The sequence below is a fragment of the Sphingomonas sp. Leaf32 genome (assembly GCF_001421765.1).
Lineage (GTDB): Bacteria > Pseudomonadota > Alphaproteobacteria > Sphingomonadales > Sphingomonadaceae > Sphingomonas.
The window spans coordinates 1-57671 of the sequence record NZ_LMLA01000012.1 but is presented as its reverse complement, the minus strand read 5'-3'; the positions used below and the strand labels follow the sequence as shown (position 1 = coordinate 57671).

The following is a 57671-nucleotide window of genomic DNA, read 5'->3' as shown; positions in this document are numbered from 1 at the left end:
CGATCGAGCAAGCGGGGGCAGCGGAGGCGACGATGCTGTTCACGCCGGAAATGTCCGGGCTGATCGATCGCGACCGCGAGCGTGCTGCCGCCGCGATCGCGACCGAGGCAGACGATCGCGTGCTGCGCGCGGTGCGGGATGCTGCGGCGCGAGCGGGCATCTGGGTCCATCTGGGGTCGCTGGCGGTCCGGCGGGACGACGGCCGGCTGGCCAACCGCGCCTATGTGATCGATGACGACGGCGCGATCCGTGCCACCTATGACAAGCTGCACCTGTTCGACGTCACGCTGCCGAGCGGCGAGAGCTGGCGGGAATCGGCCAGCTATGCGCCCGGTGAGCGCGCCTGCGTGGTGGCGACGCCGGTCGGGGCGATGGGACTGTCGATCTGCTACGACCTGCGCTTTGCCGACCTGTTCCGCGCGCTGAGCGATGCCGGCGCGACGATCCTGTCGGTGCCGGCGGCATTCACCGTGCCCACGGGGCAGGCGCATTGGCACGTGCTGTTGCGCGCGCGGGCGATCGAGGCGGGGGCGTTCGTCGTCGCGGCGGCGCAGGCCGGCGTCCATGCCGATGGCCGCGCGACCTATGGCCATTCGCTGGTGGTCGATCCGTGGGGCAAGGTGCTGCTCGACATGGGCGAGGCGGCGGGCATCGGCATCGTCGAGATCGATCCGGATCAGGTGGCGGCGGTGCGGGCGCGCGTGCCGGTGCTCGACCATCGCCGCGTGATCCCGCCGGTCGAGGTCATGCCGTGATCGTGTTCGACCTGCGCTGCGGCAATGCCCATGTGTTCGAGGCTTGGTTCGCATCGAGCGACGCCTATGCCGATCAGCGCGAACGGGCGCTGATCCGCTGTCCGATGTGCGACGATGTCGGCATCGAAAAGGCGGTGATGGCACCTAACATTGCGTCCAAGGGCGACCGGCCGTCCGGTCCGCCGCCCGAGGCGATGAAGGCCGCGCTCGCGGCGCTGGCGAAGGCGCAGCAGCAGGCGCTGTCGGGCAGCGAATGGGTCGGCCGCGCCTTTGCCGACCGGGCGCGGGCGATGCATGTCGGCGATGTGGACCGGGCGCCGATCCACGGGCAGGCGACGCGCGACGAGGCTAAGGCGCTGGTCGAGGAAGGGGTGCCGATCGCGCCGCTGCCGCTGCCGGTCGTGCCGCCGGAAAAGGCGAATTGACGCCTTGCTTTAGGGCAGCCGCTGCTTTTCAAACCCGATCCGTTTGCTTCGAGCCTGTCGAGAACCGTAGTCGAGAAGGCGGTGCCCCAAGCGAATAGTTCTCGACGGACGCTTCTCAACAAGCTCGAACCGGACGAATGAAGGCTACGCCTTGATTGGTAGTCGCAATACCGCGGGGCGGAAAACTGGTGGCCTCGGAGGGACTCGAACCCCCGACGCCCGCTTTAGGAAAGCGGCGCTCTGTCCAGCTGAGCTACGAGGCCATGGCGCCGCTCTATAATGCTCGTGGCCGCGACGCAATCCGGTCGATCAGCTGCCGCACTCCCAGCGCCCGTTGCGATAGATGCGCTCGCCGCCATCGGCAGTTCGCATGGTCAGGGTGGCGGGCCATTGCCGGGTCGAATCCGATGCCGGGTCGGCATTGGCGGCAGGGCGGTCGACGGTGAACGACACCTTGTCGCCCGCCAGGATGCCGCCGTTCTGGATGGCCTCGCGTCCCGGTGTCGCGGCGGTGATGCGGCGCAGGCGCTTTTCGAACTTGACCAGACCGTCCCCCTCGTCGCGGACCAGCAGCAGCACCGGGCCGCGCGGTACGGTGCGGAAGGAACAGCCCGAGCCGAGCAAGCCCTTATCTTCGAAATCGGCGAAGACCATCGGCTGCAATTCGGGCGCGGCATGGGGTTCGGGCGTGTCTGGCAGACCGCGGGCCGCAGCCGTTTCCGGCGTGGGAGCCGGTGCGACGCCGCCGACCGACCCCAAAGGCCGCGCGGAATTGGCCGCATTGGTGGTGGCTGGCGGTTCGGCGGAGCAGGCGGTGACCGCCGCTGCGGCGAGGAGGCAGGCGAGGGGGCGGATCATGGCGTTGCAACGTCCCGCGCCATGTCGCCGTTCCGTCATCCGCGCGCGATGAGCGACAACACTTCCTTGCGGCTGCGTTCGTCGTCGCGGAACACGCCCATCATCCGGCTGGTCGTCATGGTGACGCCCGGCGTGCGGACTCCGCGCGCGGTCATGCAGCCGTGCGTCGCCTCGATCACCACCGCGACGCCGCGTGGGCGCAGACCGTTCCAGATACAGTCGGCAACCTCCGCCGTCAGCCGTTCCTGCACCTGCAGCCGCCGGGCATAGCCGTGTAGGACGCGGGCGAGCTTGGAGATGCCGACGACATGGTCCTGGGGCAGATAGGCGATGTGCGCCTTGCCGACGATCGGCGCCATATGGTGTTCGCAGTGCGACTGGAACGGGATGTCGCGCAGCAACACGATCTCGTCATAGCCGCCCACTTCCTCGAACACGCGTTCGAGGTGACGGGCGGGGTCCTCGGCATAGCCCTGCGTATATTCCTTCCACGCCCGCGCGACGCGCAGCGGTGTGTCGAGCAGCCCTTCGCGGGTCGGGTCGTCCCCGGTCCAGCGGATCAGCGTGCGGATCGCGTCCGCCACATCGTCGGGAACCGGAATCTTGGGCGCCGGGCCGACCGGTTCGCCGCCTGCGGCATCGTCGTTCGCGTCACACATCCTGTCGTTCCATTCCCGATCTTCGACTCGTCGTCCGTGAGAGGGGCGATCCCCCTGTGACGCGGCAACTGTGGCTTCCATACCCGTTCGCCGATGAAAGCGTGCCGGGGATGCAGGTTGCCCGTTGACGCGGGATAGATGCTTCGTCACCAAATGCAACATGCATAGCCGGACCATATCGGCAGCTGAGGAAGAGGGGATGCCATGAAGAAGTTCCACCTGCTGACCGCGACAGCCCTGTCCATGGTCGCAGGCGCCAGCCCGGTGCTGGCGCAGACCACGCCGACGGCACCGCCCGCCACGACGACCGCACCGGCGGCACCGGGTGACGCTACGGCACAGGCGGACGACGACTGGGGGAACGAGATCATCGTGACCGCCAACCGCCGCGCCGAACCGATTCAGGACGTGCCGATCGCGGTGACGGCGGTGAACGCGCAGCTGCTCGACGATGCCGGCGTGCGCGACATTCGCGGTCTCGAACAGCTCGCCCCCTCGCTCCAGACCACGACCGGCCAGTCGTCGGCGGTATCGACCTCGCTGTCGATTCGCGGCGTCGGCACGGCGGGCGACAATCCGGGCTTCGAACCGGCGGTCGGCGTGTTCATCGACGGCGTGTTCCGCTCCCGCGCGGGCATCGCCATCGCCGAACTGCCGGAGATCGAGCGCGTCGAAGTGCTGCGCGGGCCGCAGGGCACGCTGTTCGGGCGCAATACCTCCGCCGGTGCCCTCTCCGTCACGACCGCCATGCCGAAGTTCGACCTGGGCGGCTATGTCGAGGGCGAATATGGCAATTTCAACGCCTATGAACTGAAGGGCGCGCTGACCGGGCCGGTCAGCGAACAGCTCGCGCTGCGGATCGATGGCGGCTATCGCAAGCGCGACGGCTATATCGAGGACGTCAATTCCGACCGCGCGTTCAACGACATCAACCGCTGGTACGTCCGTGGCCAGGCGCTGTACGACACCTCGGCATTCAGTTTCCGCCTGATCGGCGATTACTACAAGACCGACGAACAATGCTGCGGCGTGGTCAGCGGGACGCGGGGTGCCACGGCGGCGGCGATCCAGGCGATCGCGGCGCAGCAGGGCCGCACCGGCATCTATACCGGCGCGCCGTCCGATCGGAAGATGGCGGCATCGCCGAACCGCGACTATGGCGAGGCGGTGCGCGACTGGGGCGTGTCGGGCGAAATCAACGCCGACATCGGCGAATTGAAGCTGACCTCGATCAGCGCCTATCGCGACTTCCGCGTGCTGCGGAACCAGGACATCGACTATTCGGGCATCGATCGCGCCTATCGCGACGGATACCGCTCCGCGCTGCGCGACATCACGCAGGAAGTGCGGTTGCAGGGGCAGTTGTTCGACGGAAAGCTCGATTTCCTCGTGGGTGGTTTCTATCTCAACGAAAAGCTGAAGCTGCGCGACACGGTGCGATTGGGCAACGACGCCAACCGCTATGTCGACACGCTGCTCGCCGGCGTGCTCGGCGCGCCGCCATCGGCCGGTGGCATCGGGCGGCAGGCGCAGTTCTTCGGCAGTTTCAACGTGCCGACCTTCACCCAGCTGGTGACGTCGCTGCGCGGCGGGGCGGCGCTGCCGACCGGCACGGTGCCGCTGTTCGGTCAGCTGCTTTATGCGCAAAGCCCGCAGTTGCAGGCGGCGGCGCCGCCGGGATCGGCGCTGTTCAGCTATCTGAACACGCCGCTGACGCCGAACGTCGCGGGACAGGGCAACAATAACGACGATTTCCAGGTCGATACCAACGCCTTCGCGCTGTTCACGCACAACATCATCAACTTCAACGACAAGCTCTCTATGACCCTGGGCCTGCGCTATAATTACGAGCGCAAGGAACTGGCGGCGACGATCAACAGCAACCCGGCGGCGTGCGGCTTCTTCCTCGGCAACGATCCGCGTGCGGTGACATATCGCAACCTGATCCGTCAGGCGAGCCCGGCGCTGTTCCAGAACCTGTTCCTGCTCAGCTGCAATCCGGCGGTATCGAGCGAGTTCAACGGCAATTACAGCCATGACCGTTCGGAAAGCCGCCTGACCGGTACCGCCAAGCTCGCCTACAAGATCACCCCCGACATCCTCGGCTATGCCAGCTATGATCGCGGCTTCAAGTCGGGCGGCTACAATCTCGATCAGGCGAGCTTCAACACCACGGTATTGGGCGGCGACGGCGCGCAGGCGACCGATCTGGAGTTCGGGGCGGAAACGGTCGACAGCTACGAACTGGGCTTCAAGACCAGCGTGACGCGGCAATTCTCGTTCAACGCGGCGTTCTTCTACCAGAAGTTCAAGGGGTTGCAGTCGCTGATCTTCGCCGGCAACAGCTTCGTCGTGCAGAACGTGCCGAAGTCGACCGCGAAGGGGGTCGAGCTGGAATCGCTAATCCAGCCGATCCGCGAGCTGAGCTTCCGCCTGGGCTATACGCTGCTGAATGCGTCCTACGATGCCGACAACGACTTTAGCGGCACGCCGCTGCAGAACCAGAATGGCCGCCAGTTCCTGAACCAGCCGCGCAACGTCATAACGGTCGCAGCGACCTGGACCCCGCGCCTGACGAGCACGCTCAACGCGCTGTTCCATGTCGACATGCGGTATAACAGCGATGTGTCGATCGTCCGCGACGGCACCGGCACCACGCGGGTCGGCAATGACGGCTATCCGCTGCTGAACGGCAAGATCGGCGTCGCGACCGACGATCGCAGCAAGCAGCTGGAGTTCTTCGTCGAGAACATCACCAATCAATATTACAACATTTCCGGCTTCGCGATCCCGGAACAGACCGGCACCTATGGCGTATACCCCGCCATGCCGCGCTTCTATGGGGTGCGCGCCCGGTTCGGTTTCTGAACCGGACGGGGCTGAAATTACGCGTCGAAGGGGGAGTTTCGTGGGGTTGACGGTACGGTTTGTCGCAATTCCCCCGCGACAAGCGGTTCGGAACCTTGCATAACCATCGACCTGCCGCGCCCGCGAGGCGCGGTTCGCAGGGGGATTAGGAGGAATATTATGGCCAAGGAAACCACGACGACCGGCGGCGCCCGGGGCGGAATCGCGAAGCCGGTGACGCCGTCGGCCGATCTGGCGAAGATCACCGGCTCCGACCCGCTGCCCCGCAGCGAAGTCGTCAGCAAGATGTGGGAATACATCAAGAAGCACGACCTGCAGAACCCGAAGGACAAGCGGGAAATCCTCGCCGACGAAACGCTGGAAAAGCTGTTCGGCAAGAAGTCGTGCTCGATGTTCGAAATGAACAAGCTGCTCAGCGCGCACATGAAGTAACCGACGGGCGCCGACACCGGCGCTGTCTGTTCGCGAGAGCGCCGTCCGGGGGATGCCTCCGGACGGCGTTTTCGTTTCGTAAAAAAGCGTTGCCATCCCCGATTTCGGAACGCACATCCCGGCTGATCGGTTATGTCCGTATCGGACAAAACGTCCGACGCGGTTACCGGCCAATATGGGTCGGGGCCGTCCGCAGCAGGATAGGAGAGATGGCATGACATTCGGATTGGTCGGGCTGTTGCTGGGCATGGCGATGGGTTCGCCGGACGATGGGATGGCGCACAGCACGCGGATCGATCACCGCAGCGGCGCGGTGCAATCCGATTATGCGGCCAATGTTCAGGTCACGCATCAGCAGATCGGCACGGTCGGCGCGGGCGGGCGTCCATCGACGCTGCGCTGCCTGTGGCGTGCGGGACTGGTCGTCGAACGGCAGGCGCGACACCTGTCGGGATCGACGCTGGCCCGCTCGTTCACGCAGGACCGGGTGGCGGAAGGTAGCCGACCGGGCTGGTGCAGCACGCAGAAGGCGGCGATCGCCCGGGACGTCGCGGGCCGCAAGGAAGCGTTTCAGGCGCGGCTGATACGGTTGGCGCAGGAGGATCATCCGGTGCTGCACGCCGAAATCGACCGGATGCATGGGATGACGCAGGCGGGATGATCGGGCGGATCGCATTCGGCGTCGCGTCCTTGCTGGTAACGGCAACGGCGCAGGCGCAATCCCTGCCATCGGTCGGCGTCGAGGCGACGACCGACGAGCGGCGGCGCGGGCTGAGCTGGAGCGAGGGGCGGGCGTCCGTCTCGGGCGATGCTGCGCTGACGCTGGGCGCGGTCGAACTGGACGCGCGTGTGGCCGCGCTGCGCGGGTCGGTGCGGCAGGACGGGGCCGATGCCGTGGCCGATCTCGGCGCGGCGATCGTCAGCGATTTCGGCCCGGTGCAACTGCGCGGGCGGGCGATCGGCCATGTCTTTGCCGGGGCCGAGCGAGGCATGGACTATGCCGAGTTCGGCGGCGACGCGCGCTACACGCTAGGTCCGGTCGAACTGACGGCCGGCGCGCTCTATGCCCCGCCGCAGCGGGCGATCGGGGGCAGCAACCTGTACCTGTCGGCGCAGGCGGTGGCGGGGATACCGATGACCCCGTTCACGCTGGTCGGCGGGGTCGGACGATCGTCGGGGGCGGTCGATGACCCGGCGCGTGCTGACCGGCTGCGGCCGGGCGGGACCTATACCGACTGGCGGCTGGGCATCGAGCATGTGACCGGGCCGCTGACACTGGCGATCGATTATGTCGGGACCGACCTGAACGACGATCGCGTCGTCAGCCCGATCGACGACCGGCGGCACGGCGGCGACCGCATCCTGGGGCGGGCACGCTTCGCCTTCTGACGGGCCGCCCGCCGCTACACCGGGTCGTCGATCCGGCGCAGGCGGCGGATGCGCGGTTCGCGTTCCAGGTCGGCCTGTTCGCGGATCGATTGCCGCAGTTCGTCACGCTTTTCGTGGATCGACGCGATCACCGGTCCCATCGCGACGCCCAGGTCGACCAGCACCGCTTCCGATAATTGCAGCGAGCTTTCGAGCGTTTCGGGCACGGCATCGCTGACCCCGGCGGCGTAGAGTTCGGCGGCGTGCGTCGCGTCGCGCGCGCGGGCGAGGATGGTGAGGTTCGGCACCCAGCCCCGCACGCGCCGGGTCAGCCGCACCGTCAGCACCGGGTCGTCCATCGTCAGCACCAGCGCCGACGCCCGCCCCAAGTCGAGCCGGTCGACCAGTTCGGAGCGCGAGACGTCGCCGAACAGGATCGGATGCCCCTCCACGCGGGCCGTCGCGACGTTGTCGATGTCCGAATCGACGGCGATATAGCTTTTGCCGTGCGTCTTGAGCATTTCGGCGACAAGGCGCCCGACCCGGCCGAAGCCGATGATGACGACGCGCGCGCCGGCGGCGTCAAGCGGCGCTTCCTCCGGCGTCCCGACCCGGTGCTCGATCCGCCGCGACGCCCGCTTGCCCAGCGTTGCCAGCAGCGGCGTGATCGTCAGCCCGATCGCCGTTACCGTTTGCCAGAAGGAGGCGGTCGATGGCTGGATCAGCTGCGCCTGCGTGGCAGCTGCCAGCACGATCAGCGTGGTTTCCGACGGGCTGGACATCAGCAGGCCGGTTTCGGTCGCGGTGCCGGGGCGCACGCCGTTGAACCAGAGCAGGCCGCCCGTCACGGCGGCCTTCAGCACGACGACGCCCGCGATCGCGCCGAGCAGTTCGGACCAGTTGTCGGCGATCGTCGCGAGGTCGAGGCTCATGCCGACGGTGATGAGGAACACGCCCAGCGCCAGCCCCTTGAACGGGGCGGTGATGACCTCGACCTCGCTGTGATATTCGGTTTCGGCGATCAGCAGCCCGGCGAGCAACGCGCCCACGATCGGCGACAGGCCGGCAGCGGTGGTGACGAGGCTGGCGACGATCACGACCAGCAGGCTGGCCGACAGAAACAGCTCCGGGCTTTTCGTCCGCGCGGCCTGCGCGAACAGGCGCGGCAGGAACAGCCGGCCGGCGGCATAGAGGCCGACGACGCTCAGCGCGCCCCACATCAAGGTATTGGCCAAGCCGGCCCAGCCATCCTCGGTGGCGGTAGGAGCGAGTGCACCGAGCGCGAAGATGATCGGGACCAGCGCCAGATCCTCGAACAACAGCATCGAGAAGGCCGGTCGGCCGACTGGGCCGGTGGTGCCCGCCATCGGTAGCACTAGTGCGGTCGACGACAGTGCCAGCGCCAGGCCCAGGCCGATCGCGCCAGCCGTCGCCTGTCCCAGCGCCATCAAAGCGATCCCGATCAGCAGCGCCGATCCGAACAGTTCGGCGGCACCCAGCCCGAACACCTGCCGCCGCATCGCCCATAGCCGCTTGAACGACAGTTCGAGACCGATCGAAAACAGCAGCAGCACGATGCCGAACTCGGCAAAGGGTTCGATCGAATGCCGGTCGGTGATCGTGATGTGGAACAGCCACGGCGCCCGGTCGACCAGCGCGCCGAGGCCGAACGGCCCGACCAGCACGCCGACCAGGATGAACCCGATCACCGGGTTGACGCGAAACCGGGCAAAGGCCGGGATGACAAGCCCGGCGGCTCCCAGAATGACCAGCGAATCGCTGAACGGCGTCGAATCAATCGGCAATGGCATGGCGGCATTGTTGCGGACGCGGCGCGGTTGCAGCAACCGCTAACGTACGAACGGCGCCCATCCGATCGGATGGGCGCCGCTGGTAGACGCTAATCGACGGCGGGGTTCAGCCCTGCGCGCCCATCGCCGCTTCGAGGTTGACGCGAACCTGTTCGAAGAACTGTTCGGTGGTCATCCATGGCTGGTTCGGGCCGATCAGGATCGCGAGATCCTTGGTCATGTGGCCGGCTTCGACGGTTTCGATGCAGACGCGTTCCAGCGTCTCGGCGAACTTCGTCACCTCGGGCGTATCGTCGAACTTGCCGCGATACTTTAGACCACCGGTCCACGCGAAGATCGACGCGATCGGGTTGGTCGACGTCGCCTTGCCCTGCTGATGCTGGCGATAGTGCCGGGTGACGGTGCCGTGCGCGGCTTCCGCCTCAATCGTCTTGCCGTCCGGCGACATCAGGACCGAAGTCATCAGGCCCAGCGAGCCGAAGCCTTGTGCGACCTGATCCGACTGCACGTCGCCGTCATAGTTCTTGCAGGCCCAGACGAATTCGCCGTGCCACTTCAGCGCCGAAGCGACCATGTCGTCGATCAGGCGGTGTTCGTAGACGATGCCGGCCGCCTCGAACTGGTCCTTGAACTCGGCCGCGAACACTTCCTCGAAGATATCCTTGAAGCGGCCGTCATAGGCCTTGAGGATCGTGTTCTTGGTCGACAGATACACCGGCCAACCGCGGCCGAGGCCATAGTTCATCGACGCACGCGCGAAATCGCGGATCGATTCGTCGAGATTGTACATGCCCATGGCGACGCCGGCGGCGGGGAAGTCGAACACTTCCTCCTCGATCACCTGGCCATCGGTGCCTTCCCACTTCATGGTCAGCTTGCCGGCGCCCGGAACCTTGAAATCGGTCGCCTTGTACTGATCGCCGAACGCATGGCGGCCGACGACGATCGGCTTGGTCCAACCCGGGATCAGGCGCGGCACGTTCGAGATGACGATCGGTTCGCGGAAGACCACGCCGCCCAGGATGTTGCGGATCGTGCCGTTGGGCGACCGCCACATCTTCTTCAGGCCGAATTCCTCGACGCGCTGTTCGTCAGGGGTGATCGTGGCGCACTTCACGCCGACGCCATACTTCTGGATCGCCTTGGCGCTGTCGACGGTGATCTTGTCGTCGGTCTCGTCGCGCTTCTCGATGCCTAGGTCGTAATAATCGAGGTCGATTTCGAGATAGGGCTGGATCAGCCGCTCGCGAATCCATGCCCAGATGATGCGGGTCATTTCGTCGCCGTCGATCTCCACGACCGGGGTTTTGACCTTGATCTTCGCCATGCGCCTGCTCTCGATATAGTTGCGGTTGCCCGGGGCCTTACGGGGTCGTTCGCGCCGGATCAACCGCGTGGGGAGAGCAGGGCGGTTGTCAGCACGGCCCACCTTGGCTACACCACGCCTCATGGCATCGCTCGAAAAGCCCGCGGTCGGCAGCACGACCGTCAAGTGGCGCTGGCCCTCGGTTCATCCCGAAGGGCGCAAATACGTCCTCATCGCCGCCACCGTCACCGCCTTCTTCGCCTTCATGGCGTGGGAAACGCTGGCATGGCCGATGGGGCTGGTAACGCTCTGGATCGCTGCCTTCTTCCGCGATCCGGTCCGCACGACGCCGCAGGGCGACGGGCTGATCGTCGCACCCGCCGACGGACTGGTCACGATGATCCAGCGGGTCGAACTGCCGGTAGAACTGCGCGGTCCGGGCGGTCTGGGCGATCAGCCGCTGGTGCGCGTGTCGATCTTCATGTCGGTGTTCGACGTCCATATCAACCGCACGCCGATTGCCGGTAGCATCCGGCAGGTCGTCTATATCTCCGGCAAGTTCCTCAACGCCGATCTCGACAAGGCCAGCGACGAGAACGAGCGTCAGCATGTCGTCGTCGAAGGGCTGGACGGAAAGCGGGTCGGCTTTACGCAGATCGCCGGTCTGGTCGCGCGGCGCATCGTCAGCTTCGTGAAGCCGGGGGATTTCGTCGCGAGCGGCCAGCGGGTCGGGCTGATCCGCTTCGGCAGCCGGGTCGATGTCTTCCTGCCCGAGGGCATCGAACCGCAGGTCGCGCTGGGCCAGCGTAGCGTCGCCGGCGAGACCGTTCTCGGTCGGCCCGGCATCGCCGCCGCGACCGGCATCGCACAGTAAGATGCGTCGTCCTCTTCCCGTCCGGGGTATCCCGCTCCGCGCCCTTGCGCCCAACGCTGTCACGGCGCTGGCACTGTGCTCCGGTCTTACCGGCATCCGTTTCGCCATCGGGGGCGAGTGGGAACGCGCCGTCCTGATGGTGCTACTCGCCGGCGTCCTTGATGGACTGGACGGCCGCGTCGCGCGCCTGGTCCGGGGCGAGAGCAAGTTCGGTGCGGAGCTTGATTCGCTGTCGGACGCGATCTCGTTCGGCGTGTCGCCCGCGCTCATCCTGTATCTGTGGGCGTTGTTGGCCGAACCGCGCATCGGCTGGATCGTCTCGCTGGTCTATGCCGTATTCACTGCCCTGCGTCTGGCGCGCTTCAACGCGCGGATCGATGCCGACGATCAGCCGCATAAATCGGCGGGCTTCCTGACCGGTATTCCCGCTCCGGCGGGTGCGGGACTTGCGATGCTGCCGCTGTACGCATGGATATGGTCAGGCGAGGAACTGTTCCGATCGCCATGGCTGGTGGCGCCATGGGTCGCGTTCGTTGCGTTCCTGATGGTGTCCAGCCTTGCCACCTACAGCTGGTCATCGCTGAAGCTGCGCCGCAACATCCGCTTCGAAGCGATCGTCGGTGTCGTGGTCGTCGCCGCAGCCTTGGTATCAGCGCCGTGGCAGACGCTCACGATAGTATGCGTCGCCTATCTGGCGACGCTTCCGTTCAGCATTCGCAGCTATGCCCGGATCAGGCGGCAGCGCGAAGCGGCTGCGCTGCGGCCGTAGCTGCACGCTGGCGGATCACCCCGCGCCGCGACGTCAGATGTACCGGGGGGAGTGGATCGATCGTCCATTCCGGACCACGCCGCAACAGGCGCAGGATGCGGTCTTGAGCCGGCAGAATTGTTGCGACGATCGTTGCGACGGCAACGACGAAACCAAAGGCGAACAACGCAGAAACCAACAGGGCCATCTCGAAACTCCCCGATCATGCGATCATGAAATCGCAAGCCCCCACAACAGGTTGTGCGGTATCTTGTTCCATGATCCTCGTCTGAACCCTGTATGTTCTCATATCGTTCCAACGTCAAGCCTTGATCGTTACGCTGCGTTACGCTAAAGGCCGCCGCCTCAACCCCACATGGGAAGCGCTCATACCGGTGCCCGGGCCTTTGGCCTGATAGGGTTCCTGCTTCCCAGAGGATCAACCGGAAGGAATTATCCTATGGCGGCACCCGTCGTCACCATGCAGGCGCTGCTCGAATCGGGCGCGCACTTCGGCCACCAGACCCATCGCTGGAACCCGAAGATGAAGCCGTACATCTTTGGCGATCGTAACGGCGTCCACATCCTCGACCTGTCGCAGACCGTGCCGCTGTTCGCGCGCGCGCTCGAGTTCGTGTCGTCGACCGTCGCGTCGGGCGGCAAGGTGCTGTTCGTCGGCACCAAGCGCCAGGCGCAGGAGCCGATCGCCGAGGCCGCCCGCAAGTCGGGCCAGCATTTCGTCAACCACCGCTGGCTGGGCGGGATGCTCACCAACTGGAAGACGATCAGCAACTCGATCAAGCGTCTGAAGGCGCTCGAAGAGCAGCTGTCGGGCGACACGCACGGCCTGACCAAGAAGGAAGTGCTGAACCTGACCCGCGAGAAGGACAAGCTGGAGCTGTCGCTCGGCGGTATCCGCGATCTGGGCGGCATTCCCGACATCATGTTCGTGATCGACGCGAACAAGGAAGAGCTGGCGATCAAGGAAGCCAACACGCTGGGTATCCCGGTCGTCGCGATTCTCGATTCGAATGTGTCGCCGGACGGCATCGCCTTCCCGGTTCCCGCGAACGACGACGCGAGCCGTGCGATCCGCCTGTATTGCGAAGCCATCGCGATCGCCGCGACCCGTGGTGGTCAGCAGGCGATGGCGCATTCGGGCCGCGACCTGGGCGCGATGGACGAGCCGCCCGCCGAGGAAGCGCTGACCGCCGAGCCGGAAGCCGCTGTCGAAGCGTAAGCTGTCACGGAACTGACGTGCGGGCGGGGCAGGGCGAAACACGCGCTGCCTCGCCCGCAAGCATATCGAACACAAATCAGGAGCCAAGCCATGGCAGAAGTTACCGCCGCCGCCGTCAAGGAACTGCGTGAGCGCTCGGGCGCCGGCATGATGGATTGCAAGAAGGCGCTGACCGAAAACAACGGTGACATGGAAGCAGCCGTCGACTGGCTGCGGACCAAGGGCCTTGCCGCCGTCGCCAAGAAGTCGAGCCGTACCGCGGCCGAAGGTCTGGTCGGCGTTGCCGTCGCCGGGACCAAGGGCGTCGCCATCGAAGTCAACAGCCAGACCGACTTCGTCGCCAAGAACGACCAGTTCCAGAGCTTCGTTCGCGACGTCGTCGCGATCGCGCTGGAAAAGGGCGATGACGTCGAGGCGCTGAAGGGTCAGGCGATGCCGAACGGCGGCACCGTGGAGGACGCGCTGGTCGCCAACATCTCGACCATCGGCGAAAACCAGGTGTTGCGTCGTGCGAAGGCCGTCGAAGTCGCCAAGGGCGCGGTGATCCCGTACGTCCACAATTCGGCCGGCCCGGGCCTCGGCAAGATCGGCGTGCTGGTCGCGCTGGAATCGGACGCCGGTGTCGATGTTCTCGAACCGCTGGGCAAGCAGATCGCGATGCACATCGCCGCTGCCTTCCCGCTGGCGCTGGACGAGAGCGGTCTCGACCAGGACATTCTGGAGCGTGAACGGCAGATCGCGACTGAAAAGGCCGCCGATTCGGGCAAGCCGGCCGATATCATCGCCAAGATGGTCGAAGGTTCGGTGAAGAAGTTCGCCAAGGAAAACGCGCTGCTGAGCCAGCCGATCGTGATGGACGGCAAGACGCCGGTCGCCGATGTCGTCGCGAAGGCGGCCAAGGATGCCGGCACGACCATCGTGCTGAAGGACTATGTCCGCTTCCAGCTGGGCGAAGGCATCGAGAAGGAAGAGAGCGACTTCGCCGCCGAAGTCGCCGCCACGGCCGGCCTGACCAAGTAAGGTCTACCGCCGACCCGGCATCGGCAGGGGCCGCAAGTGCGACATGCGCTTGCGGCCCCTGTCGTATCCGGTCCGTCGCATCGGCCAATGGCCGCTTGGCTTTGCAGGCGGTCACGGCTAGGGTCCGCCGCGCTTCCGATAGACCAACTTTGCAGGTTCCATGACCCGTCCCCGCTTCAACCGTATCCTTTTGAAACTGTCCGGCGAAGTGCTGATGGGCTCCGGCCAGTTCGGCATCGATCCCGCGATGTGCGACCGTGTCGCGCGGGAGATCAAGGCAGCGCGGGGCGAGGGGCATGAGGTTTGCGTCGTGGTCGGCGGTGGTAATATCTTCCGCGGCGTCGCCGGTGCCGCGCAGGGCTTCGAGCGCGCGAGCGCCGACTATATGGGTATGCTCGCGACCGTGATGAACGCGCTCGCCATGCAGAACGCGCTGGAGCAGATCGGCGTCGAAACCCGGGTCCAGTCGGCGATCCCGATGGCATCGGTATGCGAACCCTATATCCGTCGCCGCGCGGTGCGGCACATGGAGAAGGGCCGCGTCGTGATCTTCGCCGCCGGCACCGGCAGCCCGTTCTTCACCACTGATACCACCGCTGCGCTGCGCGCCGCCGAAATGGGCTGCGAGGCGCTGTTCAAGGGCACCAGCGTCGACGGCGTGTATGATGCGGACCCCAAGAAGGTGCCGACCGCGAAGCGTTATGACACGCTGGGCTTCGGCCGGGTGCTGGCCGACGACCTGAAGGTCATGGACGCGTCGGCCGTGGCGCTGTGCCGTGACAACAATATCCCGATCGTCGTCTTCAACATCCGTGACGAAGGCAACCTTGCCGCCGTGCTGGCGGGTGAAGGTGTGTCGACGATCGTTCAGAACAACGCTTGATTCAGAAGGAAGTCGGTTATGGCCGCATATAACAAGGCCGATCTGGAACGCCGGATGGCCGGTGCCGTGGAATCGCTGAAGGGCGATCTGAGCGGCCTGCGCACGGGTCGTGCATCGGTGTCGCTCCTCGATCCGGTCACGGTCGAGGTGTACGGCGCGCACATGCCGTTGAACCAAGTCGCGACCGTCTCCGCGCCCGAACCGCGCATGTTGTCGGTGCAGGTGTGGGACAAGTCGAACGTCGGTCCGGCGGACAAGGCGATCCGTTCGGCGGGCCTCGGCCTCAACCCGATTGTCGATGGTCAGACGCTGCGCCTGCCGATTCCGGACCTGACCGAGGAACGTCGCAAGGAACTGGCGAAGCTGGCCGGCAAGTACGCGGAGTCGGCACGCATCGCGGTGCGCAACGTGCGTCGCGATGGCATGGAAAGCCTGAAGACCGACGAGAAGAAGGGTGTCTATTCGGAAGACGAGCGCAAGAAGCTCGAAACCGAAGTGCAGAAGATGACCGACGCGACGATCGCCGACATCGATTCCTCGGCGGATGCCAAGGAGAAGGAAATCCTCGGCAAGTGACGTCGTTCGCCGCGCGCGCTCCGGTGTCGTCGGCCGATGCCGCCGAACCCGGTTTGCCTTCCCCCTCCTCCATCCCCCGTCATGTGGCGATCATCATGGACGGCAATGGCCGTTGGGCGAAGGCCCGGCGTCTGCCGCGTGTCGCCGGCCATCGGCAGGGCGTGGAGGCGGTGCGGCGCATCACGCGGGCCGCGCGCGAACAGGGGATCGAGGCGCTGACGCTCTACGCCTTCTCGTCCGAGAACTGGCGTCGACCGGAGGAGGAAATCGGCGACCTAATGGGGTTGCTGCGCCATTTCCTGAAGAACGAGATCAACGAGCTGACGCGCGAAGGCGTCCGGCTGCGCATTTTGGGGAACTACCGCGCGCTCAAGCCCGATCTGGTGAAGCTGATCGACGATGCGATCGCGCGTACCGCGACCAATACCGGCCCGATCCTTGCCATCGCGCTGAACTATGGTGCGCAGGCGGAGCTGGTCGCGGCGACGCGGCGGCTGGCCGAGAAGGTCGCGGCGGGAATGCCGGTATCGGCGATCGACGAAGCGGCGATCGATTGCGAACTCGACACCCATGGCCTGCCGCCGCTCGACCTGATGATCCGCACGTCGGGCGAACATCGCCTGTCCAATTTCCTGCTGTGGCAGGCGGCCTATGCCGAATTGCTGTTCGTCGACACGCTGTGGCCCGATTTCGACGGCGACGCGCTGGCGCAGGCCATTGCCGCCTATGGCAAGCGGCAGCGTCGGTTTGGGGGCCTGTGACGTCCGATCCGGTAGCGCGGCGCAAGTCCGATCTGGCGACGCGCACGCTGGCCAGTATCGGGATGATCGCGGTCGCGGCGACTGCGCTGTGGCTGGGCGATTTCGTGTTCTGGCTGCTGGTCGCGATCGGCACGCTGTTCATGATGGCCGAATGGGCCGACCTGCATAAAGTGTCGCGTAAGCATAAGCGCCTGGCGCAGTTCGCGCTGACCGTGCCGCTCGCCATCCTGTCGCCGCTGGCGGCGGGGGCGAGCTTTCTGGCGCTGGGCCTGATCGTGGGCGCGGCGTTCTTCGTCGTTATTACGACACGGCTGCCGGGGCTGGCACGGGGCATCGTTTATTGCGGGGCGCCGGCGCTGGCGGTCGTGTTCCTGCGTGGGCAGGCGGACGGGCTGTTGCTTGCCTTCTGGGCGATGGCGCTGGTCTGGGCGTGCGACATCGGTGCCTATTTCGCGGGCCGGTCGATCGGTGGGCCGAAGCTTGCGCCGACGATCAGCCCGAACAAGACCTGGGCCGGGTTGATCGGCGGCGTCATTGCCGCGTCGGTGCTGGCGGGGGTGCTGCAATATGCCGGCCTGCCGCTGCACCTCGTGCTGGCGACGCCGTTGCTGGCCGTGCTGGCGCAGGCCGGCGACCTTTATGAAAGCCAGTTGAAGCGCACTGCCGGGGTCAAGGATTCGGGCAACGTCCTGCCCGGCCATGGCGGCGTGCTGGATCGACTGGACGGACTGGTTCCCGTCGCGCCCGCCGCGGCGCTGATGGTATTGGCGGGGCTGTACTGGGTATGAAGCGGGTTACCATTTTGGGCGCGACCGGATCGGTCGGCTCGTCCACGCTCGACCTGATCGAACGGACGCCGGACGCTTTTGAGGTCGAGGCGCTGACCGCACATCGCGACGTCGGCAAGCTGGCGGCGGCGGCGCGGCGGGTCGGTGCGGCGCTGGCGGTGGTCGGCGACGAAGCGTGCCTGCCCGCGCTGGGCGAGGCATTGGCCGGCTCGGGGATCGAGGCGGCGGGCGGTACGCAGGCGGTGATCGACGCGGCGGCGCGTCCGGTCGACTGGACCATGGCGGCGATCGTCGGCACGGCCGGGTTGAAGCCGGTCATGGCGGCACTTGCGCGCGGTGGTGCGGTGGCGCTGGCGAACAAGGAGGCGTTGGTCTCGGCTGGCGACGTGATGATGGCGGCAGCTCGCCAAGCCGGCACCACGCTGCTCCCGGTCGACAGCGAACATAACGCGGTCTTTCAGTGCCTCGACGATTGTCCGCCCGATCGCATCCGTCGGATCATCCTGACCGCCAGCGGCGGTCCGTTCCGTGAACGATCGCTGGCGGAGATGCGTGACATCACGCCCGAACAGGCGGTGGCGCATCCCAACTGGTCGATGGGCGCGAAGATTTCTGTCGATTCGGCGACGATGATGAACAAGGGCCTCGAACTGATCGAGGCGTATCACCTGTTCCCGGTGACGCCCGACCAACTCGACGTGCTGGTCCACCGCCAGTCGGTGATCCATTCGATGGTCGAATATGTCGACGGGTCGACCCTGGCGCAGCTGGGGTCGCCCGACATGCGCGTGCCGATCGCGCACGCGCTGGCATGGCCCGACCGGATGGCGACACCGTGCGAACGGCTCGACCTAGCGCGGATCGGGCGGCTGGATTTCGAGGCACCCGACATGATCCGCTTCCCGGCACTGGCATTGGCCCGCGCGGCGCTGTCGGCGGGCGGGGGGCGTCCGGCGATCCTGAACGCGGCGAACGAGGTCGCCGTCGCGGCGTTTCTTGATCGCAGGATCGGCTTCCTCGAAATTGCCGCAATCGTCTCGGATGTTCTGGATCGCTTCGATCCGCCGAAGCCGCAGACGATCGACGCCGTGCTGGCGATCGATACGGAGGCACGAGCATTGGCGGGCGAGCGTGTGAAGGACAGCGTCGCTTGATCGAATCCCCCGGACTGCCGATGACGATCATCGCGTTCCTGCTGGTGCTGGGACCGCTGGTTTTCCTGCACGAGCTTGGCCATTATGCCGCCGGACGCTGGTTCGGCGTGAAGGTCGATGCGTTCTCGGTCGGGTTCGGCCGGGAAATCGCGGGCTTTACCGATCGGCATGGTACGCGGTGGAAGTTCGGATGGCTGCCGCTCGGCGGCTATGTCCGCTTTGCCGGCGACATGAACCCGGCGTCGCAGCCGGATGCTGAATGGCTACAACTGCCCGCGCACGAGCGCGCACGGACGTTTCAGGCGAAGCCGGTATGGCAGCGCGCGATCATCGTCGCGGCGGGACCTGCGGTGAACCTGTTGCTGGCCGTGCTGATCCTCGGCGGCTTTGCGGCGGCATATGGTGTCGATCGGACCCCGGCGACGATCGGCGGCGTGGTGCAGGGCAGCGCGGCGGATCGTGCCGGATTGCAGCCGGGCGACCGTATCGCTTCGCTCGACGGGCGATCGATCGAGACGTTTTCCGACCTGTCCTTCTTCACCGCACTGCATCCGGGTGAACGGGTCAGCGTCGACTATGTGCGCGGCGGCGTGGAGCGATCGACCGACGCCGTGATCGGGTCGGTGGTGCAGCGTGACCGCTTCGGCAACGAAGCGAAGATCGGCCGCTTCGGCATCGAACGCGGCGACCCGGTCTATGCCCCGCTGCCGCTGTGGCAGGCGCCGATCGAAGGCACGCGGATGGTCGGATCGATCCTGCGCGGGACGGTCGACGGCCTGTGGCAGATCATCACCGGCAGGCGTTCGATGGATGAAATGGGCGGGCCGCTGCGCATCGCCAAGACGTCGGGCGAACAGCTCTCGCTCGGCTGGCCGGCGTTGGTGACGTTCGTGGCGTTCGTGTCCATTAATCTGGGATTCATCAACTTGTTGCCAGTTCCGATGCTCGATGGCGGGCATCTGTTCTTCTACGCCATCGAAGCGGTGAAACGCGGGCCGGTCCGTCCGCAGACGATGGAATGGGCGTTCCGCGGCGGATTGGCGCTGTTGCTGGCATTGATGATATTCGTCACGGTGAACGATCTGGGGGCGTTCGGCGTGTGGCGTGGGCTGGCCGGCTTGATCGGCTGACGCGGTTAGGGCAGGGCGCATTCGTCCTGTTTGGAAAGTTCCTCCGGTTGGGGTGGGTTTGGTGACGGCAAGCAAGTTTTCGATTTACGGCGCGCACGGCGTCGCGCTGCTCGCGAGCACGATGCTCTCGGGCACGGCGGCATCGGCTCAGACGCGGCCGGCCGCCGCTGCTCCGGCAGTCCAGCCCGCCGCGCAGGTGCCGGCAGCGCCCGTCGCGCCGACCCGTATCATCCGCTCGCTGCGGGTCGAGGGGGCGCAGCGCATCGAGCCGGACACGGTGCTGTCCTATACGAAGCTGCGCGTCGGCATCCCCTACACCGCCGAAACGCTCGATCAGGCGATCAAGGACCTGTACGCGTCCGACCTGCTCGCCAATGTCGAGATCGAGGGCGCGGAGACCAGCGACATCATCGTCCGGGTCCGCGAGAACCCGATCATCAACCGCGTGGTGCTGGAGGGCAACAAGCGGCTGAAGGACGACAAGATCACCAAGGAGATCAAGCTCGCCCCGCGGCAGATCTTCACCCGCACCGCCGTCCGCGCCGACGTCGCGCGCATCGTCGAGCTGTACCGCCGCCAGGGCCGGTTCGCGGCGAACGTCGAACCGAAGATGGTCATGCTCGACCAGAACCGCGTCGACGTGATCTTCGAAATCCAGGAAGGCCCGAAGTCCAAGGTCCGCCAGATCAACATCCTCGGCAACGAGGTGTTCAAGGACAGCGAACTGCGTGGCGAGATGTACACCAAGGAGTCGCGTCCCTGGCGGATCTTCAGCTCGGCCACGAGCTACGATCAGGACCGTCTGGCGGCCGACCAGCAGAAGCTGCGCCAATTCTACCTGACGAACGGCTATGCCGATTTCCGCGTCATCTCGGCGATCGCGGAACTGACGCCGGACAAGGAAGACTTCATCATCACCTACGTGGTGGAAGAGGGTAAGCGGTACAAGTTCGGCGACGTGGCGGTCGAAAGCGCGATCCGCGACTTCGACAATGCGGCGCTGACCAAGACGCTGCCGATGAAGAAGGGCGAGTGGTACAATGCCAAGCAGGTCGAGGATTCGGTCGACCAGCTGAGCGAATATGCCGGCCTGTTCGGCTATGCGTTCACCGACGTCCGCCCCGAATTCCAGCCCGATCGTGAAAAGCTGACGATGGGCATCACCTTCTTCCTGGCGGAAGCGAACCGGACCTATGTCGAAAAGATCGACATCACCGGCAACACGCAGACGCAGGACCGCGTGATCCGCCGCGAATTCCGCGTGGCCGAAGGGGATGCGTTCAACGCGTTCCTCATCAAGCGGTCGCAGGATCGCATCAACTCGCTCGGCTATTTCCAGGAAAAGTTCGAGATCGAGCGCAAGGAAGGATCGTCGCCGGACCGCATCGTCCTGGCCGCGAACGTCGAGGAAAAGTCGACCGGCGAACTGACGCTGTCGGCCGGTTTCTCCAGCCTCGAACGCTTCATCATCCAGGCGTCGATCCGCCAGCGCAACTTCCGGGGCAAGGGGCAGGACCTGCAGGCGTCGGTCAATTATTCGACCTACCAGAAGTCGGTCGAGCTGGGCTTCACCGAACCGTATCTGTTCGACAAGAACGTGGCATTGGGCGGGACGATCTTCCGTCGCGATTTCAACTCGTTCAACTTCCTCGGTACCGGTCGCAACTCGCTCTATTCGCAGGTGTCGACCGGCGGGCAGATCGTCGCGAGCGTGCCGCTGACCGAGTTCTGGACGCTGTCGGGCCGCTATCAGCTGAGCCAGGACAATGTCGGGCTGGATGAGAACACGTATTTCACCAACGGCGTCTGCGACCCAATCAAGGCCGGACGCTATCTGTGCGATTCGATCGGCAACCGTCTGTCAAGCATCGTCGGCGCAAACCTGATCTTCGACAACCTTAACAACCGGCTGCGTCCGTCGCGTGGCCAGCGGCTGGTGACCGGCGTCGATTTCGCCGGCTTGGGCGGCGACGTGCGCTATGCCCGCGTGCGCGGCGATTTCGACAAATACTGGAATGTGGGCGGCTTCGTCCTGTCGGCCGGCGTCGAGGGTGGTTACATCCACGCGCTGCAGAAGAGCTCCGGCAATGGAATCGATCCGGTCCGCATCGTCGATCGTTTCTATCTGGGCGAGCCGCAGTTCCGCGGCTTCGACATCCGCGGCGTCGGCCCGCGCATCCAGCGGCAGCAATATAGCGGTTCGGTCGCCGGCAGCGATCAGGCGCTGGTTACCGCGCGCGATCAGGTGCTGAACGATCCGCTGGGCGGCAAGGCCTATTATCTCGGTAAGCTCGAGCTTGAGCCGCCATTGGGATCGGGCATCGCCGAACTGGGCCTGCGTCCGTCGATCTTCATCCAGGCCGGTGCGTTGTTCGGCGTCACTCGTCCGCTGCCGACGGTGCAGTTCCAGCAGGCGAAGAACGCCGATGGCACGTTGCAGTTCAACAAGGACGGGTCGCCGTCACTGTTGCCGTTCACGACCAATACGACGGTCAACGGCCAGCAGGTCTACAACAACCAGTTCACCGACGCCTCCGGCGCATCCGCGTTCCGCCAGACGACGTGTTCGGTCGGGTATTCGGCGACCATCGGCGGCACCTGTGCCGGTGGCGAAACCAACACCATCGCCACGTCGACGACCCAGCCGTTCCTCGAACAGTTCCTAGGCGACTCCGCGCGCCCGCGCCTGTCGATCGGTATCGGCGTCAATTGGAATTCGCCGTTCGGGCCGCTGCGCATCGACCTTGCCAAGGCATTGCTGAGCCAGCCGGGCGACGACAAGAAACTCATCACTTTCAACGTAGGAACCCAATTCTGATGCGTAGCTTCACCAAGGCGGCTGTCGCCGCATTCGTCTTCGCGCTCCCGACCGCTCCGGCGTTCGCCCAGGCCCTGCCCGACGCGAAGATCGCCGTCGTCGATTCGGAGCGGATCTTCCGCGACTGCACCGCGTGCAAGGCAGCGACCGCCCAGCTCCAGACCCAGCGCACCCAGCTCCAGTCGCTCGCCACCTCGCTCGGCCAGCCGCTGCAGACCGAGGCGCAGTCGCTGCAGACCGCCGTCACCGCCGCCAAGGGCAACCCGGACGCGGCGCTCCAGACCCGCATCCGCACCTTCGAACAGCGTCAGCAGCAGGCGCAGGCGCAGATCGGCCAGCAGGAACAGCAGGTCCAGCGCAACATCGCCTATGTGCGTGAGCAGATCGGCACGAAGCTCGGTCCCATCATCACCCAGGTCGCGCAGCAGCGTGGCGCGACGCTGGCCGTCGACAAGGGCAGCAGCTTCTACAACGCGCCCGCGACCGAAATCACCGATGCGGTGCTGACCGCGCTCAACGCGCAGCTGCCCAGCGTCAGCGTGACCGCCCCGGCACAGGCCGCGCCCGCTCCCGCCGCTGCTGGCGCGCGTCCGGCCCCGGCAGGCCGCTAAGAGGTGGAGGGGGAAGCGACCTCGATCGGACCGCTCGACATCACGCGCGTGATGGCGGCGATCCCGCATCGCTATCCCATGTTGCTGGTCGACCGTGTCGCGGAGTTGATCCCCGACCGGTCGATCACCGCGATCAAGGCGGTGACGATCAACGAAGGCTTTTTCCAGGGGCATTTCCCCGGGCGTCCGATCATGCCGGGCGTGCTGATCGTCGAGGCGCTGGCGCAGGCTGCCGGCATCCTCGCGGTCGAGAGCCTCGGCCTCGCCGGGTCGGGCAAGCTGGTCTATTTCATGTCGATCGACGGCGTGAAGTTCCGCAAGCCGGTCGAACCGGGCGTCCTGCTGACGCTGGAGGCGGAGTTCGTGCAGAAGCGCGCGCGCGTCTGCAAATTCGCGGGCAAGGCCCGGATCGACGGCGAACTGGCGGCGGAATGCGAATTCACCGCGATGATCGCCGACCCGCCAAAGGCGTAGGCCGGCAGCGATCATTGCTATTCCGGGCGCGTCCGTGTACGGGCGCGCCTTCCCTTTTCCAAGGCTGGTCGGAACCAGCCGCTTGTGGAGACGACCGATGAAGAAAGACACGCACCCCGATTACCACACCATCAAGGTCCAGATGACCGATGGCACGGTGTTCGAAACCCGTTCGACCTGGGGCAAGGAAGGCGATCTGATGACGCTGGACATCGATCCGCTGGCGCACCCGGCATGGACCGGCGGTCGTGGCCAGATGCTGGATTCAGGTGGTCAGGTTGCGCGCTTCAACAAGCGTTTCGGCGGTCTCACGCTCGGCAAGAAGTAAGTCGCGCGCGGCGGGCACGCCGCGACGACCTTCGCAAAAAGGGCCGCGGTGGCGTTTACTACCGCGGCCCTTCTTGTTGGGGTCGTGTCTGCATGCAGGTTATTCCCGCGTGGGCGGGAATCCATAGCCGCTGACGTTTCCGTTAGAGCATAATGACTTCAGACATACCCGGTCGTCCTGAGTAGCCACTGAGCTTGTCGAAGGGGCGTATCGAAGGACTGCCACAGGTGCTTCGATAAGGATCGGGTCGGATCGTCCCCCGGGATGATCCTGAACCATGCGGGGCATGGTTCACCTGATCCTCCTCGACTTCGCTCAGCCCCTACTCAGCACGAACGGGTAGGTTTCAGGTCAGCAGAGCCGAGCGCCGCAGCGCTGGCGTCTGCGGACTCCCGCCTTCGCGGGAGTGACGAGATTCAATCGGCGGTCCGCTTCGCCGCGTTCTACCGCGCGCGCTTGTCCAGCGTCGCGCCCGCCACCCGCACCGTCGCCCGCTCCGCGATGTCGGTCGCCGAATGCGCCAGCAGCAGCTGATATTCACCGCCCGCGATGTTCCAGCCGCGCGTCTTGCTGTCGAACGTCGCCAGCAGGCGCGGATCGACGGTCAGCGTCATCGTCCGGCTTTCGCCTGGTGCCAGATCGACCTTGGTGAAGCCGCCCAGCCGCTTGGGCGCTTCCCAGCCGGCACCCGCGACATAGAGCTGGGCCAGTCCCTTGCCGCGCAGCTTGCCGCTGTTGGTGATGGTGAAGGTCGCGGCCACGCCCTTGCCCTGCGGCGTGGCGGCCAGGTTGCTCAGCGTGAAGCTGGTATAGGACAGGCCATGGCCGAACGGGAACAGCGGCTTGGCGCCGGTCTTGTCGAACCATTTGTAGCCGACGGCCGCCCCTTCGATGTCGTAATTGCCCATCGGGTGCGAATCACGGTCGAGCTTCGGATCGCCCTCGATCACCGGACGCGGCAGTTGGGCGAGGGTAGCGGGGAAGGTCGCGGGCAGGTGGCCCGACGGGTTGACCTCACCGGTCAGGACGCGGGCGATGGCTTCGCCGCCGGACGTGCCCGAATACCATGCCTCCAGCACCGCGCCGACCTTGCCCAGCCACGGCATCAGCACCGGGCCACCGGTTTCGAGGACGACGACCGTCCGCCTGTTCACGCGGGCGACCGCGTCGATCAGTGCGTCCTGATTGTCGGGCAGGTTCAGGTTCGGCGCGTCGATCGATTCGCCGGTCCATTGTTCGCCGAAGACGATGACGACATCGGCCTTGCGCGCGGCGGCGGCAGCGGCCTTCACGTCCTTGCCGTCGAGATAGGTGACGGTCGCGCGGGTGCGGGCCTGCAACGCCTTCATCGGCGAGGAGGGGTGGTAGAGCTTCGGGCCGGGAAAGCCGCCGGGGAACTCGTCCGGCACCGCGAGGCCGTTGACCGGGCCGCCATGGGGATAGACCTGGCTCGACCCGCCGCCCGACAGCACGCCGACATCGGCATGGGCGCCGATCACGAGGATCGACCGGGCGGTGCCGGTGAGCGGCAGGAGGCCGGGCGTGTTCTTCAGCAGGACGATGCCTTCTTCCGCATCGGCGCGGGTAACGGCGGCGTGGGCAGCATAGTCGATCGTCGTCGCGCGGTCGCCCGCCACCGGCTTGTCGAACAGGCCGTTGTCGAACATCGCCCACAGGACGCGGCGCGCCATGTCGGTCGCGCGCGCTTCGGGAACATAGCCGTTGTTGACCGCTTCGCGCAGGGCGTCGGCGAAATAGGGCGAGCGATCGAACGCCCAGCCCGATTGCTGGTCGAGTCCGGCATTGGCCGCCTGCGTCGTCGAATGGGTGGCGCCCCAGTCGGACATGACGAAGCCCTTATAGCCCCAGTCCTGCTTCAGCGTCCTGTTGAGCAGCCAGTCATTCTCGCACGCATAGAAGCCGTTGACGCGGTTGTACGCGCACATGACCGAGCCGGGATCGCCGATCTCGAGCGCGAATTCGAAGGCAAGCAGGTCGGACTGGCGGGCGGCCTGTTCACCGATGCGGTGGTCGATGTTGAAGCGGTTCGTTTCCTGCCCGTTGAAGGCATAGTGCTTCATGGTCGAGACGACGTTCTGCGACTGGATGCCCTTGATCTCGCGCCCGGTGATGATGCCGGCGAGCAGCGGGTCTTCGCCGCCATATTCGAAGTTCCGCCCGTTACGTGGTTCGCGCATCAGGTTCATGCCGCCGGCCAGCTGCACGTTGAAGCCCGACAGATACGCCTCGTTCCCGATCATCGCGCCGCCGGCTTCGGCCAGGTCGGGGTTCCATGTGGCGGCGGTGGCGATGCCCGACGGCAGCGAGGTGCGCAGGCGCGGGGTGGGCGTGCGCTGGCTGGCGACACCGACGCCGGCATCGGTCTGCCACTGGTTCGGGATGCCGAGGCGCGGGATGCCGGGAACGATCCCGGCGGAATCGGGCAGGCCGTCCTTGGGCATCTGCCAGTTCTTGATCGGGCTGCGCTGCCAATCCGCCTTCGTCGAGAAATAGCCGAACGTCAGCTGCAGTTTTTCGTCGAGCGTCATTTCCTTCAGCAGCAGCTCGGTACGCGCGGCCGCGTCGAGCGCGGTGTTCATCCACGGACGCTGCGCCGGACCATCGGTCGGCGCGGACGCGGCCTTCGGCGCATTGTTGGTCGTCTGGGCCAGCGCCGGGGAGGCGAGCACGCTGCCGGCAAGCAATGATCCACCCAGAAGGCGCAACAGGGCAGTGCGGGGAAAAGCGGACATCGGTGGCTTTCTGCTGAAGGAAGGTCGGGCGGGACGAACCACAAGACTTGAGTGAACGTTCACAATGCTGCGGTTCCAACCGTTTGTCGATACCGGCATCGATGTCCTCCTCTTGTCGGCATATCGCCGTCCCGTCATCGGTCGGCGACGCTGATAGCGTTGTCAGGCAAGCCGGCGCAACCGGCCATAATGCGGTTGGACGATCCTTGCGATACGGCAGGTGCGTCGCATAGTCTCGCTCCGCGAAACGCAATTGCTGCGCCGGATCTGGATGATACAGCGTCCCGGAACTGTCATTTTCTGCGTCCAGGACCTGCCCCATGTCTTCGCTTCTGACCCGTCGCGGCTTTGTCGGCGCGACTGCCCTGTTGGCGGGCGCCCCTGCCATCCTGCGCGCGCAGCAGCTCTTCGCGAGCTATCCGTTCCGGCTGGGCGTCGCGTCGGGCGATCCGTCGAGCGACGGGTTCGTGCTGTGGACCCGGCTGGCGCCCGATCCGCTGGCCGAACATGGCGGGATGCCGATGGCGGCGATGCCGGTGGAATGGGTGGTCGCCAGCGACGCGGCGATGCGCAACGTCGTCGCGAAGGGGGAGGCGATCGCCCGCCCCGAACTGGGCCATGCGGTGCATGTCGAGGTCGCGGGACTGCAACCCGCGCGCCCCTATTGGTATCGGTTCCAGATCGGGCGCGAGCGATCGCAGCGGGGGCGGGCGCGCACGCTGCCGGTGGCCGGCGCGCCGGTCGATCGGGTGCGCTTCGCCGTGATCGGATGCCAGAATTACGAAGCCGGGCTGTTCACCGCCTATCGCCACATGGCGCTGGAAGAGGTCGATTTCGCCTTTCACTATGGCGATTACATCTATGAGGGCCGCACCACGCCGGGCAGCATCGGTCATGACGGCCTGCCGCGCCGGGTGATCCGCGAGCATCTGGGCCAGGACTTGTACGACCTTGCCGATTTTCGCCGACGCTATGCCCAATACAAGCTGGACCCCGATCTGCAGGCGGCACACGCGGCGACCGCATGGTTCCCGACGTTCGACGATCACGAGGTCGAGGATAACTGGGTCGGCCTGACCGACAAGCGCGATACGCCGCCGGAAATCTTCGCCCTGCGCCGGGCGGCGGCGTTTCAGGCATGGTACGAGCATGTTCCGGTGCGGCGCAGCGGGTTCCCGACCGGCGACGGTATCCGGGCCTATCGCCGGGCGACGATCGGCAACCTCGTCGACCTGCACCTGCTCGACACGCGCAGCTATCGCAGCGATCAGCCATGCGACGACGATTTCAAGCCGATCTGCGCCGGGGTGCGCGACCCGCAGGCACAGGTGCTGGGCGGCGCGCAGGAGCAATGGCTCGACCGGAACCTGGCCCAGCGCGCCGCGCGGTGGAACGCCATCGCGCAACAGGTGATGGTGATGCCGCTCGACCGGCGGGACGCGGACGGCGACGTGCCGATCCGCAACATGGACAGCTGGGCCGCCTATGACGCCCCGCGCGAACGATTCCTGCGACAGTTGAAGGGGCATAATGCGGTCGTCCTGACCGGGGACGAGCACCAGACCTTTGCCGGGGAACTGCGCACCGATGGCGGGACGGGCGACAAGGTGGCGGTCGAGCTGGTCACCACGTCGATCTCGTCGGGCGGGGACGGGGCCGATGTCCGCGCGGGCAACGAGCGGCTGATGGCCAACAACCCGTATCTGAAATTCACCGGCGACCGGCGCGGCTACGCGGTGTGCGACGTGACGCGCGACCGCTGGGTGACGCAGGCGCGGGCGGTGCGCAGCGTGTCGACGCCCGATGCGCCGGTGTCGACGCTGGCGACCTTCACCATCTCGGCCGGCGATCCTACGTTGACGATCGCCTGATCGTCAGCCGCCCGCCGGCCGGTCCGCGTCGAACAGGGCATAGCGGTCGCGCCATGCCGCAACCTCGGTCGCCAGCGACGCAGGAGGCGGGGTGTCGGACAGGACGTGGCGGGCGACGTCGGCGGATGGATGCAGCAGCATCTTTTCCTCCCCGTCGCTGAACCAGACCGGCACCAGTCGATCGCACAGCCGGTCGAGGATCGCGGCGGCCATGCCGCTGCGGATCGCATCACTGCCCGGCAGCATCCGGACGTTGACCGACACCGCCTCAAGGCAATTCTGTGGACGGTCGACGAAGTTCAACGAGATCAGCAGGCCCGACCGGTCCGGTCGCGCCGCATCGGGCAGGTCGGTGCGGCGACGCCAGACGCAGAACCATGTCCGGCAGATGTGCGGGCGCACGGCATGGATGGTACAGCCGTCCTGCCCCAGGTGGCGGCACGCCACGCCCGCCGGCTTGGCAAAATCCGGCGAGTTGACGGTCAGGTGGGTGCAGCAGGCGGTGCAATCGCCACAGTCGCGTGTCGGCACCACCGGCCCGATCAGCATCGTTTCCACATCGGGATAGGTCGGCGCGCGGTTCATGGGGCGGCTATACCGCCAGCGACCGCCTCGACCAAATCATCGGCGCGTGCTGGTCTGGCGGGCGGTGTTTCGGGTATGGCCGGTGCCGGTCGCTGGAAGGAAGACGCCCGTGAAGTTGCTGCTTGTCGAGGATGACCGCGCGTTCGCCGCATCGATGCGTGCCGAACTGGAAACGCTGTCGCACGACGTCACGATCGCCAGCACAGGGCCGGAGGCGCTGGCGGTGGTCGCGGCGAACGACTTCGACGCGGTGGTGCTGGATTCGATGATCCCGCTGCTCGATGGTCCGACCGTGGTGCAGCGGTTGCGGGAACGCGGTCATCGCCTGCCGGTCCTGATGCTGACCGCGCTCGGCCATGCCAGCGACAAGGTCGGCGGGCTGGAGGCGGGGGCGGACGATTATGTGGTGAAGCCCGCACCGGCGATCGAGATCGATGCCAGACTGCGAGCGCTGATCCGCGCGCGCGGCTGGCGCGACGATACGGTAGAGACGCTGCGCACCGCCGACATCACGCTGCAACCCGGCCAGCATCGCGCATGGCGCGGCGAACGGCCGCTCCTGTTGTCCAATCTGGAATTCAAGCTGCTGGCCGAACTGGTGCGTCATGCCGGTGGGTTCGTGACACGGGCGATGCTGGTCGAGCGCGTCTGGGGCTATGATTTCGAACCCACGACGAACATCGTCGACGTACAGGTCCGCGCGCTGCGGCGGAAGCTGACCGCCGAGGGCGAGGATGATCCGATCCTGACGAAGCGCGGCATCGGTTACAGCCTGCGCGCCTGACATGCTGCGGCTGCGCACGCTCACCGCGATATTCCTGACGGCGTTCGCGGTCGTGACGGCAGTCACCGGCTATGCGACCTTTCATGCGTCGCGCACGGCGATCGTGTCGCTGGTCGACCAGCGGATCGATGCGGTGGCCGATGCGCTGCTGGAGGATGTCGCGCCGGGCGACACCGACGCCATCCTGCGCCGGATCGCCGCCTTTTCCAGCCGGCGCGACAGCGGCGACATCGGGTTCGAGCTGGAGGACGCGGCCGGGCGTCGGCTGGGCGGGAATGTCGCGCTGCGGCGGCGGCTCCCGCCCGGCTTCTCCGACGTGACCCGGCAGGACGGCATTGCGGGGTTGAGCGCAGGGCGGGCCGAGATGCGGGTGCTGAGGCGGGGACTGGCGCTCATCACCGTTGCGGAAACCGAACCGATCGACGGCTATGACGCGATCCGCGTTCGCAACTATGTGATCGGTTTCGGCCTGATCGCGGCGGTCGTACTGGCGGGGACCGCGACGTTCGGGCTGGTCGTGCGACGCCGGATCGATGCGACGCGGGCCACCGCGCTCGCGATCATCGACGGCGACCTGTCGCGCCGTGTGCCGGTGACGCCCGATGGCGGGGTGTTCGCCGCGCAGGCGGAGACGATCAACCGGATGCTCGACCGGATCGCCACGCTGGTCGACGATCTGCGCCACGTCGCCAACGATGTCGCGCACGATTTGCGCACGCCGCTCGCCCGGTTGCGCAGCAGGCTGGCGGTGGCGGTCCAGCGCGCGCCTTCGGAAGAACTGGAGGTCGCTATCGAGCAGTGCGACGAATTGCTGGCGATCTTCGCGGCGATCCTGCGCATCGCCGAGATCGATACCGGCGACCGGCGCAGCGCATTCGGCCCGGTGGCATTGGACGCATTGGTGGCCGAGGTCGTGGAAACGCTGTCGGGCGTCGCGGAAGAGGACGGACGGCGGCTGGTGGCCGGGTCGCTCCCCGCCATGACCGTGCCGGGCGACCAGCAGTTGCTGAGCCAGGCGCTGTTCAACCTGGTCGAAAACGCGCTGCACCACACCCCGGCGGGAACGACGGTCACGGTGTCGCTGTCCGCAACCGCCGAGGCGGTCCGGCTCTGCGTTGCCGACACCGGTCCGGGCATCGCCGCCGCCGACATGGCGGTGGCCCGGCGACGCTTCGGGCGGCTGGAGGCCAGCCGGCATCGTCCGGGCCATGGTCTGGGCCTGCCGATCGTCGATGCGATCGCGCGCCTCCACGGCGGCAGGCTGGTGCTGGAGGATGCGCGGCCGGGGCTGGCGGCCGCGCTGTTCCTGCCGATCAGAAGTTGATGAGCCCCTCCACGCCGAAGGTGCGCGGCGCGTTGAAGTTGCCATAATCGCCCAGCACGTTGTTGATGCTGCCCGACGTGACGTTGGTCGTCGGCGCGCCCGGCAGGCTGTTCGACGGATCGCGGCGATAGACATATTGTTCGTCGAACAGGTTGCGACCCCATAGCGCGACGGTCAGCTTCCGATGCCCTTCGCCCAGCGCGATGTCGGCCAGCGCGACCCGGCCGTTGACGATGAACGATGCGTCGTTCTTCGTCGCGAACTGGTCGAACGCCTGCGTCGGCTGCGCATAGTTGCCGTCGAGGTGGAAGCGCAGCTTGTTGCCGGTGTCGAGCGGCAGGGCATAGTCGATCGACCCGCTGGCCGCGTTGCGGGGCGTGAAGACGATGTAGAAGTTCTGATAGGCCTGGGTGCTGCTGGTCACCCCGGCGGCGTTGGTTGCGCTGTTGGTGATGAGGACCGGCGGGATGCGGGTATAGGTATAGGCGTAGGAGGCGTTCAGCGTCAGGTTGTCGATCGGCTGGACGGTCAACTCCGCCTCGATCCCGCGGATTTTCGTCGTGCCCGGCGCGTTGATCGTGACGAGGTTGTTGAAATTGCCGCTGGCGGTCGACTGGATCGAACTGATGTCGACCTGGCTGTCCTTGCGATCCATCATATAGGCGGCAAGGTTCAGGCGGGCGCGCTTGTCCCAGAAATCGGACTTCATGCCGACTTCGTACGACTTCACGTCCTCCGGATCGAACGCCTGATAGTTGGACGTGCGCGAGCTGGCGCCGCCTGCGCGATACCCGGTCGCGTATTTGGCATAGACATGGACATTGTCCGCCGCGTCATAGGCGAGGGTGACCATCGGGTTGAAGCGGTTCCACGTCGCATCCAGCGGCGTGTAGCCGTTGCGGGCGGCAGCGGCGGTGTTGGTGTCGTAGTTGACGTTGCGCGAGAAATGCAGCGCGCCGCGCTTGGTATCGTGGGTGTAGCGACCCCCGGCGGTCAGGTGCAGTACGTCGGTCGCGTTCCAGGTCACCTGCCCATAGGCCGCATAGCTTTTCGACCAGACTTCCGACGCGCGGTCGATTGACCGGCAACCGGGCTGCGATCCGGCCGGCGAGGTGGTGCCGCCCACTGGCAGGTTGTTGACGACGGTGAAGCCGGTGGTGACGACCGCGCAGGGATTGACGATGCTGATCCGCCCGGTCGCCGCGTTGTAGAAATTGGAGTTGGGTGTCGCGGCGTCGTCGCTGACATGTTCGTTGAAATAGAACAGGCCGGCCACGTAATCGAACCGGTCGACGGTGCCGACCGCCTGCAGTTCCTGGCTGAACTGGCGCTGGCGCAGGTCGGCCAGCGAATAGCGGCTGAAGAGCTGCCCGTTATACAGCGTGCCGTCGATCACGACGTTGCCGGGGTTGAAGACGGGCACGCGGTGCGCACCGCCCGAATTGTCCCACTGGGTCGCATCGACGCCGCGCCATGCGGTGATCGACCGCAGCTCGATCTCGGGCGACAGCTTGTACTTCAGCAGGTTGGTGAAGCCGTGGGTCTGATCGACGCTCGGCTGCTGCGGTACGCCGATATCGGCGACCTTCATCCGGGTGGAGCCGTTGACGACCACGCCCGGCATCAGCGGCTTCACCGTGCCGGTCAACGCCGTATAGGCGGTGCCGGGCAGGGTGCAGGCGGGGACCGCCGATTGTGCACCGGCGACGCAGCCATTGGGGTTGTAGTTCAGCAGCTGGCTGTAGAAGGGCGAGTTCTTGTCGATGCCGTAGTCGTAGGAGAAATCCTCGGTCAGCCCGTCGACCGGTGCCCAGCGGACAGCGGCACGCGCGCCGCGACGGTCGAAATAGTTGAAGCCGGTCTGGCCCGCGAGCGGGTTCTTCGTGGTTGGCCCCTGATACTGGACGATACCGTCCAGCTTGACGCTGACATTCTCGTAGGCCGGCAGGTCGAGGTGCAGTTCGCCGTTATAGCCGCCAAAGTTGGCGATCCCGGCGCGCACGCGGGCCTCGAATTCGCCCGAAGGGGCGCGGGTGACGATGTTGAGCGCGCCGCCTTCGGTATTGCGGCCGAACAGCGTGCCCTGCGGACCCTTCAGCACCTCGATCCGCTCGACATCGAACAGCGCGGCGTTCAGCCCGTGCTGCCGGCCGAGATAGACGCCGTCGACATAGATGCCGACGCCCTGTTCGCGCGCCGGCTGGTTCGCGTCGAGCGGCACGATGCCGCGGATGCCGACAGTCAGCGCGCTCTGCCGCGCTTCGAACGTCGCGACGCGCAGCGAAGGGACGGCACCGTCGGCCAAGTCGTACAGGCTCTGGACGTGGCGGTCGACCAGCGCGGGGGCGCTCAGCACACTGATCGCCACCGGGGTCTTTTGCAGGTTCGTCTCACGGCGCGTTGCGGTCACCACGATGTCGGGGATCGACGAGGCATCGACGACGGCCGGTGCTTCCGGTGCGGCGGTGGCCGGCGTGGTCACACCCTCTTCCGGTGCAGCGGCCTGCGCGGTGACCGGGACCAGCAACGCGGCAGCACCCATGAGAAGGCGTGCGCGCACACCCGAACGAACGATCATCTGTGTATTCCCCTAACGGCCGATACGGCTCGGAAGGGGGCATTACTGCGATTCGAAGGCTGTCCGGTGACGGTTCGGTGACATGCGAAGACGTCGATATTTCATGTTTGCTTCATCTTCGCATTTCGGAGTCGGGAAGCAAGATCAGGGCTGTAACTGTGAATGCTCCGTAAGATATTGGAGCGTTTCAGACCCGTTCAATTCTCGGATCGCAATCGGTAACCTACACCAAGTTCATTGGCGATGACGCTGCCGACCGGATCGGGTGCTTCCAGTTTCTGGCGCAAATTGCGGATCACGATGCGGAGATATTCGATGCGTGGGTCTTCATCGCCGCCCCAGCAGGACGTCAGCAGCCGCTCATGCGTCACGATCCGCCCGATATGGCGGGCGAGCAGCGCCAGCACGTCATGTTCCTTGCGCGTCAGGTGGACGTCGGTCCCGGCACGCAGCACCGTTCGCCGGTCGAGGTCGATGCGCAGGTCGCCGCGCTCGATCACCTGCGGCGCGGGATCGTTCGCGCGACGGTGGCGCAGCGCGACCCGGAGCCTCGCCAGCAATTCCTCGGTATCGAACGGCTTGGTCACGAAATCATCGGCGCCGAGGTCGAGCGCCGATACCTTTTCCTCGACCGCATCGCGCGCCGACACGACCAGCATGACGGCATCGCCATGGGCGCGCAGCAGCGGAAGGAGGCTCAAGCCATCGCGGTCGGGCAGGCCGAGGTCGAGCAGGATCGCGTCGGGCCGCTCGACGGCGGCCGCGTGCAGCGCGTCGCGTCCGTTGCAGGCTTCGACGACATCGTAGCCCGCGCGGACCAGCGTGTTGCGCAGCAGGCGGCGGATGGCCGCTTCGTCGTCGACTAACAGTATCTTGGCGGGCATCAATCGGCCCTCCCGGCGGGCAGGTCGCGCAGCAGCAGCGCGGGCGGGAAGATCAGCGAAAAGACCGCGCCCTCGCCATCGGCACGGTTCGCGGCGGTCACGCTCAATCCCATCGCCTCGGCAAAGGCCTTTACGATGGCGAGGCCCAGCCCGGTGCCGCCGACCGACCGGTCGGTTCCCTCCAGCCGGGTGAAAGTCTCGAACACGCGCGTCTCCTGTCCGGGGGGCAGGCCCGGTCCCTGATCGCGGACCGACAGGCTGATCTCGCCATAGCGGTTCCGCCCCTCCACCACGATCGCGGTCCCCGGATCGCCGTACCGCCCGGCATTGTCGAGCAGATTGAGCAGGCAGTGGTGCAGCAGTTGCGGATCGACCCGCACCAGCGGCAGGTCGGGCGGCACGTCCAGCCGGACATCATGTCCCGTCAGCGCACCGCGCGCGTCATGGGCGGCACCCGCCACCGCGTCGCTCAGATCGGTCGCCTCGACCTTCAGCCGGATCGCCCCGGCCTCGACCCGCGCCATGTCGAGCAGATTGGATACGAACCGGTTGAGCCGCGCCGATTCCGACCGGATGGTGCCGACCAGTTCGGGGGTGACGCCGTGCGCCAGCTGATCGGCGGCGACCATCACGGCGGTCAGCGGGGTGCGCAGGTCGTGACTGACCGACGACAGCAGCGCGGCACGCAGCCTGTCGCGGGTGCGCACCGCGTCGATGTCGCGCATTTCCGCCTGCAATCGCAGCCGTTCGAGGACCAGCGCGGACTGGTCGGCCAGGCTGGAGAGGAGCGGCAACTGGTCGGGGCGCACGGGTATCCCGCCGGCTTCGTTCGCGACCGCCAGCACGCCGACCACCCGCTCCCCGGCTTTCAGCGGATGGAACAGCCATTCCGACGCGGTAAGCGTGCCCGATCCCTTGCCCGCCGGCGTGCCGGTATCATAGGCCCAGTTGGCGGCGGCATGGTCCATCGTGTCGAGCCGATACGCCGGATCGGTCGCGGCGAGGATGGCGATGTCGTTCCCGCCGCCCGGTGCCAGCAACAGCACCTGCACGCCCAGCAGCCGGCGGACATCGTCGCAGATCATCTGCGCGGCGGTGTCGAGGTCGTTCACCCCGGCGATCTGGCGCAGGAAGCCGGCAAGCGTGGCGTTGGTCCGCGCGCTGGCGGCGGCAAGGTCGGCCTGCGCCCGCACCCGCGACGTGAGCTGGCTGGTCGCCACGGCAACGCCGAACAGCACGACGACCGACACGACATTTTCCGGATTGCTGATGCTGAGCGTGCCGACCGGCGGCAGGAAGAAGAAGTTGTAGGCAAGGCTGGAGGCGAGGCCGGCGAACAGGCCGGTGCGAAGCCCGTGCAGGCTGGCCGCGACCATCACCGGCAGCAGGTACAGCATCCCGATATTGCCGAGTTCGAGGATGTGGAACAGCGCGCTGGCGATCGCAGTGATGCCGGCGATCATCGCCGTGGTCACCGCATAGCCGCCGGCCGTACCCCAGGGCTGCGGCGCACGCCGGCGCGCGGGGTCGCGGGGCGCTTCGTCGGCGACGGGCAGGACATGGACCGTCACCCCCGGCGTGTCGCGCACCAGCCGGTCGACGACCGATCCATGGCGCAGTTCGAACCAGCGCGAGCGGCGCGACTTGCCCAGCACCAACTGCGTCGCGCGGGCATCGGTCAGGAAACCGCGTATCCCCTCGACCACATTCGGCGCGGGTACGGTCGCGACCGCCGCGCCGAGCTGCGTCGCGAGCGTCATCGTCGCGGCGACGCGCGCGTGTTGCGCCGGGGTGAAGGCGGCGGTGCGCGGCGTTTCGACGAACAGGGCGGTCCATGGCCCGTGCAGGCCGTCGGCGACCCGCTTGGCCGCGCGGACCAGATTGTCGGCGCCGGGCAGTTCGTTGATCGCGACGACGATCCGGTCGCTCCCCGCCCAGGTGCCGCCCAGCCCCAATGCGCGCACATCCTCGAGCATCCGTGCGTCGACCGCCTGCGCCGCTCGGCGCAACGCCAGTTCGCGCAGCGCCGACAGGTTGGATTTGGAAAAGAAATGGTCGAGCGCCCGCGTCGCTTCCTGCGGCAGATAGACCTTGCCCGCCTTCAGCCGGTCGATCAATTCGTCGGGCGGGATGTCGACCACCTCGATCTCGGCCGCTTCGAGGATGCTGTCGGGCACGGTTTCGCGCACGCGGACGCGGGTGAAGCTGGCAACGACGTCGTTGAGACTCTCGACATGCTGGATGTTGAGCGTCGAATAGACCGAGATGCCCGCCGCCAGCAGTTCCTCGACATCTTGATAGCGTTTGGGATGGCGGCTGCCCGGCGCATTGGTGTGCGCGAGTTCGTCGACGAGGACGAGGCGCGGCGCGCGGGCGAGGATGGCGTCGATGTCCATCTCGCCCAGCGTGCGGCCCTCATAGGCGATATCGCGCCGGGCGACGATCTCATGGCCTCGCGTCAGCGCCTCGGTTTCGACCCGGCCGTGCGTCTCGACGACGCCGGCCACTACGTCGACGCCGTCGCGTTTGCGTGCCGCCCCTTCGGACAGCATCTCATAGGTCTTGCCGACCCCCGGTGCCGCGCCGAGGAAAATCTTCAGCCGCCCGCGCCCTTCCTGCGCGGCGGTGCGCAGCAGGGCGTCGGGGTCGGGACGATGCGGGTCGGCTGCCGGCATCAGCGCGGGGCGGGGGCCAGCCGGTCCAGTGCCCGGTTGAGGGCAAGGACGTTGACGCGCGGATCGCCGAGGATCGCGCCTTCGGTGCCTTGCGCAACCAGCCGGCGGACCGCATCGACGCCGATGCCGCGCACCCGCGCGATCCGCGGTGCCTGTGCCAGCGCGGCGGCGGGCGACAGGTCGGGGTCCAGCCCCGATCCGCTGGTGGTGATAAGGTCGGCGGGCAGGGGGCCGTTCACGCCTTCCCCGCGCTGCTTCGCCACGTCGGCGGTTACCCGCTCCATCAGCGCCTTCGACGTCGGGCCGAGGTTGGAGCCGGACGAGGCGAGGCCGTCATAGCCCTTGCCTGCAGCCGAGGGGCGCGTCTGGAAATAGCGGTCGGTGGTGAATGCCTGTCCGACGACGCTCGATCCGATGACGCGCCCGGCGGTGTCGCGGATCAGGCTGCCGTTCGCCTGTGCCGGGAACAGCGCCTGTCCGATCCCGGTCATCGCCAGCGGATAGCCAAGGCCGAGCAGCGCGGCGAACAGCAGCGTCATCACGATGGCCGGCCGCAGCGCGGAGGAGAAATCCCTGTTCATCTCAGTGTCCATTTCAGTCTTCCTTATGCCAGGCCGAGGCCGCTGACGACGATGTCGATGATCTTGATCCCGAAAAACGGCGCGACCAGCCCGCCCAGGCCGTAAACGGCCAGATTGCGCGACAGCAGCGGCCCCGCCGCCATCGGCCGGTACGCCACGCCCTTCAGCGCCAGCGGCACCAGCAACGGAATGATGATCGCGTTGAAGATGATCGCCGACAGAATCGCCGATTGCGGCGATGCCAGCCCCATCACGTTCAGCACGCCCAGCGTCGGATAGAGCGCGACGAACATCGCCGGGATGATCGCGAAATACTTCGCGACGTCGTTGGCGACCGAGAAGGTCGTCAGCGCCCCGCGCGTCATCAGCAACTGCTTGCCCAGCCCCACGACCTCGATCAGTTTGGTCGGATCGCTGTCGAGGTCGACCATGTTGCCCGCTTCGCGCGCGGCCTGCGTACCGGTGTTCATCGCCACGCCTACGTCCGCCTGGGCAAGGGCAGGGGCATCGTTGGTCCCGTCGCCGCACATGGCGACCAGCTTGCCGCCGGCCTGTTCCTTGCGGATCAGCGCCAGCTTGTCCTCCGGCGTCGCCTGCGCGAGGAAATCGTCGACCCCGGCCTCGGCCGCGATCGCGGCGGCGGTCAGCGGGTTGTCGCCGGTAATCATCACCGTGCGGATGCCCATCGCCCTGAGTTCGCCGAAGCGTTCGCGGATGCCGGCCTTCACCACATCCTTCAGGAAGATCGCGCCCAGCAGCCGCCCGTCCATCGCCACGGCGAGCGGCGTGCCGCCGGCCCGGGCGATTTCGTCGGTGATCCGGCGCAGTTCGGTCGCGGCGGCGGTCTCCCCCGAACCGGGATTGGCCCGCAGGATCGAATCGACCGCGCCCTTCTGGATCAGTGCACCGCCGATCTGGACACCGGAAATGCGCGTCTGCGCGGTGAAGGCGATGACCTCCGCGCCGACGGGCAGTTCCGTGGTACCGACCCGGAACCGGTCGCGGGCGAGGATCACGATCGACCGACCCTCGGGCGTTTCGTCGGCAAGGCTGGCGAGCAGCGCCGCCTCGGCCAGTTCGGCTTCGCTGGTGCCGCCGACAGCGCGGAACTCCGAAGCCTGACGGTCGCCGATGGTGATCGTGCCGGTCTTGTCGAGCAACAGCACGTCGACATCGCCCGCCGCCTCCACCGCGCGGCCCGACTTGGCCAGCACGTTGAATCGGACCAGTCGGTCCATGCCCGCGATGCCGATCGCCGACAGCAGCGCGGCGATGGTCGTCGGGATCAGCGTGATGAGCAGCGCTGCAAGGATCGCCACCGGAATATTGCCGCCGGCATAGCTGGCGAAGCCCGGAATGGTCGCGACCGCGATCAGGAAGATGATGGTGAGGCCCACCAGCAGCAGCGTCAGCGCGATCTCGTTCGGGGTCTTCTGCCGCTCGGCCCCTTCGACCAGCGCGATCATGCGGTCGAGAAAGCCCTTGCCCGGCTCGACGGTCACCCGGACGCGGATCTCGTCGGAGATGACGCGGGTGCCGGCGGTCACGGCGGAACGGTCGCCGCCCGCCTCGCGGATCACCGGCGCACTTTCGCCGGTGATCGCCGCTTCGTTGACCGATGCGACGCCTGCCACGACTTCGCCATCGGACGGGATCAGGTCGTTGGTTTCGACCAGCACGACATCGTCGATGGTCAGCGCGCTGGCGGCCACATTCTCATATTCGCGGCCGTCGCCGCGCAGCCGCTTGGCGGTCAGTTCCGCCTTGGTCGCGCGCAGCGACGCCGCCTGCGCCTTGCCGCGCCCTTCGGCCAGCGCCTCGGCAAAGGTGCCGAACAGCACGGTCAGCCACAGCCACACTACCAGCTGCAGCTTGAACCCGCCGGTCAGGCCGTCATTGCCGACGACCAGCAGGACGGTGAGCAGCGCCGCAACGGTGGCCGTCACGAACATCACCGGGTTGCGTACCAGTTCGGCCGGGTGGAGCTTCGCGAACGACGCCTTGATCGCTGGCACGATCAGGTCGGCCGTGAACAGGCTCTTTGCTTGGGATTTCGCCACGATGGCTCCCCTTAGAAGGATTGGCCGCGGATCATCGCGAGATGATCGGCGATGGGACCGAGCGCGAGGCTCGGCAGGAAGGTCAGGCCGCCCAGCACCAGGATGATGCCGACCAGCAGCCCCACCCACAGCCCGCCGGTCGTCGGGAACGATCCCGCGCTTTCCGGCGTGACTTTCTTGGCCGCCAGGCTGCCGGCGATCGCCAGCATCGGCACGATCACGAAGAACCGGCCCAGCCACATCGCGACGCCCAGCATCCCGTTATACCAGGGGGTGTTGGCGGTGAGGCCCGCGAAAGCCGACCCGTTGTTCGCGACCGCGCTGGTAAAGGCGTAGAGGATTTCGCTGAACCCGTGCGGCCCCTTGTTCAGCGGTCCGGCCAGTCCCTGTTCCAGCACCGACGACAGCGCGGTGAGGCCGAGGATGGCGAGCGGCAGGACGGCGATGGCCAGCACCGCCAGCTTCACCTCGCGCGCCTCGATCTTCTTGCCGACATATTCGGGCGTGCGGCCGACCATCAGCCCCGCGACGAACACCGCGAGGATCGCGAACAGGAGGAAGCCGTAGATGCCGGCCCCCACGCCGCCGATCACGACCTCGCCCAACTGCATGTTGAACAGCGGTATCAGCCCGCCCAGCGCGGTGAAGCTGTCATGCATTGCGTTGACCGCGCCGCACGATGCCGCCGTCGTCACGACGGAGAAGAGCGCGGAGGCGGCGATGCCGAAGCGGACTTCCTTGCCCTCCATATTGCCGCCCGCGACGCCCAGCTGGTGCAGCATCGGGTTGCCGGCCGCTTCCTGCCAGTAGGTGACGGTCGTACCGGCGAGGAACAGCACCACCATCGCGGCGAGAATCGCCCAGCCCTGACGCGGGTTGCCGACCGCCTTGCCGAAGGTCCAGGTCAGCCCGACGCCGATGACGAAGATCGACAGCATCTGGATCAGGTTGGTCAGCGCGGTCGGGTTTTCGAACGGGTGCGCCGAATTGGCGTTGAAGAAGCCGCCACCGTTGGTGCCGAGCATCTTGATCGCTTCCTGGCTGGCGACCGGCCCTAGCAGGATCGACTGGCGCGCGCCCTCCAGCGTTTGGACATCGACGGCCCCGGCCAGCGTCTGCGGAACGCCGCTCGCGATGTAGAAGACGGTCAGCGCGACGCAGAGCGGGAGCAGCAGATACAGCGTGATCCGGGTCATGTCGGCCCAGAAGTTGCCGATCGCCTTCGCCTCCCGCCGCGCAAAGCCGCGGAACAGCGCGAACGCCAGCGCGATGCCGGTCGACGCAGACAGGAAATTGTGGATGGTCAGCCCCAGCATCTGGCTGAGGTTCGACATGGTGCTCTCGCCACCATAGCTCTGCCAGTTGGTGTTGGCGGCGAAGCTGATCGCGGTATTGAACGACAGATGCTCGCCGACCGCCGCCAACCCCTGCGGGTTCCCCGGCAGCACCGCCTGCAACCGCAGCACGGCATAGGTGAAGAACATCAGCACCGCGTTGAACACGAGCATGTGCACCGCATAGCGCCGCCACCCCTGTTCCTGCATTGGGTCGATGCCGGACAGGCGGTAGAAGCCGCGCTCGACGGGGCCGAGCAGGCGGTGCAGCGGCGTGCGGCGCCCGTCGTAGAGTGCGTGCAGCCAAAGGCCCATCGGCTTGGCGAGCGCCAGCAGGATGCCGACAAAGCCAAGGATCAGGAGCCAGCCCTGAATGGTCATGGAACCGCTCCCTTCAGAAGCGTTCGGGGCGGATGATCACCGCCACCAGATAGATGAGCAGCCCGAGCGCGGTGATCGCGGCGAGCCAGAGGTCGAGGGTCATCGCCGCCCCCTCACGCGTTGTCGCACAGGCGGACATAGGCGAGCGTCAGCGCGACCAGTCCCACCATGATGGCGATCCACAGAATATCCTGCATGGTTGTCGCTCCCGGTTCAGAAGGCTGCGGTCAGCGCGACGACGACCGTCCCGCCGGCGATGTTGCCCGTGCCGTCCTGCTCCCGGCTGAAGCTGGGGCGGAGATAGGCGGCGTCGCGATCGGAGATGTCGGTATCGACATAGCTGACGTTCAGCGTGAGATTGCGGTAGGTGGCGTCCGCCCCGACCGACCAGTCCCAGTAGCTGCCGGTCGGCGATACGGCAGTGGCGTTCGGACCCAGCCCGTCCTGTCCCCAGCTATGGCCGATATGCGCCTTGGCGGTGATCGGGCTGCCGGTGACGGGCAGGGCGGCGTCGCCCCACAAATAGAGATTGTCGTCCTTCGCGCCCGGCCGGGTATAGACGCCGCTGGCCGCATCGGCGCCGGTCGCATACCATTTCCCGATCGCCTCCTGCTTCGGCGCATAGGCGGCACCGGCGGTCAGCGTCGCGGGGCCGGCGGTGCCGGTCAGCTTGGCATAGGGTTCGGCGAAGTCGGTCTTGTCCGCGCCGCCGGGATAGACGTACCAAGTCAGCCCGACGTCCAGCGTGGCATCGGGGGCGATCGCGGTCTTGTAGCCGGCGATCAGGTCCAGCTCCATGTTCGCACCGCCGAACGTGCCCCATCCGGCCAGGTTCGACGCCCAGGTGCCGATATAGGCGCCGCTGTCATGGGCGATGGTGATGCCGCCCTGTACCGCCATTTCCTGATCCGACTGCGACACGCCCCGGAAGCGGTAATCGGAGGCGATGGCGGCCGATCCGCTGACGGTGACGCTGGGCGCAGGCGCGGCGGGATCGGGCGCGGCCTGAGCATAGGCGGTGGCGGGAAATGCCGCCAGCACGACGGCGATGGCAGCGGGACGGAACGTCATGGATATTACCCCTATGTCGAGGCGTCCGTCACACGACGACGCCCTACGGGGTGCGCGATTAGGCGCATGGGCCGTATCAATTCGAGAGCGATTCCGACCAATCGCATAGTGCCGGCATATAGTAATCGCTCACCGGGGCTGGATGGCGCGCGCCATTCGCGCTAGTCGGCACTCCCGTGAGGATCGCCATCATCGACACCAGCACGACGCGCGCGGCGATCATCGCCGAAGGCTTGCGCGAGGCGGGGCTGGACGATCAAGTGGTGATCGATCCCGCAGGGCCGATCGTTCGCCAGATCGAGGCGTGCGCGCCCGAGGTCGTGCTTATCAACCTCGAAAATCCGGGTCGCGACCTGCTGGAGGATTTCTTCGCCATGTCGCGCGCGCTCGACCGGCCGATCGCGATGTTCGTCGATCAGTCGGATGCGGAAAGCACGCTGGCGGCGGTCGATGCCGGGGTGTCAGCCTATGTCGTCGACGGCCTCGCCAAGCAGCGGATCAAGCCGGTGCTGGACGTCGCGATCCGCCGGTTCGAGGCGTTTTCGCGGCTACAAGCTGAACTGGCCGAGGCCCGAACGGCGCTGGCCGATCGGCAGATCATCGACCGGGCCAAGGCGATCCTGATGCGCCGGCGCGGCATCGACGAACCCGCCGCCTATGCGTTGCTGCGCGGCCACGCGATGCAGTCCAACCGCCGCATCGCCGAAGTGGCGGAGGCGATCGTCACCAGCGACGCGCTGATGGGGGATTTGCCATGACGACCGATCGTTTCCGCATCGGCTTCCTGCCGCTGGTCGATGCCGCCCTGCCGATCCTGGCGCACGAACTGGGCTTTGCCGAAGAACAGGGCGTCGCGATCGATCTGGTTCGCGACGTGACCTGGGCGGCGGTGCGCGACCGGCTGCTGTACGGCCATACCGATGCCGCGCACATGGTCGCGCCGATGGCCATCGCCTCCAGCCTGGGTCGCGATCGGCCGGCGGTGCCAATGGCGGTGCCGTTCGTACTGGGCCTGAACGGTAATGCCATCACCTTTTCGACCGCGCTGGGCGAGGCGTGCGCTCTGGGCGAAGACCTGGGCGATCCGATGGCGGTGGGGGCTGTGCTGAAGGCAGTGGCCTTGGCACGCGCGGCGGCCGGGCAACGGCTGCGGTTCGGCGTCGTTCATCGCTATTCCAGTCACAACTACATGCTGCGCTACTGGCTGGCCGGGGTCGGTATCCGTCCCGACGCCGATGTCGAGATCGTGGTGACCAGCCCGCCCTTCGCCGCCGATGCGCTGGCGGCGGGCGAGGTCGACGGCATCTGCGTCGGCGAACCGTGGAACTCGATCGCGGTCGATCGTGGCGTGGGGCGGATCGCGCTGGCGACGGCGCAGATCTGGCGGCGCGGGGTCGAGAAGGTGCTGGCAATGCGCGCCGATGTGGCCGCTGAGCGTGGCGACGCGACACTGCGGCTGATCCGCGCGCTGCACGCCGCCGCCGCGCATTTCGTGGACCCCGATACGGTCGAACAGAGCGCGGCGATCCTCGCGCGGCCGGGCTATCTCGACGCGCCGGTCGACGCGATCCTGCGCGCGATCACCGATCGCATCCGCGTGGTGCCGGGCGGCGTGCCGGTCCATTATCCCGACTTCATGTTCCAGTATCGTGAGGCGGCGAATTTTCCGTGGCGCAGTCAGGCGGCGTGGCTCTATGCGCAGATGACCCGCTGGGACGGGCGCGCCTATGACGCGGGCGAGGCGGCAGTAGCGGCGGGCACGTTCCGGCCGGACCTGTACCGCGCGGCGCTGGCCGGATCGGGCGCGCCGTTGCCGGGGGCCAGTTCGAAGCTGGAGGGCGCGCTGGGCGGGCCGATCGGCGCGGGGTCGACGCAGGGGCGGCTGATGCTCGGCAGCGACCGGTTCTTCGACGGTCGCTCGTTCGATCCCGACGATATTCCGGGGTATCTGGCTGAGTTGCCTTGATCGTCAGGTCGGCTCGGCGTTGGTGACGAAGAAAGACGTCGCACCGACCCGGCCGCGACCACCCGACACTATTTTGCTGCGCCTGCGAAAGCCTCTTGTATCCGATCCGCGAATCAGGCAGCTTGATGACAGCCCGGCAATGGCGTCGGGCACGACATAGCAGCGACATGCCTCTCCAACGTGGGGGAGGTTCCCGCTGACGGATGACGGGCAAGGCCCGCAATCCGACATAGGCAACGAAGCCGCCAGAACGCACCCGTAGGGGTCGCCGTTCTGGCGGCTTTTTTTCGTTTCCGGCTCTGGGAGGCAGGAATGGCGACGGCATATTGGCAAGACACGCAGGATCAGCGCGAGGGCACCGACAGTTTCTGGAACAGCGGGCATAAGCCTACGCTGATCGCGGCGTTCCTGTATTTCGATCTGGCGTTCATGGTGTGGGTGCTGCTCGGGCCGCTGGCGCCCGACATCGCCCTGACGCTCGGTCTGTCGCCGGCGCAAAAGGGGCTGATGGTCGCGGTGCCGACACTGGCCGGCGCGGTGTTGCGCGTCGTCAACGGGCTGGCGGTCGATCGGATCGGGCCGAAGCGGGCTGGCGCGATCAGCCAGATCATCGTCATCGCCGGACTGTTCGTCGCGTGGATGCTGGGGGTAAACAGCTTTGGCGGCACGCTGGCGCTGGGGGTGATCCTCGGCTTTGCCGGTGCGTCCTTCGCCATCGCCCTGCCGCTCGCCAGCCGTTGGTATCCGCCGGAGCATCAGGGCAAGGCGATGGGCCTTGCCGGCATGGGTAACTCGGGCACGGTGCTGGCCGCACTGTTCGCGCCGGCGCTGGCCAAGCTGTTCGGCTGGAACGCGGTGCTGGGACTGGCCTGCATCCCGCTGGCCCTCGTCTTCGTCGCCTATATGGCGATGGCGAAGGACGCGCCCAATGCGCCCGCGCCGCGTTCGCTGACCGCCTATCTCAGCCCGCTCAAGCAGGCCGATGCTTGGTGGCTGATGGCATTCTATGCCGTGACCTTTGGCGGCTTCGTCGGACTGGCGGCCAGCCTGCCGGTCTATTTCACCGACCAGTTCGGGCTGTCGACGATCGCGGCCGGCTATTGCACCGCGGCCTGCGTCTTTGCCGGATCGCTGGTGCGGCCGATGGGCGGGGCGCTGGCCGACAGGATCGGCGGCGTGAAGGCGCTGACCGCCGTGTTCGCGGTCGCGGCGCTGGCGCTGGTCGGGGTGAGCGCGGCGGGCAGCGTCGAGGCGGCGCTGGCGCTGTTCGTGCTGGCCATGCTGGCGCTTGGTGTCGGCAACGGGTCGGTGTTCCAGCTGGTGCCGCAGCGCTTCGCCGCCGAGATCGGCGTAATGACCGGCTTGGTCGGCATGGCGGGCGGTGTCGGCGGCTTTTATCTCGCCTCGTCGCTCGGCCTCGCCAAGCAATGGACCGGCAGCTTCGCGCCCGGCTTCCTGATCTTCGCCGTACTGTCGCTCCTCGCGCTCGTCGGACTGATGCTGGTCAAGGCCGGCTGGCGCCGCCGCTGGGCGACCGCCGACGGCGTGCGGATCTGATCCTCTTCACCGGATGACTGTCATGCACCACGAACCCATTCATGCGCCCGAGGGCGATACCCGCGAGCATCTTGTCGTCGTCGGCAACGGCATGGCCGGATGCCGCGCGGTCGAGGAACTGCTGGCGCGCGATCCGGCCCGCTATCGCGTCACGATCTTCGGCGCCGAGCCGCTGGTGAACTATAACCGCATCATGCTGTCGCCGGTGCTGGCGGGTGAGAAGACGTTCGATCAGATCGTCATCAACGGCCTCGACTGGTATGCCGATAACGGCATCACGCTGCTGAGCGGCGATCCGGTGATCGCCATCGATCGCGCGGCCCGGACGGTGACCGGCCGCAGCGGCCTGACGCTCCAGTATGACCGGCTGTTGATCGCGACCGGCTCCGACCCGTTCATCATTCCGGTGCCGGGCAAGGACCTGCCCGGCGTCATCAGCTTCCGCGACATGAAGGATGTCGAACACATGCTGGCGGCCGCCGATCGCGGCGGTAGCGCGGTGGTGATCGGCGGCGGGCTGCTCGGGCTGGAGGCGGCGCACGGCCTGTCACTGCGTGGCATGAAGGTCACGGTGCTCCACATCATGCCGACGCTGATGGAGCGGCAGCTGGACGAAGCGGCCGGCTGGCTGCTCAAGACCGCGCTGGAGGCGCGCGGACAGACGATCCTGACCGGTGCCGATACCGCCGAGATCACCGGCGACGGTCATGTCCAGGCGGTGCGGCTGAAGGACGGGACCGACATCCCCGCCGATCTGGTCGTGATGGCGGTCGGCATCCGCCCCTCGGTCGCCTTGGCGCGGGACGCCGGGCTGGACATCGGGCGCGGGATCAAGGTCGACGACCATATGGTCACGAGCGACCCGCACGTCCTGGCGGTCGGGGAATGCGTCGAGCATGACGGGCAGGTCTATGGCCTCGTCGCGCCGCTATGGGACATGTGCCGTGCGCTGGCCGATGGATTGGTCGAGGCACCGACCGGCTATCGTCCCGCGCCCACCGCGACCAAGCTGAAGGTCGCCGGGCTGGACGTGTTCTCGGCCGGGGACTTTTCGGGCGGGGACGGAGCGGAGGACATCGTCCTGCGCGATGCTTCGCGCGGCATCTACAAGCGGATCGTGGTCAGGGACGATCGGATCGTCGGCGCGGTGCTGTATGGCGATACCGCCGATGGCAACTGGTATTTCGACCTGCTCAAGAAGGGCGAGAGCGTCGCCGACATTCGCGACGCATTGATCTTCGGCCAGGCCTTCGCCTCGGGAGGGGGGCAGGCGGACCCTAACGCGGCCGTTGCGGCGCTTTCCGACGATGCGGAAATCTGCGGCTGCAACGGCGTATCCAAAGGTAAGGTCGTCGCTTGCATCAATGGCGGCGCGCACAGCCTCGACGCGGTGCGATCGGGCTGCAAGGCGTCGGCGAGCTGCGGGTCCTGCACCGGCATCGTCGAAAGTCTGCTAGCGCTGCGGCTGGGCGGCGAGGTCGAGGCGGGGCCGAAGACGATGTGCAAATGCACCAGTTTCGGCCACGACGATGTCCGCCGGGAAATCGTGGCGCAGGACATGCGCTCGATACCGGAAGTGATGCAGAAGCTGCACTGGTCGACCCCGGACGGCTGTTCGTCGTGCCGGCCGGCGCTCAACTATTATCTGCTCTGTGCGCTGCCGGGTGAATATAAGGACGACCAGCAGAGCCGCTTCGTCAACGAGCGGATGCACGCCAACATCCAGAAGGACGGCACCTACTCGGTCGTGCCGCGCATGTGGGGCGGGCTGACCAGCCCCAGGGAATTGCGCGCGATCGCCGACGTGGTCGAAAAGTTCAACGCGCCGATGGTGAAGGTCACCGGCGGTCAGCGGCTCGACATCTTCGGCATCAGGAAGGAGGACCTGCCCGCCGTCTGGGCCGATCTGAACGCGGCCGGCATGGTGTCGGGCCATGCCTATGGTAAGTCGCTGCGTACGGTGAAGACCTGTGTCGGGTCCGAATGGTGCCGCTTCGGCACGCAGGATTCGACCGGCCTGGGGGTCAAGATCGAGCGCGCGACCTGGGGATCGTGGATGCCGCACAAGTTCAAGATCGCCGTCAGCGGCTGCCCTCGCAACTGTGCTGAGGCAACGATCAAGGACTTCGGCATCGTGTGCGTCGACAGCGGATACGAACTGCATGTCGGCGGCAATGGCGGGATAAAGGTCCGTGCGACCGACCTGCTGTGCAAGGTCGCGACCGAGGCGGAGGCGATGGAGATGTGCGCCGCCTTCATCCAGCTGTACCGCGAGGAGGCGCGCTATTTGGAGCGGACCGCGCCGTGGATCGAGCGGGTCGGGCTGGCCTATGTCCAGTCGCGTATGTTGCCCGATGCGGAAGCGCGTGCGGCGCTGGCGGCACGCTTCTGGTTCTCTCAGCAATTCTGTCAAGACGATCCGTGGGCGGCGCGTGTCGCCGGCGCGGAACGCGAAATCCATGCGCCGATGGCGCGGTTTCAGCCGGTGGGAGAGATGGCATGACCGGAGAGTGGCTCGACATCGGCTGGGTCGAGGAAATCCCGCTGCGCGGCAGCCGTACGGTGCAGGTGGATGGCGGCGACGACATCGCGGTGTTTCGCACCGGCGAGGGCAAGGTGTTCGCGCTGCGCGACCGTTGCCCGCACAAGCATGGCAAGCTGTCGCAGGGCATCGTCCACGGTGGCGCGGTGGCGTGTCCGCTGCACAACTGGCGCATCTCGCTCACCACCGGCGAGGCGCTGGGCGAGGACCGGGGGTGTACGCCGACCGTGCCGGTGAAGGTGAGCGGCGGGCGGGTGCTGATCTGTCGTGCCTCGACGTTGCAGGCGGCGGCATGAATATCCTCCGCGGCACGGCGAGGGGGACCGCCGCGCAGCGGTGGTGGAGGGGGGCGTCCTTCGCCACGGCGGTTGCATCCGGGGACGCCCCCCTCCACCATCCTGCGGATGGTCCCCCTCCCCGTGCCGGGGAGGATGCATGACGATCAAGACCACCTGCGCCTATTGCGGGGTCGGCTGCGGCATCCGCGCTACCGTCACTGGCGAGCGTAGCGTCCGGATCGAGGGCGATCCCGACCATCCCGCCAACCACGGCCGCCTGTGTTCCAAGGGAACGCATCTGGGCGAGACGGTCGGTCTCGAAGGACGACTGTTCCACCCGATGATCGGCAAGCGCCGCGCGAGCTGGGACAAGGCGCTCGACATGGTCGCCCGCCGCTTCCGCGAGACGATCGAGCGGCATGGTCCGGGCAGCGTCGCCTTCTACGTCTCGGGCCAGTTGCTGACCGAGGATTATTACGTCGCCAACAAGCTGATGAAGGGTTTCATCGGTTCGGCGAACATCGACACCAATTCCCGGCTGTGCATGTCCAGCGCAGTGGCCGGGCACATGCGGGCGTTCGGCGAGGATGTGGTGCCCGCATCGTACGAGGACCTCGACGCCGCCGACCTGATCGTGCTGGTTGGGTCGAACACCGCCTGGTGCCATCCGATCGTCTATCAGCGCATCCGTGCGCGCTGCGATGCGGGGGCGAGGCTGGTCGCGATCGACCCGCGCCGGACCGAGACGGCGGAACAGGCCGATCTGCACCTCGCCATCCGGCCGGGTAGCGATGTCGCGCTGATGAACGGGCTGCTCGCGTGGTGCCGCGAGGCAGGGGCGATCGATACCGCCTTCCTCGACCGACACGTAACGGCACCTGACGATTTCTGGGAGCGGACGGGCGAGGGCAGCGACCTGTGGTCGGTCGCGCGCACCTGCGACGTGCCCGCCGCCGACCTGCGCCGCTTCTACGAATGGTTCGCGGCGAGCCCGCGCACCGTCACGATGTTCAGCCAGGGGGTGAACCAGTCGCTGACCGGGACCGATCAGGTCAATGCGATCCTGAACGTCCATCTGGCGACGGGCCGCATCGGCAAGCCGGGCGCGCAGCCCTTCTCGATCACCGGGCAACCCAATGCGATGGGTGGGCGCGAGGTGGGTGGCCTTGCGTCGACGCTGGCCGCGCATATGGACTTTGCCGAGGAGAACCGCGCCCGCGTCCAGCGCTTCTGGGCCTCGCCGACGATCGCGACTAGGCCGGGGCTGAAGGCGGTCGACCTGTTCCGCGAACTGGGGCATGGCCGGATCAAGGCGCTGTGGGTGATGGCGACCAACCCCGCCGTGTCGATGCCCGATGCGGGGCGCGTGCGCGAGGCGCTGGCGACCTGTCCGTTCGTGGTGGTCAGCGACGTGATCGCCGACACCGATACCTCCGTCCATGCCCATGTCCGCCTGCCCGCCGCCGCATGGGGAGAGAAGGACGGGACCGTCACCAACAGCGACCGCACCGTCAGCCGCCAGCGCGCGATCTTCCCGCTGCCCGGCGAGGCGAAGCCCGACTGGTGGATCGTCAAGGAAGTCGCCCGGCGCATGGGGTGGAAGACCGCCTTCGCCTATGACCGTCCCGCAGACATCTGGCGCGAGCATGTCCGGCTGTCGACCTATCAGAATGACGGCGCGCGGCTGTTCTCGCTGGCCGGGCACGGCGCGGGCGGCAATGCCGACTATGACGCGATGGCGCCGTTCCGCTGGGGCCGGACGCCCTTTGCCGACGGGCGGTTTTCGACCCCGGACGGGCGCGCGCGGCTGGTGCCGGTGGTGCAGAAGCCGCTGGCCGCGCCGCTGAAGGACTGGCCGCTGACGCTCAACACCGGGCGGTATCGCGACCAGTGGCACACGATGACCCGCACCGGTCTGGCGCCGAAGCTGGCCCGGCATCGCGAGGAACCGCTGGTGGAGGTGCATCCCGAGGATGCCGCGCGGCTGGACATCGTCGATGGCGGCCTTGCCCGCGTAGCGACCCCGCAGGGCGACAGCCTGTACCGCGTGTGCGTGACCAACAGCCAGCGTCCGGGCGAGCTGTTCACGCCGATCCACTGGACCGACCAGACGTCCAGCGGCGGGCGGACCGGGTTGCTGCCGCGTCCGCTGACCGATCCGGTCTCCGGCCAGCCGGGGTTTAAGTCGACCCCGGCCAGCATCGTGGCCGTAGCGACCGGCTGGCGTGGCTTCCTGATCGTCGCGGGCGAGCCGGCGCGCCGCCCCGAATGCCTGTGGGCGACGCGCGTGGCGGTGCCGGCCGGCAGCCTGTGGGAACTGGCCGGCAATGGCGACCCCGCACGGCTGGAGGCGTGTCTGCCGAGTGGCGAGCGGATCGAGGCGATCGATCTTGCGCGCGGCACGCGGCGGATCGCGGTGCTGGCCGGGGGGCGGCTGGTTGCGGCGCTGTTCGTGACCGAGCGCGGCGAACTGCCGACGCGTGACTGGCTGATCGCGCAGCTCGGCGAAGCGCAGGCCGCGCCGACCGTGCTCGCTGGACGCGCGCCCGGCGCGGCGGTCGATCGCGGCCCGATCATCTGTTCCTGTTTCGACATCGGCATGCGCACCATCGTCGCGGCGATCCGCGACCAGCATCTGGCCGATGTCGCCGCGATCGGCGCGGCGATCGGCGCCGGCACCAATTGCGGTTCGTGCCGTCCCGCGCTCGCCCGCCTGCTCAGTGAGGAGAAGACTCATGCCGCATGACGATTTCCCCGCCGGTTCGGTGTGGCTGGTCGGGGCAGGGCCGGGCGATCCCGACCTGCTGACGCGCAAGGCGGCACGGCTGATCGCGTCGGGCGACATCGTGTTCCACGACGCGCTGGTCGGGCCGGGGGTGCTCGACCTGATCGCGCCGGGGGCCGAACGGGTCAGCGTCGGTAAACGGTCGGGCCGCCATTCGAAGGATCAGGGAACGATCGACGCGCTGATCGTCGCCGCCGCGCTCCGGGGTCAGCGGGTCGTGCGGTTGAAGGGCGGCGATCCGGCGATCTTCGGCCGGACGGCGGAGGAGGTCGCCGCCTGCAACGCCGCCGGTGTCGGCGTCCGCATCTGCCCCGGCATCACCGCCGCCAGCGCGGCGGTCGCTTCGGCGGGGAGCAGCCTGACGCTGCGCGGGATCGCGCGGCGGCTGACGCTGGTGACCGCCCATGCGCAGGCGGGGCAGCCGATCGACCTCGACTGGGCCGCGCTGGCCGCACCCGATGCAACGCTGGCGATCTATATGGGCCGGGCGGCGGCGGCGACCGTGGCGCAGCAACTGACCGCCGCCGGACGGGCGGCCGATACGCCGGTGCTGGTCGTGGTCAATGCGTCGTTGCCTGACGAACGGATCATCCGCGGGCGGCTGTCCTCGCTCGCGTTTCTCGTGGAGGCGATCAGCGCGAGCGACCCGGCGGTCCTGATTGTGGGGGAGGCGGTGGCGGGGGCGGGCGTCGCGGCGGTCGGCAGGACGGTGTTGGCAGCCGTCGCATAGGCAGACCCGGTCGGGGACGGTCGATCGATCCTCCCTGGGACGGGGAGGGGGACCGTCGCCGAAAGGCGATGGTGGAGGGGACCGCCACGCAACGCAGCGGCGCCGTATGCGGACAACCCCCTCCACCATCCTGCGGATGGTCCCCCTCCCCATGCCGGGGAGGAGTTTGCGCATCAGTTACCCTTCGCGCCCTCGACACTGCCCGCCTTCACCTGCGCGGTCGATGCGGCAAGCGCACCGCCGATCGGCTCCGCCCGCCCGCCAAGGCATTTGGCCAGGAAGTTCTCGGTAACCGCGTTGAACGCGATATTGTTCGCCGGGCGGGCGAAGCCATGGCCTTCGTCGGGGAACACGACATAGGTGACCGGGATCTTCTTCGCCTGCATCGCGGCGACGATCTGGTCGCTTTCGGCGACGTTGACCCGCGGGTCGTTGGCGCCCTGTCCGATCAGCAGCGGCTTCCGGATCGCGTCGGCATAGGTCAGCGGGCTGCGTTCCTTCAGCAGCGCCTGTCCCTCGGGCGTGCCCGGATCGCCCATCCGCCGGTACATCTGCTGCTTGCCCGCTTCCCAATAGGGCGGGATGGTCTTGAGCAGGGTGAACAGGTTCGACGGCCCGACGATGTCGACGCCGCAGGCAAAGGCGTCGGGCGTCATCGTCAACCCGGCAAGCGTCGCATAGCCGCCATAGGAGCCGCCCATGATGGCGACCTTGTCCTTGGTCGTGACGCCGCGCTTCACCGCCCAGTCGACCGCGTCGATCAGGTCGTCATGCATCTTGCGGCCCCATTGCTTGTCGCCGGCCTGCACGAACTTCTTTCCGAACCCGGTCGAGCTGCGATAATTGACCGACAGCACCGCATAGCCGCGATTGGCGAGCCATTGGTGATAGCCGTTGAAGCCATAGCTATCGCGTGCCCATGGCCCGCCATGGACCAGCAGCACCATCGGCGTCGCCCCGGTCGCGCCCTTGGGCCGGGTCAGGTAGCTGACCATCGACAGCCCGTCGCGGGTCGGGATGTCGACCGCCTCCATGCCGACCAGCGGCGCGCCGACCAGGTCGGGCCGGGGAGTATAGAGTTCGCTCAGCTTGCGCGCGCGGCGATCATAGAGCCATGTCGACGATGGCGCGCTGACCGGATCGAAGGTGACGAGCCACTTGTCGTCGGCATCGGTGCGGCTGCCGATGTAGAATTCGCCCTTGTTCTGCGCCTTCAGGAAGGCGAGGTCCGCCTTCACCGCATCGCCGACGGGCACATATTCGTTGCGGTGGAAATAGACGGAGTAGGCCTCGATCACGCCGGTCTTCGGGTTGCTCAGCCCGCCGCCGACATCGGCCTTGTCGCTCGCGCCGATGGTGGTGAACTTGCCCGTCGCCATGTCCTGCGCCAGCAGCGCGCGCGTGTCGCGCCCACGTGCATCGCCCCAGTAGAGCGTCTTGCCATCGACGGTGAAGCCCAGCGGACTGGTGGACGACGCATCTTCGTAATCGACGCGGGTGAACGGTGTCGCCTCCACCTTGTTGTCGACGACCCGGAAATAATCGACGCCGCTGTCGGGGCGCGGCTTGGCGGCGATGCGGACGCGCAACTGGTCGTCGGTGACGAAGCCGGCATAGCCGTCATTCTGGAACACTGGGGTCAGCTTGCCGGTCGTCAGGTTCAGTTCCTGTACGTCGTGCCAGCGCGGATCACGGTTGTTTACGCCGATCAGGATGCGATCCTTGATCGTGTCGGACATGCCGAGCACCTGCACCGTCGTCTTTTCGAACGGGGTCAGCGCCTTTTGCTGGCCGCTCGTCAGGTCGACGCCGTACAGCAGGAAATTCTCGTCGCCGCCCTTGTCGTTGACGAACAGGATCTGGCGCGAATCCGGCGCCCAGAAATAGGAACGGATTGGCCGCTTGGTTTCCGCGGTCAACGCCCGCGCCTCGTTCGGACGGTCGATCGGCGCGACCCAGATATTCTGGACTCCGTCGCGTGGGGCGATGAAGGCCAACCATTTGCCGTCGGGCGACAACTGTCCCCCGGTCCGGGTCGGATTCCCAAACAGCTTTGCCCGCTCGATCAGCGGAACGCCCGCCGCCGGCGCCGCCTGCGTTGCGCCTGCCACTAATGCCACGCCAGCCAACGACCCCAGTATAACCGCTTTACGCATATCAGCCCCCGATAATGTGTATTGCCAATACACCACACGCGCAGGCGCGCGACAAGGGATCAGGACACGGATTTCGCGATGCTCGACAGACTTCTTGTTCTTTACAGCCGTTGTCGAAATGGCATTTGGGCGGAAGCGCCCAGCCATCCTGCGTCCGGCCGATTAGCGATCACACCTGATCGCCGGGCGAAACGTCGATTGCGAGCGTAACGACTTTCTGCTATCAGATCGCTTGTTCGCAGCGGAATGCGGACATCACGGAGACTAACCTTGTTCGACCTTGCCGCCTATCACGGTGCACGAGTCGGCGGTCTCCGGCCTTTCGCGTAGACGTCCCACGACGTTGGCGGCGGGCCGGCATCCGCCCCCGCCGCACCTCACCCATTCGACAGGAATGCCGTCGATGCACCGTTGTGCGTTCGGCGTTGAGAGACTCGTGGATACGACGTGGACGAACTGGATATCGTCCGGGGCATGATGCTCCGGACGGCGGGCGCGTTGCCCGCCACGGCACCGCTTGCAAAAGCGCTGCTGGAATGGGCGCAGCCGCATGGCCGCTGGCTGCTGCCCGACATCGAAGAGGACCTTGGCTGGGAGGCGATGCTGGTGGGCCTTGCCGTCCCGCGCGGAGCGTCGGTGCGAACGGAGGCGCTGGCGCTGGCCGATATGTTGGCAGGGTTGCTGGCGCTGTCGCCGGTCGACGCCGTGTTGTTGCGCCTCATGGTCGCGTGTGATCGCCTGCCGCGCGTAGGCAGTCTCGCGCGGCTGTTGAGCCGTCATGGCAACGACCTGCCGCACCTGCTGGGAAGCATTGCCGGGGCAGGCGCGGACGATGCCGAGCGTGCGGCGCGGCGGGGCGCGGTCACCCGGCTGGGGCTGGCATCTTTTACCACCAATCGCGAGGGTGAGGCGGACATCGACATCCGCTGGACGCTGCGTCGGCTGCTCGACCGGGCGCCGCCCAGCGAAGACGCGATGCTCGACACGCTGGTCGGCACGCGGCAGGCGGCGACGCTCGATCTCGATGCGTTCGCGCATGTCGGGGAGGTCGACTTTCTGGTCCGCCTGCTGCGCGGGACGCTGGCAGCCGATGCGACAGGGATCAACATCCTGATTCACGGTCCGCCCGGCACAGGCAAGACTGAACTGGCCCGCACGCTGGCAAGGGCGGTCGGCGCAGCGTTGCACGGCGTCGGCGAAGCGGACGAGGATGGTGAGGAGCCGAGCCGCTGGGAACGGGTGACCGCGCTCGCGCTCGCACAGCGTCTGCTCGGAGGGCGGGGGCCGGCGGTGCTGCTGTTCGACGAAATGGAGGACCTGATCGGCGATGCCAGTCCGTCATCCGGCGGCGACTGGCTCAACCGGCGGCAGGGCAGCAAGGTGTTCGTCAATCGCTTGCTGGAAACGAACCGGGTACCGGTGATCTGGACTACCAATGCCATCGGCAATGTGGATTCCGCTATTCTGCGCCGGATGAGCTTCGTGCTGCGGTTGGATCTGCCCACGCGCGCGACGGCCGCCGTGATGCTCGATCGCGTCGCGCGCGAAGAACAGGTGACGCCGGGCGCTGGCTTTGCGACATTGCTCGACGTCGCGCCGGAGGCGGCGACCGTTCTGCGGACCGCGACCCGCGCGGGCAGGCTCGCCGGGGAGGCGGATGGCGGTACCGTCGCGGCGGAGGCATTGGTACGGGCACTGCGCGGCGGGACCCTGCCGCCACCGGGACCGGCCGCGTTCGATCTGACGTTGTTCGAAACCGAACGGCCGATCGACCAGTTGTTCGCGGCGATGGCGTCGGACGGGGCGAGCGACGTGTCGCTGCTGCTGACCGGACCACCCGGCACCGGCAAGACGGCTTTTGCGCATCATCTGGCGCGGGCGCTCGATCGTCCCTTGCTGGTCAAGCGCGCGTCGGATCTACTGTCGAAATGGGTCGGGGAGACCGAAGCGCAGATCGCCGAAGCCTTTGCGGAGGCGCGGCGACGCGAAGCGGTCCTGCTGTTCGATGAGGCGGATTCACTGCTGTTCGATCGCTCCACCGCGCGGACGAGCTGGGAAGTAGGCCAGGTCAACGAGCTGCTGACCTGGCTCGACCTGCATCCATTGCCGGTGGTTGCGGCGACAAACCATGAAGCGGGACTGGACCCGGCGACACTCCGCCGTTTCGTCTTCAAGCTGCGATTGCAGCCGCTTGGGCATGAACGATCGGCGGCCGCGTTCCGCCGCTTCTTCGGTCAGGCCGCGCCCCGATCACTGGCTGAGGTGGATGGTCTGACGCCGGGCGACTTCGCCGTCGTTGCGCGGCAACTGCGGCATTGGCCGGCGAGCAGCGCAGCGGAACTCGTCGAGCGATTGCGCGCCGAGGTGGCGGTGAAGCCGGGGCGCCCGGCCCGGCTTGGATTTTGATCCAGCCCCTGCGCCGGGCTGCGATGCCGAATGGCGTAGCGGTCCGGTGTCGGGCGCTGCCTTGCGGGATGGCGCGCATCCGTCCGGGGGCGGATGCCTCCGACGCGGGGGAGAAACTGATATGGAACTTTTTTGCGAAAGTTTGTTGACAGCAAAGTTTCACCCCCGTAGAGGGCTGTTCACCGGACGGGGCGAGTTGCTCGCTTCTACGGGGACACTGAAAAGGCGAAGCGGGCGCCCTTCCAAAAGAGGGGTAGCGAANCCCCCGTAGAGGGCTGTTCACCGGACGGGGCGAGTTGCTCGCTTCTACGGGGACACTGAAAAGGCGAAGCGGGCGCCCTTCCAAAAGAGGGGTAGCGAAGCGACGCCGGTTTCTTTGTCTGGATCTTTGAAATTGTTGATGAGATGAAGGGACATGTGGGCGGCGGCTTGCGGTTAGTGGCATTCAAGGTGTCATTGGATCGTTTAAAGTCAAGTCGGCTC

47 protein-coding genes and 1 tRNA gene (1 of these 48 running past the window's edge) are annotated in these 57671 nt (G+C 66.8%); 31 read left to right on the top strand and 17 right to left on the bottom strand.

Annotated features, from left to right (window positions below):
• A protein-coding gene (locus ASE83_RS16050) for a carbon-nitrogen hydrolase family protein (protein ID WP_055792640.1) crosses the window boundary here: on the top strand, nucleotides 1-755 show its 3' portion. The gene continues 70 nt to the left of window position 1, outside the view; 755 of the gene's 825 nt are visible here — the last part of the coding sequence; the start codon falls outside the window, past its left edge; the stop codon is at nucleotides 753-755.
• Nucleotides 752-1180, top strand: coding sequence for a DUF1178 family protein (locus ASE83_RS16045; RefSeq protein ID WP_055792637.1), 429 nt, complete (start codon nucleotides 752-754; stop codon nucleotides 1178-1180). The genes ASE83_RS16050 and ASE83_RS16045 overlap by 4 nt, the downstream gene beginning before the upstream one ends.
• Before the next feature lie 186 nt (nucleotides 1181-1366).
• On the opposite strand, the gene ASE83_RS16040 is transcribed toward ASE83_RS16045, so the two are convergent.
• The 3 genes from ASE83_RS16040 to folE all read right to left on the bottom strand — a co-directional run bounded on the left by ASE83_RS16040 (nucleotide 1367) and on the right by folE (nucleotide 2697).
• Nucleotides 1367-1443 (bottom strand) — tRNA-Arg (locus ASE83_RS16040).
• Nucleotides 1444-1489: 46 nt separating this feature from the next.
• Nucleotides 1490-2038 carry a hypothetical protein gene (locus tag ASE83_RS16035; protein ID WP_055792634.1) on the bottom strand — a complete coding sequence of 183 codons (549 nt, stop codon included), beginning with the start codon at nucleotides 2036-2038 and terminating at the stop codon, nucleotides 1490-1492.
• Nucleotides 2039-2073: 35 nt separating this feature from the next.
• Nucleotides 2074-2697 (bottom strand): GTP cyclohydrolase I FolE, encoded by a 624-nt coding sequence (folE, locus tag ASE83_RS16030; protein WP_055792631.1) that lies wholly within the window; start codon nucleotides 2695-2697, stop codon nucleotides 2074-2076.
• 204 nt (nucleotides 2698-2901) lie between these two features.
• On the opposite strand from folE, the gene ASE83_RS16025 reads away from it, so the two are divergent.
• The 4 genes from ASE83_RS16025 (at nucleotide 2902) to ASE83_RS16010 (ending at nucleotide 7386) form a co-directional block, all read left to right on the top strand.
• Nucleotides 2902-5565, top strand: a complete 2664-nt coding sequence (locus ASE83_RS16025; RefSeq protein WP_055792628.1) for a TonB-dependent receptor — start codon at nucleotides 2902-2904, stop codon at nucleotides 5563-5565.
• A 159-nt stretch (nucleotides 5566-5724) separates the two neighbouring features.
• Nucleotides 5725-5997, top strand: a complete 273-nt coding sequence (locus tag ASE83_RS16020) for an SWIB/MDM2 domain-containing protein (protein WP_055761337.1) — start codon at nucleotides 5725-5727, stop codon at nucleotides 5995-5997.
• Between the two features lie 214 nt (nucleotides 5998-6211).
• Nucleotides 6212-6658: a hypothetical protein gene (locus tag ASE83_RS16015; RefSeq protein WP_055792625.1), complete on the top strand. Its 447-nt coding sequence runs from the start codon at nucleotides 6212-6214 to the stop codon at nucleotides 6656-6658.
• Nucleotides 6655-7386, top strand: a complete 732-nt coding sequence (locus ASE83_RS16010) for a TorF family putative porin (RefSeq protein ID WP_055792622.1) — start codon at nucleotides 6655-6657, stop codon at nucleotides 7384-7386. Before ASE83_RS16015 ends, ASE83_RS16010 begins: the two co-directional genes overlap by 4 nt.
• A gap of 14 nt (nucleotides 7387-7400) precedes the next feature.
• On the opposite strand, the gene ASE83_RS16005 is transcribed toward ASE83_RS16010, so the two are convergent.
• On the bottom strand, nucleotides 7401-9176 hold the full coding sequence (locus tag ASE83_RS16005) for a cation:proton antiporter domain-containing protein (RefSeq protein ID WP_055793023.1): 1776 nt from the start codon (nucleotides 9174-9176) through the stop codon (nucleotides 7401-7403).
• Between the two features lie 106 nt (nucleotides 9177-9282).
• Complete coding sequence (locus tag ASE83_RS16000; protein ID WP_055792619.1) at nucleotides 9283-10503, bottom strand: NADP-dependent isocitrate dehydrogenase; 1221 nt, start codon at nucleotides 10501-10503, stop codon at nucleotides 9283-9285.
• 121 nt (nucleotides 10504-10624) lie between these two features.
• Between ASE83_RS16000 and ASE83_RS15995 the strand changes: the two genes are divergently transcribed.
• Together ASE83_RS15995 and ASE83_RS15990 are read left to right on the top strand one after the other, a co-directional pair.
• Nucleotides 10625-11356 carry a phosphatidylserine decarboxylase gene (locus tag ASE83_RS15995; protein WP_055792614.1) on the top strand — a complete coding sequence of 244 codons (732 nt, stop codon included), beginning with the start codon at nucleotides 10625-10627 and terminating at the stop codon, nucleotides 11354-11356.
• Between the two features lies 1 nt (nucleotide 11357).
• Nucleotides 11358-12125, top strand: coding sequence for a CDP-alcohol phosphatidyltransferase family protein (locus ASE83_RS15990; protein ID WP_055792611.1), 768 nt, complete (start codon nucleotides 11358-11360; stop codon nucleotides 12123-12125).
• Here the strand turns inward: ASE83_RS15990 and ASE83_RS18660 are convergent.
• Entirely contained in the window at nucleotides 12088-12312 is a 225-nt protein-coding gene (locus ASE83_RS18660) for a hypothetical protein (protein WP_055792607.1), read from the bottom strand. The two genes, ASE83_RS15990 and ASE83_RS18660, sit on opposite strands and share 38 nt — an antisense overlap.
• A 252-nt stretch (nucleotides 12313-12564) precedes the next feature.
• On the opposite strand from ASE83_RS18660, the gene rpsB reads away from it, so the two are divergent.
• The 12 genes from rpsB (at nucleotide 12565) to rpmE (ending at nucleotide 23887) form a co-directional block, all read left to right on the top strand.
• Nucleotides 12565-13344 carry a 30S ribosomal protein S2 gene (gene rpsB / locus ASE83_RS15985; RefSeq protein WP_055792604.1) on the top strand — a complete coding sequence of 260 codons (780 nt, stop codon included), beginning with the start codon at nucleotides 12565-12567 and terminating at the stop codon, nucleotides 13342-13344.
• A 90-nt stretch (nucleotides 13345-13434) separates the two neighbouring features.
• The gene (tsf, locus tag ASE83_RS15980) at nucleotides 13435-14364 is read left to right on the top strand and encodes a translation elongation factor Ts (protein ID WP_055792601.1); all 930 of its coding nucleotides are present in this window, start codon (nucleotides 13435-13437) and stop codon (nucleotides 14362-14364) included.
• 160 nt (nucleotides 14365-14524) lie between these two features.
• On the top strand, nucleotides 14525-15247 hold the full coding sequence (gene pyrH, locus ASE83_RS15975) for a UMP kinase (RefSeq protein WP_055792598.1): 723 nt from the start codon (nucleotides 14525-14527) through the stop codon (nucleotides 15245-15247).
• Nucleotides 15248-15265: 18 nt separating this feature from the next.
• Nucleotides 15266-15823, top strand: coding sequence for a ribosome recycling factor (gene frr / locus ASE83_RS15970; protein ID WP_055792595.1), 558 nt, complete (start codon nucleotides 15266-15268; stop codon nucleotides 15821-15823).
• Between the two features lie 23 nt (nucleotides 15824-15846).
• Nucleotides 15847-16584 carry an isoprenyl transferase gene (locus ASE83_RS15965; protein ID WP_082443437.1) on the top strand — a complete coding sequence of 246 codons (738 nt, stop codon included), beginning with the start codon at nucleotides 15847-15849 and terminating at the stop codon, nucleotides 16582-16584.
• Entirely contained in the window at nucleotides 16581-17372 is a 792-nt protein-coding gene (locus tag ASE83_RS15960; protein WP_055792592.1) for a phosphatidate cytidylyltransferase, read from the top strand. Before ASE83_RS15965 ends, ASE83_RS15960 begins: the two co-directional genes overlap by 4 nt.
• On the top strand, nucleotides 17369-18526 hold the full coding sequence (locus ASE83_RS15955; protein ID WP_055792589.1) for a 1-deoxy-D-xylulose-5-phosphate reductoisomerase: 1158 nt from the start codon (nucleotides 17369-17371) through the stop codon (nucleotides 18524-18526). Before ASE83_RS15960 ends, ASE83_RS15955 begins: the two co-directional genes overlap by 4 nt.
• Nucleotides 18523-19656 (top strand): M50 family metallopeptidase, encoded by a 1134-nt coding sequence (locus ASE83_RS15950; RefSeq protein WP_055792586.1) that lies wholly within the window; start codon nucleotides 18523-18525, stop codon nucleotides 19654-19656. Before ASE83_RS15955 ends, ASE83_RS15950 begins: the two co-directional genes overlap by 4 nt.
• A 61-nt stretch (nucleotides 19657-19717) precedes the next feature.
• A complete protein-coding gene (bamA, locus tag ASE83_RS15945) occupies nucleotides 19718-22474 on the top strand; it encodes an outer membrane protein assembly factor BamA (protein WP_055793016.1) in 2757 nt (918 codons plus the stop codon).
• Complete coding sequence (locus ASE83_RS15940; RefSeq protein ID WP_055792583.1) at nucleotides 22474-23085, top strand: OmpH family outer membrane protein; 612 nt, start codon at nucleotides 22474-22476, stop codon at nucleotides 23083-23085. The genes bamA and ASE83_RS15940 overlap by 1 nt, the downstream gene beginning before the upstream one ends.
• A 3-nt stretch (nucleotides 23086-23088) precedes the next feature.
• Nucleotides 23089-23559 carry a 3-hydroxyacyl-ACP dehydratase FabZ gene (fabZ, locus tag ASE83_RS15935; RefSeq protein WP_066689860.1) on the top strand — a complete coding sequence of 157 codons (471 nt, stop codon included), beginning with the start codon at nucleotides 23089-23091 and terminating at the stop codon, nucleotides 23557-23559.
• A 97-nt stretch (nucleotides 23560-23656) separates the two neighbouring features.
• Entirely contained in the window at nucleotides 23657-23887 is a 231-nt protein-coding gene (rpmE, locus tag ASE83_RS15930; RefSeq protein WP_055792580.1) for a 50S ribosomal protein L31, read from the top strand.
• A gap of 443 nt (nucleotides 23888-24330) precedes the next feature.
• Here the strand turns inward: rpmE and ASE83_RS15925 are convergent, their stop codons facing one another.
• Entirely contained in the window at nucleotides 24331-26577 is a 2247-nt protein-coding gene (locus tag ASE83_RS15925; RefSeq protein ID WP_235515997.1) for a beta-glucosidase family protein, read from the bottom strand.
• A gap of 383 nt (nucleotides 26578-26960) precedes the next feature.
• Here ASE83_RS15925 and ASE83_RS15920 point away from each other — a divergent pair, with 383 nt between their 5' ends.
• On the top strand, nucleotides 26961-28511 hold the full coding sequence (locus ASE83_RS15920; protein ID WP_055792573.1) for an alkaline phosphatase D family protein: 1551 nt from the start codon (nucleotides 26961-26963) through the stop codon (nucleotides 28509-28511).
• A 3-nt stretch (nucleotides 28512-28514) separates the two neighbouring features.
• On the opposite strand, the gene ASE83_RS15915 is transcribed toward ASE83_RS15920, so the two are convergent.
• The gene (locus ASE83_RS15915; RefSeq protein WP_055792571.1) at nucleotides 28515-29096 is read right to left on the bottom strand and encodes a YkgJ family cysteine cluster protein; all 582 of its coding nucleotides are present in this window, start codon (nucleotides 29094-29096) and stop codon (nucleotides 28515-28517) included.
• Between the two features lie 109 nt (nucleotides 29097-29205).
• Between ASE83_RS15915 and ASE83_RS15910 the strand changes: the two genes are divergently transcribed.
• Nucleotides 29206-29880 (top strand): response regulator transcription factor, encoded by a 675-nt coding sequence (locus tag ASE83_RS15910; RefSeq protein WP_055792566.1) that lies wholly within the window; start codon nucleotides 29206-29208, stop codon nucleotides 29878-29880.
• Nucleotide 29881: 1 nt separating this feature from the next.
• Nucleotides 29882-31204, top strand: a complete 1323-nt coding sequence (locus ASE83_RS15905) for a sensor histidine kinase (RefSeq protein ID WP_055792563.1) — start codon at nucleotides 29882-29884, stop codon at nucleotides 31202-31204.
• Here ASE83_RS15905 and ASE83_RS15900 read toward each other — a convergent pair.
• The 8 genes from ASE83_RS15900 to ASE83_RS15865 all read right to left on the bottom strand — a co-directional run bounded on the left by ASE83_RS15900 (nucleotide 31194) and on the right by ASE83_RS15865 (nucleotide 42768).
• On the bottom strand, nucleotides 31194-33782 hold the full coding sequence (locus ASE83_RS15900) for a TonB-dependent receptor (protein WP_055792558.1): 2589 nt from the start codon (nucleotides 33780-33782) through the stop codon (nucleotides 31194-31196). The genes ASE83_RS15905 and ASE83_RS15900 overlap by 11 nt on opposite strands.
• Nucleotides 33783-33979: 197 nt before the next feature.
• Nucleotides 33980-34666 (bottom strand): response regulator transcription factor, encoded by a 687-nt coding sequence (locus ASE83_RS15895; protein WP_055792554.1) that lies wholly within the window; start codon nucleotides 34664-34666, stop codon nucleotides 33980-33982.
• The gene (locus tag ASE83_RS15890; RefSeq protein ID WP_055792552.1) at nucleotides 34666-37341 is read right to left on the bottom strand and encodes a sensor histidine kinase; all 2676 of its coding nucleotides are present in this window, start codon (nucleotides 37339-37341) and stop codon (nucleotides 34666-34668) included. The genes ASE83_RS15895 and ASE83_RS15890 overlap by 1 nt, the downstream gene beginning before the upstream one ends.
• Nucleotides 37341-37922: a potassium-transporting ATPase subunit KdpC gene (kdpC, locus tag ASE83_RS15885; protein WP_055792549.1), complete on the bottom strand. Its 582-nt coding sequence runs from the start codon at nucleotides 37920-37922 to the stop codon at nucleotides 37341-37343. Before kdpC ends, ASE83_RS15890 begins: the two co-directional genes overlap by 1 nt.
• A gap of 23 nt (nucleotides 37923-37945) precedes the next feature.
• Nucleotides 37946-39982, bottom strand: coding sequence for a potassium-transporting ATPase subunit KdpB (gene kdpB / locus ASE83_RS15880; RefSeq protein ID WP_055792546.1), 2037 nt, complete (start codon nucleotides 39980-39982; stop codon nucleotides 37946-37948).
• Nucleotides 39983-39993: 11 nt separating this feature from the next.
• The gene (kdpA, locus tag ASE83_RS15875) at nucleotides 39994-41697 is read right to left on the bottom strand and encodes a potassium-transporting ATPase subunit KdpA (protein WP_055792543.1); all 1704 of its coding nucleotides are present in this window, start codon (nucleotides 41695-41697) and stop codon (nucleotides 39994-39996) included.
• A gap of 13 nt (nucleotides 41698-41710) precedes the next feature.
• Nucleotides 41711-41800, bottom strand: a complete 90-nt coding sequence (gene kdpF, locus ASE83_RS15870) for a K(+)-transporting ATPase subunit F (RefSeq protein ID WP_055792540.1) — start codon at nucleotides 41798-41800, stop codon at nucleotides 41711-41713.
• A 110-nt stretch (nucleotides 41801-41910) separates the two neighbouring features.
• Complete coding sequence (locus ASE83_RS15865; protein WP_055792536.1) at nucleotides 41911-42768, bottom strand: TorF family putative porin; 858 nt, start codon at nucleotides 42766-42768, stop codon at nucleotides 41911-41913.
• A gap of 176 nt (nucleotides 42769-42944) precedes the next feature.
• Between ASE83_RS15865 and ASE83_RS15860 the strand changes: the two genes are divergently transcribed.
• The 7 genes from ASE83_RS15860 to cobA all read left to right on the top strand — a co-directional run bounded on the left by ASE83_RS15860 (nucleotide 42945) and on the right by cobA (nucleotide 52626).
• Nucleotides 42945-43526, top strand: a complete 582-nt coding sequence (locus tag ASE83_RS15860) for an ANTAR domain-containing response regulator (protein WP_055792533.1) — start codon at nucleotides 42945-42947, stop codon at nucleotides 43524-43526.
• Entirely contained in the window at nucleotides 43523-44734 is a 1212-nt protein-coding gene (locus ASE83_RS15855) for a CmpA/NrtA family ABC transporter substrate-binding protein (RefSeq protein ID WP_055792530.1), read from the top strand. The genes ASE83_RS15860 and ASE83_RS15855 overlap by 4 nt, the downstream gene beginning before the upstream one ends.
• A 312-nt stretch (nucleotides 44735-45046) precedes the next feature.
• Nucleotides 45047-46291, top strand: a complete 1245-nt coding sequence (locus ASE83_RS15850; protein ID WP_055792527.1) for a nitrate/nitrite transporter — start codon at nucleotides 45047-45049, stop codon at nucleotides 46289-46291.
• A 22-nt stretch (nucleotides 46292-46313) separates the two neighbouring features.
• Complete coding sequence (gene nirB, locus ASE83_RS15845; protein WP_055792522.1) at nucleotides 46314-48794, top strand: nitrite reductase large subunit NirB; 2481 nt, start codon at nucleotides 46314-46316, stop codon at nucleotides 48792-48794.
• Nucleotides 48791-49129, top strand: coding sequence for a nitrite reductase small subunit NirD (gene nirD, locus ASE83_RS15840; protein WP_055792519.1), 339 nt, complete (start codon nucleotides 48791-48793; stop codon nucleotides 49127-49129). The genes nirB and nirD overlap by 4 nt, the downstream gene beginning before the upstream one ends.
• Before the next feature lie 139 nt (nucleotides 49130-49268).
• Nucleotides 49269-51857, top strand: coding sequence for a nitrate reductase (locus ASE83_RS15835; RefSeq protein ID WP_055792516.1), 2589 nt, complete (start codon nucleotides 49269-49271; stop codon nucleotides 51855-51857).
• The gene (gene cobA / locus ASE83_RS15830; RefSeq protein WP_055792514.1) at nucleotides 51847-52626 is read left to right on the top strand and encodes a uroporphyrinogen-III C-methyltransferase; all 780 of its coding nucleotides are present in this window, start codon (nucleotides 51847-51849) and stop codon (nucleotides 52624-52626) included. The genes ASE83_RS15835 and cobA overlap by 11 nt, the downstream gene beginning before the upstream one ends.
• A gap of 173 nt (nucleotides 52627-52799) precedes the next feature.
• Here cobA and ASE83_RS15825 read toward each other — a convergent pair whose 3' ends face one another.
• Nucleotides 52800-54746, bottom strand: a complete 1947-nt coding sequence (locus ASE83_RS15825) for a S9 family peptidase (RefSeq protein ID WP_235515996.1) — start codon at nucleotides 54744-54746, stop codon at nucleotides 52800-52802.
• A gap of 483 nt (nucleotides 54747-55229) precedes the next feature.
• Here ASE83_RS15825 and ASE83_RS15820 point away from each other — a divergent pair, with 483 nt between their 5' ends.
• Nucleotides 55230-57188, top strand: a complete 1959-nt coding sequence (locus tag ASE83_RS15820) for an AAA family ATPase (RefSeq protein ID WP_055792506.1) — start codon at nucleotides 55230-55232, stop codon at nucleotides 57186-57188.
• Nucleotides 57189-57671: the final 483 nt, after the last annotated feature.

Excerpts from the sequence above, each read along its gene's own strand:
- ASE83_RS16035 (WP_055792634.1), bottom strand. The coding sequence starts at position 2,038 with ATGATCCGCCCCCTCGCCTGCCTCCTCGCCGCAGCGGCGGTCACCGCC.
- folE (WP_055792631.1), bottom strand. The coding sequence starts at position 2,697 with ATGTGTGACGCGAACGACGATGCCGCAGGCGGCGAACCGGTCGGCCCG.
- ASE83_RS16025 (WP_055792628.1), top strand. The coding sequence starts at position 2,902 with ATGAAGAAGTTCCACCTGCTGACCGCGACAGCCCTGTCCATGGTCGCA.
- ASE83_RS16020 (WP_055761337.1), top strand. The coding sequence starts at position 5,725 with ATGGCCAAGGAAACCACGACGACCGGCGGCGCCCGGGGCGGAATCGCG.
- ASE83_RS16015 (WP_055792625.1), top strand. The coding sequence starts at position 6,212 with ATGACATTCGGATTGGTCGGGCTGTTGCTGGGCATGGCGATGGGTTCG.
- ASE83_RS16010 (WP_055792622.1), top strand. The coding sequence starts at position 6,655 with ATGATCGGGCGGATCGCATTCGGCGTCGCGTCCTTGCTGGTAACGGCA.
- ASE83_RS16005 (WP_055793023.1), bottom strand. The coding sequence starts at position 9,176 with ATGCCATTGCCGATTGATTCGACGCCGTTCAGCGATTCGCTGGTCATT.
- ASE83_RS16000 (WP_055792619.1), bottom strand. The coding sequence starts at position 10,503 with ATGGCGAAGATCAAGGTCAAAACCCCGGTCGTGGAGATCGACGGCGAC.
- ASE83_RS15995 (WP_055792614.1), top strand. The coding sequence starts at position 10,625 with ATGGCATCGCTCGAAAAGCCCGCGGTCGGCAGCACGACCGTCAAGTGG.
- ASE83_RS15990 (WP_055792611.1), top strand. The coding sequence starts at position 11,358 with ATGCGTCGTCCTCTTCCCGTCCGGGGTATCCCGCTCCGCGCCCTTGCG.
- ASE83_RS18660 (WP_055792607.1), bottom strand. The coding sequence starts at position 12,312 with ATGGCCCTGTTGGTTTCTGCGTTGTTCGCCTTTGGTTTCGTCGTTGCC.
- rpsB (WP_055792604.1), top strand. The coding sequence starts at position 12,565 with ATGGCGGCACCCGTCGTCACCATGCAGGCGCTGCTCGAATCGGGCGCG.
- tsf (WP_055792601.1), top strand. The coding sequence starts at position 13,435 with ATGGCAGAAGTTACCGCCGCCGCCGTCAAGGAACTGCGTGAGCGCTCG.
- pyrH (WP_055792598.1), top strand. The coding sequence starts at position 14,525 with ATGACCCGTCCCCGCTTCAACCGTATCCTTTTGAAACTGTCCGGCGAA.
- frr (WP_055792595.1), top strand. The coding sequence starts at position 15,266 with ATGGCCGCATATAACAAGGCCGATCTGGAACGCCGGATGGCCGGTGCC.
- ASE83_RS15955 (WP_055792589.1), top strand. The coding sequence starts at position 17,369 with ATGAAGCGGGTTACCATTTTGGGCGCGACCGGATCGGTCGGCTCGTCC.
- ASE83_RS15940 (WP_055792583.1), top strand. The coding sequence starts at position 22,474 with ATGCGTAGCTTCACCAAGGCGGCTGTCGCCGCATTCGTCTTCGCGCTC.
- rpmE (WP_055792580.1), top strand. The coding sequence starts at position 23,657 with ATGAAGAAAGACACGCACCCCGATTACCACACCATCAAGGTCCAGATG.
- ASE83_RS15920 (WP_055792573.1), top strand. The coding sequence starts at position 26,961 with ATGTCTTCGCTTCTGACCCGTCGCGGCTTTGTCGGCGCGACTGCCCTG.
- ASE83_RS15915 (WP_055792571.1), bottom strand. The coding sequence starts at position 29,096 with ATGAACCGCGCGCCGACCTATCCCGATGTGGAAACGATGCTGATCGGG.
- ASE83_RS15905 (WP_055792563.1), top strand. The coding sequence starts at position 29,882 with ATGCTGCGGCTGCGCACGCTCACCGCGATATTCCTGACGGCGTTCGCG.
- ASE83_RS15900 (WP_055792558.1), bottom strand. The coding sequence starts at position 33,782 with ATGATCGTTCGTTCGGGTGTGCGCGCACGCCTTCTCATGGGTGCTGCC.
- ASE83_RS15895 (WP_055792554.1), bottom strand. The coding sequence starts at position 34,666 with ATGCCCGCCAAGATACTGTTAGTCGACGACGAAGCGGCCATCCGCCGC.
- ASE83_RS15890 (WP_055792552.1), bottom strand. The coding sequence starts at position 37,341 with ATGCCGGCAGCCGACCCGCATCGTCCCGACCCCGACGCCCTGCTGCGC.
- kdpC (WP_055792549.1), bottom strand. The coding sequence starts at position 37,922 with ATGAACAGGGATTTCTCCTCCGCGCTGCGGCCGGCCATCGTGATGACG.
- kdpA (WP_055792543.1), bottom strand. The coding sequence starts at position 41,697 with ATGACCATTCAGGGCTGGCTCCTGATCCTTGGCTTTGTCGGCATCCTG.
- kdpF (WP_055792540.1), bottom strand. The coding sequence starts at position 41,800 with ATGACCCTCGACCTCTGGCTCGCCGCGATCACCGCGCTCGGGCTGCTC.
- ASE83_RS15865 (WP_055792536.1), bottom strand. The coding sequence starts at position 42,768 with ATGACGTTCCGTCCCGCTGCCATCGCCGTCGTGCTGGCGGCATTTCCC.
- ASE83_RS15855 (WP_055792530.1), top strand. The coding sequence starts at position 43,523 with ATGACGACCGATCGTTTCCGCATCGGCTTCCTGCCGCTGGTCGATGCC.
- ASE83_RS15850 (WP_055792527.1), top strand. The coding sequence starts at position 45,047 with ATGGCGACGGCATATTGGCAAGACACGCAGGATCAGCGCGAGGGCACC.
- nirB (WP_055792522.1), top strand. The coding sequence starts at position 46,314 with ATGCACCACGAACCCATTCATGCGCCCGAGGGCGATACCCGCGAGCAT.
- nirD (WP_055792519.1), top strand. The coding sequence starts at position 48,791 with ATGACCGGAGAGTGGCTCGACATCGGCTGGGTCGAGGAAATCCCGCTG.
- ASE83_RS15835 (WP_055792516.1), top strand. The coding sequence starts at position 49,269 with ATGACGATCAAGACCACCTGCGCCTATTGCGGGGTCGGCTGCGGCATC.
- cobA (WP_055792514.1), top strand. The coding sequence starts at position 51,847 with ATGCCGCATGACGATTTCCCCGCCGGTTCGGTGTGGCTGGTCGGGGCA.